General features: G+C 64.0%; 57 protein-coding genes, 1 pseudogene and 1 riboswitch (2 of these 59 cut by a window edge). Of the genes and pseudogenes, 32 read left to right on the plus strand and 26 right to left on the minus strand.

From position 1 onward, the window contains the following. Positions 1-49, plus strand: partial view of a helix-turn-helix domain-containing protein gene (locus GPL20_RS27905; protein WP_157333689.1) — the 3' portion only. Its footprint begins 779 nt before the window's first position; the window shows 49 of its 828 coding nt (coding positions 780-828); its start codon lies beyond the left edge, outside the window; it ends in the stop codon at positions 47-49. Between the two features lie 446 nt (positions 50-495). Then, complete coding sequence (locus tag GPL20_RS27910; RefSeq protein ID WP_157333691.1) at positions 496-1161, plus strand: DsbA family oxidoreductase; 666 nt, start codon at positions 496-498, stop codon at positions 1159-1161. A gap of 5 nt (positions 1162-1166) precedes the next feature. Here GPL20_RS27910 and GPL20_RS27915 read toward each other — a convergent pair whose 3' ends face one another. Then, on the minus strand, positions 1167-2336 hold the full coding sequence (locus tag GPL20_RS27915) for a GNAT family N-acetyltransferase (protein WP_254125952.1): 1170 nt from the start codon (positions 2334-2336) through the stop codon (positions 1167-1169). A 173-nt stretch (positions 2337-2509) separates the two neighbouring features. Between GPL20_RS27915 and GPL20_RS27920 the strand changes: the two genes are divergently transcribed. Both GPL20_RS27920 and GPL20_RS27925 read left to right on the plus strand, forming a co-directional pair. Then, a complete protein-coding gene (locus tag GPL20_RS27920; protein ID WP_157333693.1) occupies positions 2510-2938 on the plus strand; it encodes a YeeE/YedE family protein in 429 nt (142 codons plus the stop codon). Positions 2939-2943: 5 nt separating this feature from the next. Further along, positions 2944-3411 (plus strand): DUF6691 family protein, encoded by a 468-nt coding sequence (locus GPL20_RS27925; protein WP_157333695.1) that lies wholly within the window; start codon positions 2944-2946, stop codon positions 3409-3411. Between the two features lie 60 nt (positions 3412-3471). On the opposite strand, the gene GPL20_RS27930 is transcribed toward GPL20_RS27925, so the two are convergent. Then, positions 3472-3798, minus strand: a complete 327-nt coding sequence (locus GPL20_RS27930; RefSeq protein WP_157333697.1) for a hypothetical protein — start codon at positions 3796-3798, stop codon at positions 3472-3474. A gap of 109 nt (positions 3799-3907) precedes the next feature. Beyond that, positions 3908-4312, minus strand: coding sequence for a hypothetical protein (locus tag GPL20_RS27935; protein ID WP_157333698.1), 405 nt, complete (start codon positions 4310-4312; stop codon positions 3908-3910). Between the two features lie 155 nt (positions 4313-4467). On the opposite strand from GPL20_RS27935, the gene GPL20_RS27940 reads away from it, so the two are divergent. Next, a complete protein-coding gene (locus tag GPL20_RS27940) occupies positions 4468-4698 on the plus strand; it encodes a hypothetical protein (protein ID WP_157333700.1) in 231 nt (76 codons plus the stop codon). 256 nt (positions 4699-4954) lie between these two features. Here GPL20_RS27940 and GPL20_RS27945 read toward each other — a convergent pair whose 3' ends face one another. Beyond that, a complete protein-coding gene (locus GPL20_RS27945) occupies positions 4955-5197 on the minus strand; it encodes a PilZ domain-containing protein (protein ID WP_167533248.1) in 243 nt (80 codons plus the stop codon). 184 nt (positions 5198-5381) lie between these two features. On the opposite strand from GPL20_RS27945, the gene GPL20_RS27950 reads away from it, so the two are divergent. Continuing rightward, the gene (locus tag GPL20_RS27950) at positions 5382-5675 is read left to right on the plus strand and encodes an HdeA family protein (protein ID WP_167533249.1); all 294 of its coding nucleotides are present in this window, start codon (positions 5382-5384) and stop codon (positions 5673-5675) included. Positions 5676-5800: 125 nt separating this feature from the next. Here the strand turns inward: GPL20_RS27950 and GPL20_RS27955 are convergent, their stop codons facing one another. Beyond that, complete coding sequence (locus GPL20_RS27955; protein WP_157333706.1) at positions 5801-6265, minus strand: PaaI family thioesterase; 465 nt, start codon at positions 6263-6265, stop codon at positions 5801-5803. A gap of 365 nt (positions 6266-6630) precedes the next feature. On the opposite strand from GPL20_RS27955, the gene GPL20_RS27960 reads away from it, so the two are divergent. Both GPL20_RS27960 and GPL20_RS27965 read left to right on the plus strand, forming a co-directional pair. Then, on the plus strand, positions 6631-6927 hold the full coding sequence (locus tag GPL20_RS27960) for a hypothetical protein (RefSeq protein WP_157333708.1): 297 nt from the start codon (positions 6631-6633) through the stop codon (positions 6925-6927). A 104-nt stretch (positions 6928-7031) separates the two neighbouring features. Then, a complete protein-coding gene (locus GPL20_RS27965) occupies positions 7032-7286 on the plus strand; it encodes a hypothetical protein (RefSeq protein ID WP_157333710.1) in 255 nt (84 codons plus the stop codon). A 39-nt stretch (positions 7287-7325) separates the two neighbouring features. Here the strand turns inward: GPL20_RS27965 and GPL20_RS27970 are convergent, their stop codons facing one another. Both GPL20_RS27970 and GPL20_RS27975 read right to left on the minus strand, forming a co-directional pair. Beyond that, complete coding sequence (locus GPL20_RS27970; protein ID WP_157333712.1) at positions 7326-7559, minus strand: DUF6894 family protein; 234 nt, start codon at positions 7557-7559, stop codon at positions 7326-7328. A gap of 156 nt (positions 7560-7715) precedes the next feature. After that, positions 7716-7904 carry a hypothetical protein gene (locus tag GPL20_RS27975; RefSeq protein ID WP_157333714.1) on the minus strand — a complete coding sequence of 63 codons (189 nt, stop codon included), beginning with the start codon at positions 7902-7904 and terminating at the stop codon, positions 7716-7718. Positions 7905-8246: 342 nt separating this feature from the next. Here GPL20_RS27975 and GPL20_RS27980 point away from each other — a divergent pair, with 342 nt between their 5' ends. Beyond that, the gene (locus GPL20_RS27980) at positions 8247-8486 is read left to right on the plus strand and encodes a DUF2798 domain-containing protein (protein WP_167533255.1); all 240 of its coding nucleotides are present in this window, start codon (positions 8247-8249) and stop codon (positions 8484-8486) included. 975 nt (positions 8487-9461) lie between these two features. Here GPL20_RS27980 and GPL20_RS27990 read toward each other — a convergent pair. The 3 genes from GPL20_RS27990 to GPL20_RS28000 form a co-directional block, all read right to left on the minus strand. Beyond that, positions 9462-9629: a hypothetical protein gene (locus GPL20_RS27990; RefSeq protein WP_167533250.1), complete on the minus strand. Its 168-nt coding sequence runs from the start codon at positions 9627-9629 to the stop codon at positions 9462-9464. A gap of 502 nt (positions 9630-10131) precedes the next feature. Then, the gene (locus tag GPL20_RS27995) at positions 10132-10395 is read right to left on the minus strand and encodes a PepSY domain-containing protein (RefSeq protein WP_157333720.1); all 264 of its coding nucleotides are present in this window, start codon (positions 10393-10395) and stop codon (positions 10132-10134) included. 399 nt (positions 10396-10794) lie between these two features. Then, the gene (locus GPL20_RS28000) at positions 10795-10974 is read right to left on the minus strand and encodes a hypothetical protein (RefSeq protein WP_157333721.1); all 180 of its coding nucleotides are present in this window, start codon (positions 10972-10974) and stop codon (positions 10795-10797) included. A 701-nt stretch (positions 10975-11675) separates the two neighbouring features. Here GPL20_RS28000 and GPL20_RS28005 point away from each other — a divergent pair. After that, positions 11676-12782 carry a P63C domain-containing protein gene (locus GPL20_RS28005; RefSeq protein ID WP_157333723.1) on the plus strand — a complete coding sequence of 369 codons (1107 nt, stop codon included), beginning with the start codon at positions 11676-11678 and terminating at the stop codon, positions 12780-12782. A gap of 41 nt (positions 12783-12823) precedes the next feature. Here GPL20_RS28005 and GPL20_RS28010 read toward each other — a convergent pair whose 3' ends face one another. After that, positions 12824-13123 (minus strand): hypothetical protein, encoded by a 300-nt coding sequence (locus tag GPL20_RS28010; RefSeq protein ID WP_157333725.1) that lies wholly within the window; start codon positions 13121-13123, stop codon positions 12824-12826. Between the two features lie 170 nt (positions 13124-13293). On the opposite strand from GPL20_RS28010, the pseudogene GPL20_RS28015 reads away from it, so the two are divergent. After that, positions 13294-14172 (plus strand): annotated as a pseudogene (locus GPL20_RS28015) (IS1595 family transposase). Between the two features lie 20 nt (positions 14173-14192). Here GPL20_RS28015 and GPL20_RS28020 read toward each other — a convergent pair. Beyond that, a complete protein-coding gene (locus GPL20_RS28020; RefSeq protein ID WP_157333727.1) occupies positions 14193-15188 on the minus strand; it encodes a hypothetical protein in 996 nt (331 codons plus the stop codon). Between the two features lie 307 nt (positions 15189-15495). Between GPL20_RS28020 and recA the strand changes: the two genes are divergently transcribed. Both recA and GPL20_RS28030 read left to right on the plus strand, forming a co-directional pair. Then, positions 15496-16584: a recombinase RecA gene (gene recA / locus GPL20_RS28025; protein ID WP_157333729.1), complete on the plus strand. Its 1089-nt coding sequence runs from the start codon at positions 15496-15498 to the stop codon at positions 16582-16584. 8 nt (positions 16585-16592) lie between these two features. Beyond that, the gene (locus GPL20_RS28030; protein WP_309143236.1) at positions 16593-17747 is read left to right on the plus strand and encodes a hypothetical protein; all 1155 of its coding nucleotides are present in this window, start codon (positions 16593-16595) and stop codon (positions 17745-17747) included. 106 nt (positions 17748-17853) lie between these two features. Here the strand turns inward: GPL20_RS28030 and gcvP are convergent, their stop codons facing one another. Genes gcvP through gcvT form a run of 3 tightly spaced genes read right to left on the minus strand, consistent with a single transcriptional unit; the run spans position 17854 to position 22268 of the window. Next, positions 17854-20721 (minus strand): aminomethyl-transferring glycine dehydrogenase, encoded by a 2868-nt coding sequence (gcvP, locus tag GPL20_RS28035; protein ID WP_157333731.1) that lies wholly within the window; start codon positions 20719-20721, stop codon positions 17854-17856. Between the two features lie 19 nt (positions 20722-20740). Continuing rightward, positions 20741-21109 carry a glycine cleavage system protein GcvH gene (gene gcvH, locus GPL20_RS28040; protein ID WP_157333733.1) on the minus strand — a complete coding sequence of 123 codons (369 nt, stop codon included), beginning with the start codon at positions 21107-21109 and terminating at the stop codon, positions 20741-20743. Positions 21110-21119: 10 nt separating this feature from the next. Then, positions 21120-22268, minus strand: coding sequence for a glycine cleavage system aminomethyltransferase GcvT (gene gcvT, locus GPL20_RS28045; protein ID WP_167533256.1), 1149 nt, complete (start codon positions 22266-22268; stop codon positions 21120-21122). 146 nt (positions 22269-22414) lie between these two features. After that, positions 22415-22505, minus strand: a riboswitch (glycine riboswitch). Between the two features lie 223 nt (positions 22506-22728). Here gcvT and alaS point away from each other — a divergent pair. Beyond that, complete coding sequence (alaS, locus tag GPL20_RS28050) at positions 22729-25407, plus strand: alanine--tRNA ligase (protein WP_167533251.1); 2679 nt, start codon at positions 22729-22731, stop codon at positions 25405-25407. A 6-nt stretch (positions 25408-25413) separates the two neighbouring features. After that, a complete protein-coding gene (locus GPL20_RS28055) occupies positions 25414-26640 on the plus strand; it encodes a cyclic nucleotide-gated ion channel (protein WP_157333739.1) in 1227 nt (408 codons plus the stop codon). A gap of 4 nt (positions 26641-26644) precedes the next feature. Here the strand turns inward: GPL20_RS28055 and GPL20_RS28060 are convergent, their stop codons facing one another. Together GPL20_RS28060 and GPL20_RS28065 are read right to left on the minus strand one after the other, a co-directional pair. After that, complete coding sequence (locus tag GPL20_RS28060) at positions 26645-27145, minus strand: DUF3455 domain-containing protein (protein ID WP_157333741.1); 501 nt, start codon at positions 27143-27145, stop codon at positions 26645-26647. A gap of 119 nt (positions 27146-27264) precedes the next feature. Beyond that, positions 27265-28479, minus strand: coding sequence for an NADP-dependent isocitrate dehydrogenase (locus GPL20_RS28065; protein WP_157333743.1), 1215 nt, complete (start codon positions 28477-28479; stop codon positions 27265-27267). A 340-nt stretch (positions 28480-28819) separates the two neighbouring features. Between GPL20_RS28065 and GPL20_RS28070 the strand changes: the two genes are divergently transcribed. Beyond that, entirely contained in the window at positions 28820-30019 is a 1200-nt protein-coding gene (locus tag GPL20_RS28070; protein ID WP_157333745.1) for a TrmJ/YjtD family RNA methyltransferase, read from the plus strand. 100 nt (positions 30020-30119) lie between these two features. Then, complete coding sequence (locus GPL20_RS28075) at positions 30120-31796, plus strand: tetratricopeptide repeat protein (RefSeq protein ID WP_246251045.1); 1677 nt, start codon at positions 30120-30122, stop codon at positions 31794-31796. 122 nt (positions 31797-31918) lie between these two features. On the opposite strand, the gene GPL20_RS28080 is transcribed toward GPL20_RS28075, so the two are convergent. Next, the gene (locus GPL20_RS28080) at positions 31919-32671 is read right to left on the minus strand and encodes a hotdog family protein (protein ID WP_157333747.1); all 753 of its coding nucleotides are present in this window, start codon (positions 32669-32671) and stop codon (positions 31919-31921) included. A gap of 27 nt (positions 32672-32698) precedes the next feature. Continuing rightward, positions 32699-33676, minus strand: coding sequence for an NADPH:quinone oxidoreductase family protein (locus GPL20_RS28085; protein WP_157333749.1), 978 nt, complete (start codon positions 33674-33676; stop codon positions 32699-32701). Between the two features lie 405 nt (positions 33677-34081). Here GPL20_RS28085 and GPL20_RS28090 point away from each other — a divergent pair, with 405 nt between their 5' ends. After that, positions 34082-35644 (plus strand): bifunctional AfsR/SARP family transcriptional regulator/alpha/beta hydrolase, encoded by a 1563-nt coding sequence (locus GPL20_RS28090; RefSeq protein WP_157333752.1) that lies wholly within the window; start codon positions 34082-34084, stop codon positions 35642-35644. Positions 35645-35734: 90 nt separating this feature from the next. On the opposite strand, the gene GPL20_RS28095 is transcribed toward GPL20_RS28090, so the two are convergent. Then, complete coding sequence (locus GPL20_RS28095) at positions 35735-36388, minus strand: TetR/AcrR family transcriptional regulator (protein ID WP_157333754.1); 654 nt, start codon at positions 36386-36388, stop codon at positions 35735-35737. Positions 36389-36634: 246 nt separating this feature from the next. Here GPL20_RS28095 and GPL20_RS28100 point away from each other — a divergent pair, with 246 nt between their 5' ends. From GPL20_RS28100 to GPL20_RS28110, 3 genes are read left to right on the plus strand one after another with little or no spacing between them, the layout of a single operon-like run. Next, a complete protein-coding gene (locus GPL20_RS28100; RefSeq protein WP_157333756.1) occupies positions 36635-37177 on the plus strand; it encodes an OsmC family protein in 543 nt (180 codons plus the stop codon). Positions 37178-37212: 35 nt separating this feature from the next. Beyond that, positions 37213-38325: an acyl-CoA dehydrogenase family protein gene (locus GPL20_RS28105; protein ID WP_157333758.1), complete on the plus strand. Its 1113-nt coding sequence runs from the start codon at positions 37213-37215 to the stop codon at positions 38323-38325. Between the two features lie 47 nt (positions 38326-38372). After that, positions 38373-39251 carry a sulfurtransferase gene (locus GPL20_RS28110; RefSeq protein WP_157333760.1) on the plus strand — a complete coding sequence of 293 codons (879 nt, stop codon included), beginning with the start codon at positions 38373-38375 and terminating at the stop codon, positions 39249-39251. A gap of 98 nt (positions 39252-39349) precedes the next feature. On the opposite strand, the gene GPL20_RS28115 is transcribed toward GPL20_RS28110, so the two are convergent. Next, positions 39350-41314 carry a sigma 54-interacting transcriptional regulator gene (locus GPL20_RS28115; RefSeq protein WP_157333762.1) on the minus strand — a complete coding sequence of 655 codons (1965 nt, stop codon included), beginning with the start codon at positions 41312-41314 and terminating at the stop codon, positions 39350-39352. 160 nt (positions 41315-41474) lie between these two features. Here GPL20_RS28115 and GPL20_RS28120 point away from each other — a divergent pair, with 160 nt between their 5' ends. The 4 genes from GPL20_RS28120 to cynS all read left to right on the plus strand — a co-directional run bounded on the left by GPL20_RS28120 (position 41475) and on the right by cynS (position 45309). After that, positions 41475-42857: a CmpA/NrtA family ABC transporter substrate-binding protein gene (locus tag GPL20_RS28120; protein ID WP_157333764.1), complete on the plus strand. Its 1383-nt coding sequence runs from the start codon at positions 41475-41477 to the stop codon at positions 42855-42857. 184 nt (positions 42858-43041) lie between these two features. Beyond that, positions 43042-43881, plus strand: a complete 840-nt coding sequence (ntrB, locus tag GPL20_RS28125; protein WP_157333766.1) for a nitrate ABC transporter permease — start codon at positions 43042-43044, stop codon at positions 43879-43881. Positions 43882-43886: 5 nt separating this feature from the next. Then, complete coding sequence (locus tag GPL20_RS28130) at positions 43887-44807, plus strand: ABC transporter ATP-binding protein (RefSeq protein WP_254125950.1); 921 nt, start codon at positions 43887-43889, stop codon at positions 44805-44807. Positions 44808-44820: 13 nt separating this feature from the next. Further along, a complete protein-coding gene (gene cynS, locus GPL20_RS28135) occupies positions 44821-45309 on the plus strand; it encodes a cyanase (RefSeq protein ID WP_157333768.1) in 489 nt (162 codons plus the stop codon). Here the strand turns inward: cynS and GPL20_RS28140 are convergent. Further along, the gene (locus GPL20_RS28140; RefSeq protein WP_157333770.1) at positions 45296-46123 is read right to left on the minus strand and encodes an isocitrate lyase/PEP mutase family protein; all 828 of its coding nucleotides are present in this window, start codon (positions 46121-46123) and stop codon (positions 45296-45298) included. The two genes, cynS and GPL20_RS28140, sit on opposite strands and share 14 nt — an antisense overlap. A gap of 106 nt (positions 46124-46229) precedes the next feature. Here GPL20_RS28140 and GPL20_RS28145 point away from each other — a divergent pair, with 106 nt between their 5' ends. After that, positions 46230-47204 carry a LysR family transcriptional regulator gene (locus GPL20_RS28145; protein WP_157333772.1) on the plus strand — a complete coding sequence of 325 codons (975 nt, stop codon included), beginning with the start codon at positions 46230-46232 and terminating at the stop codon, positions 47202-47204. A gap of 5 nt (positions 47205-47209) precedes the next feature. On the opposite strand, the gene GPL20_RS28150 is transcribed toward GPL20_RS28145, so the two are convergent. Next, on the minus strand, positions 47210-47533 hold the full coding sequence (locus tag GPL20_RS28150; RefSeq protein ID WP_157333774.1) for a DUF1476 domain-containing protein: 324 nt from the start codon (positions 47531-47533) through the stop codon (positions 47210-47212). A gap of 324 nt (positions 47534-47857) precedes the next feature. Here GPL20_RS28150 and purC point away from each other — a divergent pair, with 324 nt between their 5' ends. Both purC and purS read left to right on the plus strand, forming a co-directional pair. Further along, the gene (gene purC, locus GPL20_RS28155; protein WP_008974302.1) at positions 47858-48625 is read left to right on the plus strand and encodes a phosphoribosylaminoimidazolesuccinocarboxamide synthase; all 768 of its coding nucleotides are present in this window, start codon (positions 47858-47860) and stop codon (positions 48623-48625) included. A gap of 12 nt (positions 48626-48637) precedes the next feature. Then, entirely contained in the window at positions 48638-48877 is a 240-nt protein-coding gene (gene purS / locus GPL20_RS28160; protein ID WP_254125948.1) for a phosphoribosylformylglycinamidine synthase subunit PurS, read from the plus strand. A gap of 165 nt (positions 48878-49042) precedes the next feature. Here purS and GPL20_RS28165 read toward each other — a convergent pair whose 3' ends face one another. Next, positions 49043-50059, minus strand: a complete 1017-nt coding sequence (locus GPL20_RS28165) for a magnesium and cobalt transport protein CorA (protein WP_157333776.1) — start codon at positions 50057-50059, stop codon at positions 49043-49045. A 167-nt stretch (positions 50060-50226) separates the two neighbouring features. Here GPL20_RS28165 and purQ point away from each other — a divergent pair, with 167 nt between their 5' ends. The 3 genes from purQ (at position 50227) to GPL20_RS28180 (ending at position 52818) form a co-directional block, all read left to right on the plus strand. Continuing rightward, the gene (gene purQ, locus GPL20_RS28170) at positions 50227-50928 is read left to right on the plus strand and encodes a phosphoribosylformylglycinamidine synthase subunit PurQ (RefSeq protein ID WP_157333778.1); all 702 of its coding nucleotides are present in this window, start codon (positions 50227-50229) and stop codon (positions 50926-50928) included. Beyond that, positions 50925-51899: a tripartite tricarboxylate transporter substrate binding protein BugD gene (locus tag GPL20_RS28175; protein WP_254125946.1), complete on the plus strand. Its 975-nt coding sequence runs from the start codon at positions 50925-50927 to the stop codon at positions 51897-51899. Before purQ ends, GPL20_RS28175 begins: the two co-directional genes overlap by 4 nt. Positions 51900-52080: 181 nt before the next feature. After that, positions 52081-52818 (plus strand): tetratricopeptide repeat protein, encoded by a 738-nt coding sequence (locus GPL20_RS28180; protein ID WP_157333779.1) that lies wholly within the window; start codon positions 52081-52083, stop codon positions 52816-52818. A 1-nt stretch (position 52819) separates the two neighbouring features. Here GPL20_RS28180 and GPL20_RS28185 read toward each other — a convergent pair whose 3' ends face one another. Further along, positions 52820-53779 (minus strand): DMT family transporter, encoded by a 960-nt coding sequence (locus GPL20_RS28185; protein ID WP_254125944.1) that lies wholly within the window; start codon positions 53777-53779, stop codon positions 52820-52822. A gap of 74 nt (positions 53780-53853) precedes the next feature. Then, a complete protein-coding gene (locus tag GPL20_RS28190; protein ID WP_167533252.1) occupies positions 53854-54333 on the minus strand; it encodes a PaaI family thioesterase in 480 nt (159 codons plus the stop codon). 184 nt (positions 54334-54517) lie between these two features. Here GPL20_RS28190 and purL point away from each other — a divergent pair, with 184 nt between their 5' ends. Beyond that, positions 54518-55187 carry the start of a phosphoribosylformylglycinamidine synthase subunit PurL gene (gene purL, locus GPL20_RS28195; RefSeq protein WP_157333781.1) on the plus strand. It continues 1541 nt past the right edge of the window, so only the first 670 of its 2211 coding nucleotides appear in the window; the start codon lies at positions 54518-54520; its stop codon lies beyond the right edge, outside the window.

Here is a 55187-nt window from a genome sequence, read left to right on the forward strand (position 1 = left end):
CACTGCCGAGCGGCTGAGGCAGATGCATCGCGCGGCCGGCGGAGCCTGAAATGAATGTGATCGCGTTGGATGCTTCCGCGTGGAAGACGATCGATGACTTCTACGATGCGCTCCTGTTGGCATAAGGGGCGCCTGATTGGCATGGTCGCAGCGCGGCGTGGCTCTCGTTGATACAATGCTGCACAGTGACGTGAACAAGTTCGTTCCACCCTATCGAGTTGAGGTCCGAAACGCAGCGAACCTGCCCTCCGAGGTGTCACATTGTCGATCTGATGGATCTTTTTCGCAGAGTGCGGGCTCGCCGACGCGATCGCGGCGAGGATGTGGACGTAAGCATTGTGCTGGCCTGATGCCTCGCGGGCCAAAGCGGCATTCTCGGCCAGACGACCGCCAAATGATCTCCAAGGAGCCTCCAAGTGACCGGCAGGTGACCGCGCCTTGCGCTACCTGCGGTTCGGCTTATGTTGGGACGATAGAGCAAGCCCAGGAGGCCCCATGAGCACGCTGAAACCGCTCCAGATCGACGTCGTCTCCGACGTGGTGTGCCCGTGGTGCTATATTGGCAAGCACCGGATCGAGAGCGCGCTCGCACTCGTGCCCGATGTTCCGGTCAAGCTCAATTTCCGTCCCTTCTTCCTCAATCCCTGGGTGCCGCGCGAGGGCATCAGCCGCGAGGACTATCTCACCACCAAGTTCGGCTCGGTCGAGGCCTACAAGGGCATTGCCGGCCGCGTCGTCGCCGCGGCAAGCGAAGAGGGGCTCATCTACCGGCCCGAGCTGGTGGCGCGTCAGCCCAACACGACCGACTGCCACCGCCTGATCCTCTGGGCCGAGGCGATCGGCAAGGCGCCCGAGATGAAGCAGCGCCTGATGGAGCTCTACTTCCGCGACGGCGGCGATCTCACCGACGTCAACGTGCTGGTGCAGGCGGCCGCCGATGTCGGCCTCGATGCCGAGGACGTGCGCAGGCGCCTCGCCACCGACGAGGACGTCGCGCGCGTTTCGGCCGACGCGCAGGAGGCCGCCGAGAAGGGCATCTCCGGCGTGCCGACTTACGTGTTCGCGCAGAAATACGCCGTCTCCGGCGCGCAGGATCCGAACCTGCTCGCCCGCGCGATCCGCCAGGTCTCCGAGGAGATCAACGCACAGGCGGCGGAGTAGCTAGCTCATTTACGGAGGAGGCGCACTGCACGGCGCGCCGCCGCGTAAGCGGCGCCGTGCGCCGCGAGCGCTCCGTGAATGAGAGCCACGACCGGATCGTTCCGCCGCAGCGGAATCAGCACGTCACCGATCGCGAAACGCCCGCGCCAGATCGGGTTGATCATGGGGTGATCGGCGCCGGCCGTGGAATCCGCGCTGGCGATGGCGGGATCGGCGCAGAGATGGCGGGTGAGCTCGAGCGTGAGCTGCACGCCCGGCGAATATTTCGCAAAGCGCTCGTCGATGCCGAGCTTGAAGAAGAAGGCGCGGTCCTGATGGCGCAACACGATGCCGGCCGCCACCGGCGTCGCGCCGGCGCGCAGGGTGACGATCTCGCATTGCGCGGTTTCCGACAGCGCCGGCACCGCCCGGCGGATGAAGGTCGCATCGCCCGCATGCTGGACCAGCGCGGTACCGCGCTTGCCCTTCCAGCCGCTGGCTTCGAGCTGCAAGAATGTTTCGAGCGCGGGCCCGATCTCGTCGGGCCTGCGCGCGACGTCGAACGCGACGGGGCCGTGCTCTTCGAGGCGATGACGCAGGCGGCGCAGTTCCTTGAGCTTCTTGGCGCCGAGCGCCTCGCGTAACAGCGTCTCGCCATCCTGTGTCGCATCGAGGCTGGCGCGGATGTAGGACGAGAGGACGCGCGGCTTCAGGCCGTCGCGGCCCAGAACCTGCGTCAGCGAATTCATCGCCGCGCCGTCGAGCGCGACATCGTTCAGCACGAGCGCATGTGCTCCGGCCTCGCGCGCCTGCTGCAACAGACGTGTGGTCGCCTCGATCGGAGCGTCGCGGTCGATCAACGGGCTGCACAGCGTGCCATAGGGATGCGCGCTCACCAGTGCGGGCAGGGGGATCTTCCATGCGCGCCAGAGCGAGGTCACCGGCATCAGCCCGATCAGCCGCGTCGAAGATCCGTCGAACGCGGCAAGCGCCGAGGCATCCGTGCGGCCGCGCGCGGATGCGCTGACGGCGAGCTCCCAGCCAGGCAGGTAATAGCCGTTCGGCTCGATCGCGCGCTGAGCGAGCGCACGCCATTGGCCGGGCTCGACCGACGTGAGCGGGACGAGCGCGCGCGCCGTCGCGGCATCTCTTGCAGATGCAGGATTGATCGCTGCCTGATGCGCGATGTCGACCACGTCCCGTCGTCCCCATTCAGGAGGCCCATGCTTAGCGCAAAGATTGGAAAATACCGTTGGGACGCCGCGTCAATTCGAGTGGTAATATTAACGTCTCGTTGAGCATCCGGATCGGCCGGCTGCCGCTTCCATCGATGGATGCGCAAGGATTGCACTGGACCTGGAGAATCACAATGATCGCCACAGCATTCACGCCAACGGCCTCGCTCCTGGGTGGAGCGCTGATCGGATTGGCCGCCGTTCTGCTGATGTGGGCGACGGGACGGATCGCCGGCGTCAGCGGCATCGCGGCGCGGCTGTTTCCGCCCTACGAGGACCGCGAGTTCGCCGGCCGGCTTGCCTTCGTCGCGGGTCTCGTTGCCGCGCCCGTACTGGTGCGGCTCGTCACCGGAGGCCTGCCGGTACAGACGATCGAGGCCGGGACGGCCGTCTTGATTGTCGGCGGATTGCTGACCGGTTTCGGCTCGGTGTGGGGCAGTGGCTGCACCTCCGGCCATGGCGTCTGCGGCCTGTCGCGGCTCTCGGTGCGCTCGCTGGTGGCAACCATCACCTTCATGGCGGCCGGCATGGCGACGGTCTTCGTGATGCGGCACTGGAGCTGATTGCGATGGCCATCCTCATCCAATTCGCGATCGGCCTGATCTTCGGTGTCGGCCTCATCGTGTCCGGCATGTCGGACCCGGCCAAGGTTCTGAACTTCCTCGACGTCGGCGGCATCCCGGCAGGGACGTGGGATGCGAGCCTGGCCTTCGTGATGGCCGGTGCGGTGGCAGTGACCTTCATCGGCTTCAACCGCGTCCTGAGGCGCGGACGTCCGTTCTTCGCCGACCGATTTTATCTTCCCACGCGTAACGACATCGATCTCAGGATCGTCGCAGGTCCCGCGATCTTCGGCATCGGCTGGGGTCTGGTGGGCTTCTGTCCGGGGCCGGCGCTGACCGCGATCGGCTTTGGCTCTGTGTCGGCTGTGATCTTCGTCGCCGCGATGTTTGCCGGCATGGTGCTGGCGCGCTTCGTCGCCCACCTGCCGTCGCTGACCCGCTTCGTCACGCCTGCCGATCCGCTCGAAACCTGACGTGAACAGGACCGGGCGAGTCGTCGCTCGTCCGGTCCCGTTCATTAATGGCTGTAACGATTACCAGCGGTCGTCGCCGATACCCACGCTGACGCCGGGCGCGCGGATGCCGACGCCGGCGCGCGGACCATCGTCCCAGCTCCGATAGGTGCGACGCTCGTAATAGCGATCGCGCGGCATGGTCGCATAGGAGTCGCGCACGATCACGCGCGAGCCGCCGCGGGTGCGATAGCAATTGCCGGCATCATCGCAGACGAGCCGGACCTCCTGAATGAGATCGGGGCTCGCATATTCGCTGGTGGTGTAGATATCCGCAGCCTTGGCGCCGGTTGCCGCGGCCAGTGCGCCGACGCCTGCCAACAGCGCAATCGTGAATGTCTTCATCATGTCCTCCTCGAAGCTGCCCTCGGCGGTAACAAGAAGGGGAGGCCGTGATCGTTCCCGGCCGCAATGCTGGTTTTTCCCGGAACCGGGCCGTCATTCGGGCTATTTGTTCCTACATCGGCTCGTAAATCTCGGTCCCGCAGATGTCGTCGGCTTCTGCGCGCCGGCGATCGACGACTTTTCCACCTGCTATCGTCACGATGTAGGTCTGGTTGCCCAGCGCCGTCCCCGTCGCTGAGGTGAGTTGCGCGCGGACGCAGGCTGTCCAGCCCGGACCACGCACCTCCCGATGGGGCGGGGCGACATGCACCTCGCGCGGATAGGAGGTGTTGAGGAAGACGACGTCGATCTGCTCGCGAACCACGCGCTTGACGTCGGGGGCCGGCTCGGGCGGCGGCTGCTCGGCCTCCTTCATGCGCATGAACTCGGGCACCGGCGCGCGGCTGTCGGCAAAGCCGCAGGCACCGAGCGCGAGCGCGCCGGCAAGAAGCGCCGCATGAGCAATGATCCGCAACATCCGTGAAGGTCCCCCCGCGGGCCAACAGATAGGTACGAACACGATCGGGCCGAGTCCCGGCCGATCAAGATTTGCTGAAGACTTGGAACCCGCGGTGTTTGCTATTACGGGATTGGGGGCTGGTTTTTATCGCCAGGAATAGGGGGATTGCGCCAATGCGGATTTTGGTCATGGCGGCTGCGGTGCTGGCGCTGGCGGCTGGCTCGGCCGAGGCGCAGATGGGCGCTGGCAGCAGGCGTCACGCCAACGACGCCAAGCCCGACAACAAGCCCAAGGTCGACGAGAAGGCGTACAAGGCCGCGCTCGAGCGCATTCCCGACCCGAAGGAAAAGTACGATCCGTGGAGCGGGGCTCGGCCGAGCGAACCTGCCAAGAAGTCGAAATAGAGCCCGACCCGCCCGCGATATCCCGCTGGCCTCGTCGCGCTGCTATTGCTGTCGGCGCGCTCGCCCGAGACGATGCGGCGATTCAAATTCCGGACGATGCCGCTGTTCGCCGAACGCAGCCTGACGTTCCGCTCGCCCTTCGACGAGGTGATGGCGCTCGAGATCGCTACCCTGCGATGGCGGCGTAGACGTCATATGGACCAAGCATGACGCCGCGTTGTGTACGTGGTGCGAACAACCGTTCACATCGCGCGCGCTATTGCACGAAGGCGAGACCGATGCGCTTGTCACTGCGCCAAACGGCGCGGCAATTCCGCACGAAATTGTCGCGCGAAATCGACAGCGTGAACGATTGCGGCAATGTGGCGGGGCCTTCGAGGTCGATCGCCGCGCCGCCTGCCGACATGTTTCGCACCGTACAAGCGATGCCGCTGCCTTCGAAGGTGATCGTTCCACCCTTGAAAACACGGTGACGCTGCGTCGCGCGCTTCTCGATCATTCCCGTTAATCCATGACGACGATTGTGAAGTAACGCATAGAAATTACGTTGAACTAAACTCAATACTGGCGCTAGTTACGCATCGCTTCAGACATCGTTTACGACGTTGAAGCGGATCGTCACTTCCCGCCGACTTTCCCCACAAGCCTTTCCTTTATGGCGTTTCGCGCCGATGGAGATACTGATGAAGACCACGCTTTCGCTTCTGTTCGCCGCAGCGCTCTCGCTGTCGTCGATGCCCGCCCACGCCGTCAAGTGGGACCTCTCGACCATGAGCTGCAAGCAGTTCCTCGAGAGCGGCGAAGACAACATCCAGGTCGTGCTGACCTGGATGGACGGCTGGTACAAGGGCGACGAGGACAACGCGATCATCGACACCGACGTGTTCATCGAGAACGCCAAGAAGTTCGGTGCCTATTGCGGAAAGAATCCGAACGTCAGCATCGTCACCGCGGCCGACGAAGTGCTCGGCAAATAACTTTGGAAGCGCGCCGGCCGAAGCGCAATTGCAATCGTGCTTCGGTCCCTCGCTTCGATAGGATCGTCATCGAGAGCCGCGGCGGGCTTTTCGCTTCCGCGGCTCCCCTTGTTTTCGGATGACGTTCACCCCGGCAGCATTGCAAACGCGCTCGACACCATCGCCACCGGTTTGTTGTCGGAGGCCGAGAGCAGCGTGACGCGGCCGAAGCTCATGGTGCGCCCGAGCCGCACCACGCGGGCGTCGGCGAGCACGTCCGATGACGAGACCGCCCGCATGAAGTGCGTGGTCTGGTCGACCGTGGTCATCGGGCGATAGCCGCGATTGGCGGCGAAGATCGCGATCACCATCGCGGTGTCGGCGAACGCCATCAGCGCCTGGCCGCACACCACGCCGCCGTTCCGGCACAGCCGTTCCGAAAACGGCATGCGCAGCAGCGCGCCCGGCTGCCAGTCCGGCGCATCCGCCGGCTGTGCGTGCTCGATGCGCTCGACCGAGAGGCCGAGATCCTGGACCCAGGGGGCAAAGACCTCGCCGAGGATGCGTCTGGCCTCAGTGATGCCGAACTCGGCTTCTGGCTGCGATGGCATTGCTGTCGTTTCCTCCATTGTTGCCGGATGTTTCGGCCATTGTGCGCGCATCGGCGTGGCAAAGTCACCCTGTCTCGCGCCGGTCCCGTCGGCTTGAAAATGCCCGACTTCCCCCGATATGATGCCTCGCTTGAGTACGGGTGGATGATGTTGCGTCGATGTGTCGTGGTGTTTTGTTTGGCTGCGCTCGGCCTCGCGCTGGGCGGGTGCACCAGATGCGGACCAATCTGGGACGACTGGCTTCACGCGCCGAAATCGTGCAGATCGGATCGGCTCTAGCCGGCCATGCGGCCCTGAGCGGGCCGTTGATGGGGATGACATGGCGCGGGCGATCCGCGTCACCATGGATGATCAAGGAGTAGATGATGAAGCTTTTCCGTATGGCGGCGGTGCTGGCCGTGCTGGCGGGACCGGTCTATGCGCAAATGCCCAACATCAATTTGATGCAGGACGCCCCGAGCAAGACGGCAGAGGAGAAGGCCGCGGACGCCGAGCGTGAGAAGGCCTACAAGGAAACGCTGAAGAAGATTCCGGACGCGAAAGCGGCCAACGATCCCTGGGGCGGCATGCGCTCCGATCCGCCGAAGCAGCCGGCTGCGCCGAAGGCGTCGGCCGCAACCAGCGCGCCCAAGAAGACCAAGAACGGCACGGCTGCCAACTGACCCTTCGCTCCCGTCCGAGGCGGCAAAGACGCCTCCGGACAGGACTCCTCTTCATCCCGCCGCTCCCTACATGTTCGGGAGTGTTTGCGTAAAGGAGGACGGAGATGGCCGATCGTCCGCGGGATCTCGCCGAGCGGATGGCGCGCCGGCGCAAGATGGGCGGCAAGCCGGGCGAAACCACCGGCGACGGCTATCTGCGCGAGACCTTCACCCTGCCGCGCGCGGCGGCGCGGGCGAGGGCGCAGGCCTTCTTCGCCCGCTACCCCAAGGCCGGCTATATGAGCGAGGTCGAGGCCTGGCGCGAACTGCCTGGCGGTGACATCGAGTTCACCATGCGACGACTGCCCAGCGCGGACTAGGTCCGGGGCTTCATCTGAGGCTTGGATCCAGGGGCCTTGCTAATCGAGGGATTCCGCGACGATGCGGATCCGGAACACCGGCTCCTTGGTCTCGTCCAGCAACTCCATGTGCCATTCGGAATTTTCCTGGAGCTTGCGGGCGATGCCGGCGGCCATGTCGGCACAGACGCTGGTCATCTCCTTCCACGCCGAATCGCGATCGGCAAACTCCGTCGCCTGGTCGGCGCAGCCGGAATAGCGGCCGTTCCGGATTTGAAAGAAATAGAGCGGCATGGCTCGCACCGATCGCGTGATGGCCTCGTCCCCAAGGCCCCGGGCGCGCGCAGTCCAATCCCAAATCACGGGCAGATCAATTCCGGGCGGCTACGGACTACGCCGCTGGCGCCCCGCGGAAGGCGCCATGATGCAGCCGATCTCAGTCCGGCCGGTTCAGGCCGTTTTCCGTCCTATGGCCTTCAGCTCCCGATCGATGCGCAGTTGCACCCGCCGGATCGCCAACAGATCGATCTTCGTTTCGGTCTTGCCCGTCTTGATCTTCTCGCCGATGCGGAACTGCCATTGCCAGACTCCCGGACTCGCCGTCTTGGCGACAGTGAACTCGACGCCCCTGTGATTCATGGTCACCTCCACGATTCACCTTCGATGACTGCAAGACATGTTGGGCGTCATCATATTCCGGCGGCAAGTGAAATTTGCCGATAAGTCTTGGATAGCTCACGGAAATCCCGGAAGCGCACGCAGCCCGAAACAAACGAAGACAAAATTCGAAAGATTGCGGTGGCGCGATGCGGGACATCGCCGCTGCGCCGCTCTGGGCGATGCAGGCGGGCAACTCCAGGAACTCTGTTCTTGGCCGGAGAACCACGGAGCAGGACATTGGCTTCGGCGATGGCCCGTCTCCATGCGAACGGCGGCATGTGCCTTGCTTGGCTTGATGACGGCAAGCAACATGGGCGCATCATGCTCGGCATTCCCCGCCGCTACTCTCATTTCGTCTTCGGTGTCATCCAGTCGGGCCTGACCTCGCTGATCGCGGCGGGGATCGCCAGCTTTCCCGCGGGAAGCATCATGCTCTTCGTTCGGCACTGGATGGTGTCGTGGCTGATCGCATGGGCCGCGATGCTGCCCGTCGTGCTGCTCGCGGCGCCCGCGATCCGTGCTTTCGCACTGCGTCTGACGCAGGAGGAGGGGGCTCCGTGAACCGGCCGGCTAGCATGAAAAAAGCCCGCCTGGGGAGAGCCGGGCGGGCTGAAGGTTATTGGAGGCTGAGGTGCTGGGCTGCAACACCATAGCCAAGCGACCCTAGCCGCCGCGGCTTACGCCGGCCTGACACGCGGATCGTGTCCGGGGCCGGCCAACCCCGCAAACAGAAAACCCCGCTCGGAGGGAGCGGGGTCGTCGGCTGGGTATGGAGGTCGGTGTTGGTCCACCGGCGCGGCGAGCTTAGGAGAGTCGGCTTACAAGCGCCTGACACCGGCTGCGAGAGCGCATCGCCAAGGCCGCAGACTGGCCCCGCACCGGTCCCAATTTGGCCACCCGAGCGCACCACTGGAGACACACCTGCAGGCGAGATTCCCTTTGTCCGGTGCAAGCCATGGGGGAACGTGGCGCACGGGCAACGGGGTGGCATCATGGATAACGTAGAGCGGTCATTTGCCGCCGCGACGGCGGCTGGCTTTGTTGTGCTGGTAATCGGGCTCGTGCTGCTGGCGGTGCTGTAGGGCGGGCCGGCGCCCGGAAGACGGCCCCGCCGCGTCCAGGAGCACACGTGCCGGGTGGCGCCACGGGTGCGGCCCTGTGTCTTTCAAAAAGTGCAAAACAACCCCATGCACAGTAGGCTGCCGGGGGATTTCGCTGCTTGATCAATGGCTTATTTGCGGTGCTTGGATACCTTTAGCCGCCTGATCCGCCTCCAGGTCGCGTGCATCCCGACGCGCGAGCCGGGAACCCGCGCAACGATCAGGATAGGTCGCTGCCGGCGACCGCCTTCGGCGTCAGGCTCCGCGCAACCTGAGGTATGGCACGCTGCCGCCCATTGCCGCCGCTTCGGTCAGATCCAATTCGTGCTGACGGGCTAAAGCGCGACGAGATTGGGATGAGTCGTCATCGCGCTTTAGGTTGCTGTTTGAGCATGATCTTTTCGGAAAACCGCTGCGCACTTTTCCGGATCATGCTTTAGTGGACCTTGATCCGGTCCAGGGGAAGGTGGAGCTCGGCGGCACGCTCCTGCCGATCCTTCTTGCGGAACTCGTTTTCCTTCCGCTCGAACTTGACCATCTCCTCGTGCGCCGCCTCCAGCAAAAAATTACGCCGGGCTGTTTCTTCGCGCGTGTTGTCCGTCATGATCCAGCTCCCCATTGTTGCGGTCCCCCATCCCCGGAGAAAGCGGACACCGCAAAAAGGTTCGATGCCGCAGGATTGCGGAATTATGACGGCACGCGACTTGCGCATCGTTGATGCGCGTCATGTTCGAATGATGAGAGAGGCTGCGCGCAACCGGCCCAACAACAGCCGCACCGCCAATCAGGACGTTCTGCGGCGTCTCGCTTGCAGCCAACCGACGACCGCCGGCGGCACGCAGAATCCGGCGACAACCAGCACGGCCCCCCAATTCCGCGAGAGGGCAAGCACGTGGGCCGCGCCTGCCGACACAACGAAACCGCTGGCCGCCGCCATCCATTGCGATGGCGTGAAGTCCGGCCCCTTGTTGATCGGCAAACGCATGGGCACCTGCGGAGGGAATCAGGGCATCATGATCCCATCGGCAGGTTTGGCAATCTGCTTTCGATCGCCGGCAACGCGACGGAAAGATCGGAGGCCGCCGATCGAGGCGGCCTTGCCGCGCTCAGCGATCGGGCCTTGTCGACATGATCTCTCCGGTCTTGGGGTCGGCGTAGAACTTCACCCTCTTGCCGTCCTTGATGCCTTCGCCTTCCCATCGGCCGTCGTCGGCTTCGATTTTGCTGACCAGCGTGAAGCCCGACTTGAGAACTTTCTCGAGGACTTGCTGGATCGGCATCCAATCCGCCCCCGGCAGGTCGGCATGCGCGACATTGACCGAGCCCGCCGACAGAACCACCGCGAGAACGACAGGGACAATCCTTTTCATGCGGAATCTCCTTGCGGCTGGGGAGTGCCCAGTTTCGTAGGGTCGCGGAATTCGGACACTCCCGAATTCAACCCAGGTCGCCCTAGGACGAATACGGACAGCACCCAAATCAGCGTGCTGCCGCGCCGCTGTCGCTGAAGGCCGGAGTGATGAGAGTGAATGAGGCCCGCCCGCGGAGGCGCGGCTTCACTTGTTGGAATCAATCTCGTTCTGAGATAACTCGCCGCGCTTGCCTAGAAATGTCGACGGTCTTGGAAGCGCCAGGGCGGCTTTCGCTTCGTCGATGCTTTGCCGTGCGCGCTGCAACAGCTCGGCATCGATCTCGTGGATTGGCCGAAAAATCAGGTCCTTTGGGGATCGCTGTCTCATGGTGACCTCCAGCCAAAAACAATTGGCGACCTATTTTAGTTTCCTTATCTCCCGCCTAAATGCAAATCGCATTTCCTGCGCGCGCAGTTCCTTCGCGCAGACCGCGTGCACCTCGCGGGTCTGCTCCACGACCGTTCGGCTGCGCTCGATGGCCCGGTCAGCCGCGTCCAACAGCTGCAGTGTTTCGTCGCTCAAAGGCTGCTGAGCCATAGGCTGCTCCCCTCGCTATGCAGGCGGGAGCACTCTCGGTCTCTCAGCCACCGACGCCCACGGGCAGAGCCTTGGCCGGTGATGGCGACTAAACTGCCACCGATCCGTATTGTTCAAAAGTGAACTTAGGACTCCAAGCAAAAGCGGATGGGAACACCCACGGTGCTGTCGTACTCAGGACCTTCATTAAATTCGACTTCGGACGCCATTGATTCACAAATGCGATAGTCGGAACAGCGATAACCGGGAAAAATAGGCAAACCGGGGAGGCGCAGGTCATTTCATTTCGTAAATTTTTGAAACCCGGAAAAGGGGCCGCTGTCGCAAAGCAGCGGCCCTTAGCTTTGACATCGCAAAGATGGAATTGGGACAGGAACATTGAAGCGATTGCCAAGTTTTCCCGGTGCCCTTCCCCAAGGGTGACCCCGATTGGCCCCAGCTCCAATGCCCCCCAAATATCCCCGCGAGCTGGGGCCATTTTTTCTGGAGGCCTTAGGCAGGCATCGCGCGTCCATCGCCGAAACTCGCCCATGTGCTATCGGGATGGCAGTAGGTGCCCCGCCAGCCGAAAGGCCGGTGGGGCGTTTGCTTGTCTGTGTCTGAGCAACCATGCCGATCGCCAAGCAATATGCTTAGCATATGCTAAGCATATTGCTTGGCGACTTTCCCTGTGCTATATGTCAAGCATCAGGAGGATGAGCATGGACGAGGATCGCTTTAGCGAGGCTGGTAAGAAGGGCGGCGAGGCTCGCGCAGCAGCGCTGACTGACGATGAACGTAGTGACATTGCGCGGAAAGCTGCCGCTGCGAGATGGAATAAGACGCCTCCGGAGCCGGAAGAATCCGTCGAGCGCGATACGGAAGAAGTGCTCGAGCCCGTGCCCGCGATGCCGATCGCCAGATGGCGCGGGAGCCTCAACATCGTGGGGCTTGAGGTGCCTTGTTACGTTCTCGACGATGGCCGCAAGATCATTGGCCGCACATCCGCTACCGAACTTCTGACTGGCATTAAGGGGGGCGGAGCGCTCGAGAAATACATTGCCGTTCGAGCGCTAGAACCTTTTATAAACAAGGACTTAGTTCTCGAGAGATTTGTGCCGTTCCGGCTGCTGGAAGTCGAGGGGCTTGAGCGGGCGGTAAAGGGATTGCCCGCCGATCTCATGATTGACGTCTGCCAAGGTTTTGTGGCTGCGCTTCAATCGTCCCTAGACCCATCCCGAGACTCGAGCCAGCCGAAACTGACCGACCGCCAGATGCAGATGGCGATGAAGGCAAGCATATTTCTGTCTGCTTGCGCGAAAGTCGGCCTCGAGGCGCTGATCGATGAAGCCACTGGCTATCAGTACGAGCGCGCAGAAGATGCGCTCCAGGTAAAGTTGCGAGCCTTCATAGCAGATGAATTGCGAGCTTGGGAGAAGACATTCCCCGATGAGCTATGGGTTGAATTTGGTCGGCTGACGGGCTGGCAGGGAAGCCTCAACAGCCGTCCAAAGTGGTGGGGCAAACTGGTTATTGAGTTGATCTATGACACGCTTGATCCAGATGTTGCGGAATATCTGAAGAACAATAGACCGCCGCCGGGAGTGCGCTGGCATCGCCAACTGACGGAGAATATCGGCGTGAGAGCGTTGGTTTCTCGCTGCTACGAAGTGATCGGCATGGCGAAGGAATGCCATGATATGAGGGAGTTGCGAGATAAGGTTGCGCGCCACTATGGCCGGCAGGTTGTGCAATTCTCGCTGTCGCTTCCGCCGCCCTCGAGTGCGGGTGAAACGCCAACCACGAAGCCGCCTTGGCGTCGCATCTGAAATGAAAGAGGCCGCCAACTGAGGCGGCCCCTTCTTGTTGTTCAGTTGGATGCGGTCTCGTTAGTAGGCTGCCAGCCCGCTTCTTCAACCGCCTTTGCCAGATCAAGAGCGTTACGAAGCCTGATTGCTTCGGGATGCCCCATTTCTGAGAAGGCCGTAATGGCAGCCGCCACATCCAGCCAACGTAGATTTACCCCGAAGTCGCTCGTGCGCTCGTACCCGCGCCCGAAGTGTAGAAAGTTGACCCGCACCTGTTTGTGGGCAGGCTCCGTATTGTCGATCTTATAGAATTCGTTGCGCGACTTTGCCTTGTAGCTTTTTCCGTATCGAAGCAGTTCCACGCTCGCCTCCGCGATTGATTAACGAATAGTAAGTCATGGCGAGACGGGTTCCGTTCAAGTCAAACTAGGCCACGGAGGCTGGAAACAGGACAGCACCCCGGATATATACCCTCTAGACATGTAGAACATTCCGGGGTAAGAGATGTATATTCTCCGGAGAGGTTGTACCCATGGCCCAGAAGCCCTCAAAAATTCGAGAGTTTCAGAAGCGTTTCCCGGACGAAGATAGCTGCCTGACCCACCTGATGCGGACTCGGTTTGGCGAACGGTTCACCTGCTTCAAGTGCCAGAAGGAGGCAACCTATTTCCGCGTGAAAGCGCGCCGCTCGTTCGAGTGCGAACACTGCGGCTATCAGGTCTATCCGACCGCTGGCACGCCGTTTGAGAAGACCCGCACCAGCCTCCGTGACTGGTTCTACGTCATGTTCCTGTTCTGCGAGACGCGGAACGGCGTGGCGGCCAAGGAAGTCGAGCGCCAGCTAGGCGTGACCTACAAGACCGCGTGGCGCATGTGCCACCTGATCCGCCTCTACATGGGCTATGTCGATGGCGACGCTCCGATGGGCGGCCCCGGTAAGGCCGTCGAAGTGGACGAGACGTTCATTGGCGGCAAGGACAAGCAGGGCAAGGACGACAAAGCGATTGTCATGGGCATCGTTGAGCGGGGCGGTGATGTTGTGACCCGAGTCGTGCAGGCTCGCTCCAAGTCCCATATCGTTCCGCACATCGTGCGCTTCGTGAGGGATGGCTCTCGCGTCCACACTGACGAGGCGTCAAACTTCAAGCTGCTGAAAGAGAAATACGGCTACGATCACGAAGCCGTCGATCATTCTGCCAAAGAATATGTGCGCGGCGACGTTCACACCAACTCAATCGAGACGTTCTAGTCTCAGGTGAAGCGCGGGATCAACGGGACCTACGTTTGGGTTTCGAAGAAGCACTTGCAGCTTTACCTTCGCGAGTTCGAGTATCGCCATAACTTGCGCCGCCAGCCTGCATTGATGTTCGAGCTTTTGTTGCAGGCTTTTCCCTGGGTACGGGTTGAGTGATCATCGCCTGCAATAATTGGTCAAAGCGCCTGTTCCAAACGTTTTTTGCCATCTTCTATTTTCCTTTCAACCAAGGAATGTATTTGTTGGCATGCCGCTACATATTTTTGAAATCCAGTACCAAGGTCTGCCATCACGGCGGACATTCGCTGGGTCGCAACCGTCAGATCATGGGTCACTCCTACATATCGCTGGACCATCGAGTCTACTGTGTTTCGCTGTATTTGCAGGCCTTCTCCAACCGCAACGATGTTCGTATGCACCGATATGCGGAGATTCTCTAAGACGTTTATATCTTCCTGTGTCCGCGGATCAGCGCGATCGACAAATGGCATTGTGCATTCCAGGTAGACTGGAACCAAGGCGCGTATGATGTCAGAAAATTCAGCTACCCGATCTGAATATGCATCGAGATGGCCAGCCAAAATTTTTACGGCCTCTCGCTTTTTTGAAGAATCCTTCGCCGAACTAATGCGTTTGCTGCTCTTTTCAGTAAGCTTCGTCAGCTCGTTGGTTCTCGCGGTTAGTAAATCAAAGATAATCTTGACGTCATCGATTGCTCGTTGAGAGTCAGCTTCGTGATCCAAAAAGCCGCGCTGCATTAGGCCTTTAGGAAACAAGTATCGTTCCTCAAGTATGACGATCATCTTGTCTTTTTTCGGCCTGTCTCTGCCGGATTCTATACCCTCCAATTTGTCTGCGCGTGCTTTCTGGGCTTCGAAAAGTACGACGGGTTCGTTTAGCAGCCTGACAAGAAAGGCCACCATCCAAGTAACAACGAATGCGCCCAACGCGCCGATGAACGTATCGATAATCGGCCAGCCAGTCGTCATCTCGGAGAACCCGAGTCGCTTGGCCAGTGTCGGGGAGAATGCGCCAAAAAGCCCGATAATCGCGGTACCAAATGCCGAGATGGCGGGGTTCCCAAACACCCACTGCCAGTCATTTGCGAATGTCGAATTGCCTCCGGCCGCCGTCCGGACGCAGCGCCACCAGAAACCGAAAAATCGACGCATATCTGCCTCCGCCCCAAACTTACTCTAGGGATAGTTGTGGCAGACGAAGATGTACCTGATCTAGAGTACATGTTCTAAGGGTATATATATCTTTCAGCCTAGTCTGTTCGAGCTATGCCTGCCGAGAACAAATTAGGACAATCTGAAATTCAACTTAGGACACGGAGGGTTAAATACGGACAGTACCCGACCCTCGAAAAGAACGTATTGCGAACCTAGAACAAATGGGGTACATTGCTTTTATCGCCGGCCCGCCTCTCAATCGTTTGTCCCCCTAGCGAATCCTCGCCATAAGGAGCACGACCCAATGTCCGCCACTGCCCTGCGTATCGTCGAAGGATCTTCCATGGACAAGAGTAAAGCCCTGGCTGCCGCGCTCTCTCAGATCGAGCGCCAGTTCGGCAAGGGATCGGTGATGAAGCTCGGCAAGAGCGACCGCTCCATGGACATCGAGGCGGTGTCCTCGGGCTCGCTCGGGCTCGATATCGCGCTCGGCATCGGCGGCCTGCCCAAGGGGCGCATCGTCGAGATCTACGGGCCGGAATCATCAGGCAAGACCACGCTGGCGCTGCATACGGTGGCGGAAGCGCAGAAGAAGGGCGGCATCTGCGCCTTCATCGACGCCGAGCACGCGCTCGACCCGGTCTATGCGCGCAAGCTCGGCGTCAACATCGACGAGCTGCTGATCTCGCAGCCCGACACCGGCGAGCAGGCGCTGGAAATCTGTGACACGCTGGTGCGCTCGGGTGCGGTCGACGTGATGGTGATCGACTCGGTTGCGGCCCTGGTGCCGAAGGCCGAGCTCGAAGGCGAGATGGGCGATGCGCTGCCGGGACTTCAAGCGCGGTTGATGAGCCAGGCGCTGCGCAAGCTGACGGCCTCCATCAACAAGTCCAACACCATGGTGATCTTCATCAACCAGATCCGCATGAAGATCGGTGTGATGTACGGCTCGCCCGAGACCACGACCGGCGGCAACGCGCTGAAATTCTACGCCTCCGTCCGCCTCGACATCCGCCGCATCGGCGCGATCAAGGAGCGCGACGAAGTGGTCGGCAACACCACGCGCGTGAAGGTGGTGAAGAACAAGCTGGCGCCGCCCTTCAAGCAGGTCGAGTTCGACATCATGTACGGCGAAGGCGTCTCCAAGATGGGCGAGATCCTCGACCTCGGCGTCAAGGCCGGCATCGTCGAGAAGTCCGGCGCCTGGTTCTCCTATGACAGCCAGCGCCTCGGCCAGGGCCGCGAGAACGCGAAAGCGTTTTTGAAGGCCAACCCCGACATCACCGCCAAGATCGAAACCTCGATCCGCCAGAACTCCGGCCTGATCGCAGAGCAGATTCTCGCCGGCACGCCGGAGCGCGATGCCGACGGCGAGGAGCCGGCGGAGGAGTAAGCTTCAGGTTGTTGTTTGAGCATGATCTGATCGGAAAACCGCTGCACACTTTTCCGGATCATGCTCCAGAGTTTTCGCGAGGAGCGGGCGCTGAGGACGTTGAGTTGCCGACGTCTTCGGCGCCCGCTTCGTTTTTGGGTGGGGCGGGCGCGTTCGCGATGAAGCGTATAATCCTGACCAGTTCGTCCGGTGTTGGTCTTGCCCATGCGGATCGCGCCGACATGGTGGTCCCGTTTATTTTTCGTTTTGTGTCGGGGCCGCTTCCGTCGGCTGAACACCTCAACGGCTATCTCTGCGGACGCGGGCCCAGGATTTACGAGGAGGTTTGCTGGTCTGATTGTGTCCGCCAATTGCCCTATGTGAGGCGCGAGGATCGGTGCGGTGCATTGCTCTGGTTCTGCGAGGCTTACGGGGTCGAGCTCATCGAACTGTGGTTCGACCCTGAACCAAATAGTCAACTGCAGTTGATCTGGATCCTCGACTACCTGCGTTCCGAGCCATCCGTCGCGGAGAGTCTGAGATTGCGACGTGTCGATTTCGAATTGCGCGGAGCAGATCCCGCGGGGCTCCGTCATCGTGACGTGCGTGAGCTCGATGTTGCGGAGAGCGACCTGGAGATCGCCAGCATGGCCTGGGAGGCCTACCGCGCGCCGACGCCCGAACTCTGTTTCGGCCTGCTCGACAGGCCGCTCGGCAAGCTGTGTTTCCTGAAACCGGCGATGGAAGACCTGCTCGCGGAGCTGCCGTCACCGACAACGGGGCTGGGAGCGACCGAGACGCGGCTTCTCGAACTGATCGCGCGAGGACACGATCGTACCGATGAGCTGTTTCGGCCGGGCGCGCTTGGAACGCGCGTGTTCGATCAGTGGGAGTTGGGCGCGCTGCTCGAAGGGCTCGCATCCGGTCCGGCGCCGGCGATTGCGGGGCTGGATGGCAAGCTCGCGACGCTCGATCCGGACAATGCGCGCGGTCGTAACGCGGCCTTCCGCCGGAGCCGGCTGTCACTGACGGCGTTTGGCCAAGCGGCTCTGGCAGGCCGCGAGGATTTCCGTCGGCACAACCCGATTCGTCGCTGGTGGGGCGGCACGCTTCTCACCAACGAACGGCTCTGGCGGTGGGATGCGCAAAGTCGTTCGCTGGTGGCGGACTGTAGGGTGGGTTAGCGCAGCGTAACCCACCTCTTCTGTTTCTGAGGCGACAGACGTGGTGGGTTACGCCCAGCGGACTGCGGTTTGCGCAGTCGCAGGGCTAACCCACCCTACGAATCCGCTACTCCGCGGCTTCCGCGTAATCGCTCACCGGCGGACAGGAGCACACGAGGTTACGGTCGCCATAGACGTTGTCGACGCGGCCCACCGGGCTCCAATATTTGTCGGTGCGCGAGGTGCCCGCGGGGAAGCAGCCCTCGGCGCGCGTATAGGCGCGATTCCATGCATCGTCGGCGATGTCGTGCACGGTGTGCGGGGCGTTGCGCAGCGGGGATGCCGCGATCTCAAAGCGGCCGGCCTCGACCTCGGCAATTTCTTTCCGGATCGCGATCATGGCGTCGCAGAAGCGATCCAGCTCCGCCTTCGATTCCGATTCGGTCGGCTCGATCATCAGTGTGCCCGGCACCGGGAAGCTCATCGTGGGCGCGTGGAAGCCGTAGTCGATCAGGCGCTTGGCGATGTCGTCGACGGTGACGCCGCTCGTCGTCTTCAGCGGACGGGGATCGACGATGCACTCATGCGCGATGCGGCCCTTGGCGTTCTTGTAGAGCACGGGGAAGTGCGGATCGAGGCGCGCGGCGATGTAGTTGGCGTTGAGGATCGCGATCTCGGTGGCGCGCTTCAATCCTTCGCCGCCCATCATCAAAATGTAGATGTAGGAGATGGTGAGGATCGAGGCCGAGCCGAACGGCGCGGCCGAGACCGGGCCGACCGGGGAATCTGCCTGCGTCGCCGGATGACCCGGCAGGAACGGCGCGAGATGCGCTTTCACGCCGATCGGGCCCATGCCGGGGCCGCCGCCGCCATGCGGGATGCAGAAGGTCTTGTGCAGGTTGAGATGGCTGACATCGGCGCCGTAGTCACCGGGCCTGCTAAGGCCGACCTGCGCGTTGAGGTTGGCGCCGTCCAGATACACCTGGCCGCCATGGTCGTGGACGATGTCGCAGATCTCGCGGATGTGCTCCTCGAACACGCCGTGCGTCGAGGGATAGGTGATCATGACGGCGGCGAGATCGCTCGAATGCTTCTCCGCCTTGGCGCGGAGATCGTTGACGTCGACGTCGCCGTTCTTCTCGCAGGCGACCACCACCACGTCCATGCCGACCATCGCGGCCGAAGCCGGGTTGGTGCCGTGAGCGGAGGAGGGGATCAGACAGATCTTGCGACGGCTCTCTCCACGCGCGGCATGATAGCCGCGGATCGCGAGCAAGCCGGCATATTCGCCCTGCGCGCCGGAGTTCGGCTGGAGCGAGATTGCGTCATAACCGGTGATGTCGCACAGCCACTTTTCCAGCCGCGCGAACAGCGCGTGATAGCCTTTGGCCTGCTCGCGCGGGACGAACGGGTGCAACGAGCCGAACTCCGGCCAGGTCAGCGGCATCATCTCGGTGGTCGCGTTCAGCTTCATCGTGCAGGAGCCAAGCGGAATCATCGCGCGGTCGAGCGCGAGGTCGCGGTCTGAGAGCTTGCGCATGTAGCGCAGCATCTCGGTCTCCGAGCGATGCGCGTTGAAGACGGGATGGGTGAGGAAGGCGGTCGCGCGCTTCAGCGCCTCCGGCAGCGCCTCGCGCGTGGTCGCGTCGATCTCGGCATAGGCAAGCTGGCCGCCGAAGGCGCGCCAGACTGCTTCCACCGTCGCCGGCGTCGTGGTCTCGTCGAGCGCGATGCGCAGCGCCGTGTCACTGATGCCGAGATTGATCTTCTCGGCCGCGGCGCGCGCGACGATCTCGGCGCGCTTGGCGCCGGCATCGACGCTGAGCGTATCGAAGAAGCTCTCGGACTGCAGCGCGAAGCCGAGCTTGCGCAGTCCCGCGGCGAGCACGGCGGTGCGCCGATGCACATTGCGCGCGATCTGCGCAAGCCCCTCGGGTCCGTGATAGACCGCATACATCGAGGCGATCACGGCGAGCAGCACCTGCGCGGTGCAGATGTTGGAGGTCGCCTTCTCGCGGCGGATGTGCTGCTCGCGGGTCTGGAGTGCGAGGCGATAGGCAGGCATTCCGCGCGTATCGACGGACAGGCCGACGATGCGGCCGGGCAGCGAGCGCTTCAGCGCATCGCGCACCGCCATATAGGCCGCGTGCGGTCCGCCATAACCCATCGGCACGCCGAAGCGCTGCGCCGAGCCGATCGCGATGTCGGCGCCGAGTTCGCCGGGCGAGGCGAGCAGCGTCAGTGCCAGCAGATCGGCGGCAACGATCGCGAGCGCACCCTTGGCGCGCAGCGTCGCGATCGCCGGCCTGAGGTCGCGCACCGCGCCCGATGAGCCCGGATATTGCAGCAGCGCACCAAGCACGTCGGCCTTGTCGAGATCGGTGAGGGGATCGCCGACGATCAAATTCCAGCCCAGCGGCTCGGCGCGGGTGCGCATCACAGCCAGCGTCTGCGGGTGCACGTCCTTGTCGACGAAGAAGGCCTTCGCCTTGACCTGCGAGTGCCGCTCGGCGAGCGCCATGGCTTCGGCCGCCGCGGTCGCCTCATCCAGCAGCGAGGCGTTGGCAACGTCGAGCCCGGTGAGATCGCAGATCATGGTCTGGAAATTGAGCAGCGCCTCCAGCCGGCCCTGGCTGATCTCGGGCTGGTAGGGCGTGTACGCCGTGTACCAGGCCGGATTCTCCAAAATGTTGCGCTGGATTACCGCGGGCAGGATCGTGCCGGAATAGCCTTGGCCGATCAGCGAGGTGAAGACCTGGTTCTGGGCGGCGAGCTCGCCCATATGCGCGATCGCCTCGGTCTCGCTGAGCGGCTTGCCGAGATCGAGCGGGGCGGTCTGCCGGATCGAGGCCGGCAGCGTCTCCGCCATCAGCGCATCGACGCTCTTGGCGCTGACGGCCTCCAGCATTGCGGCGACATCGCGCGCCGACGGGCCGATATGGCGGCGAACGAACGTGGCGGCGGCGTCGCCGTTGGATTTGCGGTGCGCGGTCATCGCTTGCTCCATTGTTCTCTCAGGCCGTGTGTGCCTTGTAGGCGGCTTCGTCCATGAGGCCGCCGAGCTCGCTCTTGTCGGCAATCTTGATCTTGAAGAACCAGGCCGCGCCTTGCGCATCCGAATTCACCAGCGCGGGCTCGCTGGCGAGCGCGGCGTTGGTCTCGAGCACTTCGCCTGAGATCGGCGCGTAGACGTCGGAGGCGGCCTTCACCGATTCCACCACGGCGGCGGCTTCCGCCTTCTTCAGCGTGCGGCCGATCTTGGGCAGTTCGACGAACACGACGTCGCCGAGCTGGGACTGCGCGTAGTCGGTGATCCCTACGGTGGCGACGTCGCCCTCGATGGCCAGCCATTCATGGTCGGAGGTGTACAGCGTCGTGGTCATTGTCGAGTCCTCAGCGTTTGTAGGTGTTTTTCACGAAGGGCATGGCGGCGACTTGAACGGCCAGGCGCTGGCCGCGCACTTCGGCGAAGAGTTTTGTGCCGAGCGCGCTCGATGCGGTGGGCACATAGCCCATCGCGACCGGTGCATTCAGGCTCGGGCCGAACCCGCCCGAGGTGACCTTTCCGATCGGCTCGCCTGCGGCCGCGTCCGCAAACAGCAGCGCGCCCTCGCGCACCGGCGCGCGGCCCTCGGCGCGCAGGCCGATGCGGCGGCGGGATGCGCCGTGATCGAAGTGAGCGAGGATTCTATCTGCGCCGGGAAAGCCGCCGGCGCGCGCCCCGCCCGTGCGGCGGCTCTTCTGCACCGACCATTCCAGCGCGGCTTCAACCGGCGTGGTCTCGGTGTCGATGTCGTGGCCGTAGAGGCAGAGTCCGGCTTCCAGCCGCAGGCTGTCGCGGGCGCCCAGGCCGATCGGCATCACGTCCGGGTTTTCGAGCAGCGTCTTTGCGAGGCGTTCGGCGTCGGCGGCAGCGACCGAGATCTCGAATCCGTCCTCGCCGGTGTAGCCCGAGCGCGAGACGAAACAGGCGAGGCCGGCAACCTCGTGCGGGCCGGCGTCCATGAACTTCATGGCCGGCGCCGCTGCACAGAATTTCGCCAGCACCGCTTCCGCCTTCGGGCCCTGGAGCGCGATCAGCGCCCGGCCTTCCAGCTGCTCGATGACGCAGTCGTCCGAGAGGTGGGCGCGTAGATGCGCCTCGTCGGCGTCCTTGCAGGCGGCGTTGACGACCAGGAACAGGTGATCGCCGAAATTGGCGACCATCAGGTCGTCCAGGATGCCGCCATCAACATTGGTGAACTGGGCGTAGCGCTGCCGTCCCGGCGCAATCGCCACGATATCCTGCGGCACCAGCCGCTCCAGTGCGCGGGCAGCGTCGTCGACCTTGCCCGACTTGGGCCGGAGCGCGAGCTGGCCCATGTGGGAGACGTCGAACAGGCCCGCCGAGGCGCGCGTATGGAGGTGTTCCTTCAGTACGCCCGCGGGATATTGCACCGGCATGTCATAGCCGGCGAACGGCACCATCTTGCCGCCAAGGGACACGTGCAGGGCGTGGAGCGGGGTATGTCGGAGGGAATCTTGGTCGTCGCGCGCTAGCATCATGGGGCCCTCGGCGGTTCCCCAGAGACGATTCCCTGGGAGCAACCAGTCGAAGCCCCATCTGTCGCTGTGCCTGAGAGTATTATCCCGTCGGCGGGTGCCACCCAGGCTTTCGAGCCCGTCGGCGCCTCTTTCCAGATGTCGTCAAAGCCACGCGGTCCTTTTGCCTGAGAGTTTCCGGGGCGGTTGCTCCTTCGGCGCCGGCTGCCTAAAGCCGGTCTCTCCCGACGTGGCCGTACGATATAGATGGGTACAGACCACAGGCTGGCCAAGCCTGTCAACGCGAGGTTTACGCCTTATCAACCGGATTGAGCGCCTGCGGCAACCCTCTGATCTCTCTGCACAGTTTCTGGACAGCGAAGCTGGCCTTGTCTAAAAGCGCTGTGGCCCGCAGATATCAGCCTGAATGTTCTGGTTGGATGGCTAGAACGCGGGTCCAAGCACACCCGATTGGATGAACATGAGCGGCGTCAACGAGATCAGGTCGACCTTTCTGAACTTCTTTGCCGAGAACGGCCACGAGATCGTGCCGTCCTCGCCCCTCGTGCCGCGCAACGACCCGACCTTGATGTTCACCAATGCCGGCATGGTGCAGTTCAAGAACGTCTTCACCGGCGTCGAGAAGCGGCCCTATCAGCGCGCCACCACCTCGCAGAAATGCGTGCGTGCCGGCGGCAAGCACAACGACCTCGACAATGTCGGCTACACCGCGCGCCATCTCACCTTCTTCGAGATGCTCGGCAATTTCTCGTTCGGCGACTACTTCAAGGAGCGCGCGATCGAGCTCGCCTGGAAGCTCATCACCTCCGAGTTCGGGCTGAAGAAGGACAAGCTGCTCGTCACCGTCTACCACACCGACGACGAGGCGGCCGGCCTGTGGAAGAAGATCGCCGGCTTCTCCGACGACCGCATCATCCGCATCCCGACCTCGGACAATTTCTGGGCGATGGGCGACACCGGCCCGTGCGGACCGTGCTCGGAGATCTTCATCGATCGCGGCGAGCACATCTGGGGCGGGCCTCCGGGCTCGCCGGAGGAGGACGGCGACCGCTTCCTCGAGTTCTGGAACCTGGTGTTCATGCAGTTCGAACAGGTGACGAAGGAGGAGCGCCAGCCGCTGCCGCGTCCCTCGATCGACACCGGCATGGGCCTGGAGCGCATGGCCTGCATCCTCCAGGGCGTCGAGAGCGTGTTCGAGACCGACCTGTTCCGCAACCTGATCGATGCGACCTCGTCCGCGCTCGGCACCGGGCCGAACGAGCAGACCGTCGCCTCGTTCCGCGTCATCGCCGACCATTTGCGCTCCTCGGCCTTCCTCGTCTCCGACGGCGTCTTGCCCTCGAACGAGGGCCGCGGCTACGTGCTGCGCCGGATCATGCGCCGCGCGATGCGCCATGCGCAGCTGCTGGGTGCCAAGGAGCCCTTGATGCATCGCCTGGTCTGGGCGCTGGTGCGCGAGATGGGCCAGGCCTATCCCGAGCTGATGCGCGCGGAAAAGCTGATCGAGGAAACGCTGCGTCTGGAAGAAACCCGCTTCCGCAAGACGCTGTCGCGCGGCCTCGCCATCCTCGACGAGAAGTCGGCCTCCCTGAAGAAGGGCGACATGTTCGACGGCGACGTCGCCTTCACGCTCTACGACACCTATGGCTTCCCGCTGGACCTGACGCAGGACGCGCTGAAGTCGCGCGGCATCGGCGTCGATCAATCCGCCTTCGCCGACGCGATGGAGCGCCAGAAGGTCAAGGCGCGCGAGTCCTGGAAGGGGTCTGGCGAGGCGGCGTCCGAGGCGATCTGGTTCCCGCTGCGCGAGAAGCTCGGCGCCACCGAATTCCTGGGCTACGAGACCGAGAGCGCCGAGGGCGTCGTTGCGGCGCTGGTCAAGGACGGCAAGGAGGCTGACAGCCTCAAGGCCGGCGAGACCGGTGCGCTGGTGCTGAACCAGACGCCGTTCTATGCGGAGTCCGGCGGCCAGGTCGGCGACACCGGCGTGCTGTTAGGGGAGGGCGGCATCAAGGTCCGCATCACCGACACGCAGAAGAAGCTCGGCGATCTCTTCGTCCATATCGGCACGGTGGAGAGCGGCGAAGTCAAGCTCGGCACCGCGCTCCAGCTCGAGGTGGATCACGGACGGCGCTCCTCGATCCGCGCGCATCACTCGGCGACGCATCTCATCCATGAGGCGCTGCGCCAGGTGCTCGGCGACCACATCGCCCAGCGCGGCTCGCTGGTCGCGCCGGATCGTTTGCGGTTCGACTTCGTGCATCCAAAGCCGATCACGGCGGAGGAGCTGTCCCGCATCGAGGACATCGCCAACGACGTGGTGCTGGAGAACGACGAGGTCACGACGCGCATCATGGGCGTCGATGAAGCCCGCGAGGCCGGCGCACGCGCGTTGTTCGGCGAGAAGTATGGTGACGAGGTCCGCGTCGTCTCCATGGGCAGGACCGCGCGTGAGCGCGGCGCCAACGCGCTCGGTTGGTCGGTCGAGCTCTGCGGCGGCACCCATGTGAAGCGCACCGGCGACATCGGCCTGATCACGCTGACCGGCGAGAGCGCGGTCGCCTCCGGCGTGCGCCGCATCGAGGCGTTGACCGGCAACTATGCACGCAGGCACGCCAACGAGACCATGGCGCTGGCGAAGACGGCGGCGAACGAGCTGCGCACCTCGATCGACGACGTGCCGGCGCGCATCGCCGCGCTGATGGAGGAGCGCAAGAAGCTCGAGCGCGAGCTGTCCGATGCCCGCAAGAAGCTCGCGATGGGCGGCGGAACGTCGGTGGGCAACGGCGCTGCCGCAGGCGTGCGCGAGGTCGGCGACGTCAAGCTGATGGCGCGCGCGGTCGAGGGCATCGAGATGAAGGATCTCAAGAGTCTTGCCGATGACGGCAAGAAGCAGATCGGCTCGGGCGTCGTCGCCATCGTCGGCGTCACCGGGGACGGCAAGGCCGGTGTCGTGGTCGGCGTCACGCCGGACCTCATCGCGCGCTTCAATGCCGTGAATCTGGTCCGCATCGCCTCCGAAGCGCTCGGCGGCAAGGGCGGCGGCGGCCGGCCCGACATGGCGCAGGCCGGCGGTCCCGACGGCGCCAATGCGGCGGCGGCGCTCGCGGCGGTCGAAAAAGCGATGGCAGGCGCTTAAGTCACCATGCGCCTCGTTCCGCGAGGACGTGGCCTGCGCGATCCCAACTTACGGGATCGCCTCTACGAATTGCTGGAGCACGATCCGCTGGCCTACTCGGCCGGGTCGCGCTTCATCCAGATCATCATCGGCGTCATCGTGCTCGACGTCGCCGCGATGGTCCTTGCCTCGGTGCCGGATCTGGACGCGCAGTTCGGCGCGCTGTTCACGGTGGTCGCAAGCCTTGCCGTGGTCGTGTTCGCGCTGGAATATGCCGCGCGCCTGTGGACCGTGGCGGGACACACCCAGCGCGAGGCGTCCGCGCTGTCCGACCGGCTCGGCTACGTCTTCTCCGCACTCGGCATCATCGATCTCCTGGCGTTCCTGCCTGCGGGAATCGTGCTGGCCACGGGCCGCCACGCAACGCTGGCCGCGCTCGGCGTGCTGCCGTTCTTCAAGCTGATCCGCTACTCGCCGGCGATGCGCTCGCTGCTTGCCGCCGTGCATGCCGAGCGGCGGGCGCTGATCGGCTGCATCGTCATCCTGATCGGCGCGGTCCTGACCTTTGCCTCGCTGCTCTACGCCATCGAGCGCGACGTGCAGCCGGACAAGCTCGGCACCATTCCGCAGGCGATGTGGTGGGCGATCGTGACGCTCGGCACCGTCGGCTATGGCGACGTCGTGCCGGTGACGCCGCTCGGCAAGTTCATCTCGGTGTTCGCCATCATCAGCGGCTTCGCCATGATCGCGCTGCCAGTCGCGATCATCTCATCCGCCTTTGCCGAGGAGGTGAGGCGGCGCGATTTCGTCGTCACCTGGGGCATGCTGGCGCGGGTGCCGCTGTTCTCTCATCTGTCCGCCGCGGAGATCGCCGACATCATGCGACTGCTCCGCGCCCGCACCATCGAGCAGGGCGAGATATTGGTCCGACGTGGCGATGTCGCCTCGTCGATGTATTTCATCACCGCCGGCGAGGTCGAGATCGCGCTGCCGAGCCAGCAGGTGCGGCTTGCCGACGGCACCTTCTTCGGCGAGATCGCGCTGCTGCACAAGACAAAACGCAGCGGCACGGTGACGGCGACGCGCAAGACCCGGCTCTTGGTGCTCGACGCCCAAGATTTTCACGCCCTGATCGCGCGCATGCCGACGCTTGCCGCCCACGTCCGCACCACCGCCAAGGCGAGGCTGGCCGATAGCGGCGATCTCGCTGCGGCAGAGCTTGCTCAGGCGGAGCGTGAGGGCACGGACCGCTGAGCGATCAGCCCTTCTTCAGGAAGACATACTCCGCCGAGTAAGGCGCGCTCCTGAACTCGCCGGCCTTGTCACAAGAACCGTCGAGCTTGCCGCCATGGGTGTTGATGCGCTGGACGGTGGTGACGGGCGTAAGCACGCCGCTGCCGCGGCGGGAGGCGACCTCCAGCTTCAGCCAGGGGATATCGGCAGGCGTCGCGCCCGGCGCGTTGCCGATGGCCTTGCCGACGATGGCGCTGCCGTCGGTCAGCTCCCAACTCGGTCCGGCGTAATGCCGGCCGATCGTCTTGCCCTCGGAGAGGAGCGTCGCGATCGGCTCGCGGAAGGCCCAGGCGAGCTTGCCGTCGGCGGCGGCCTTGCACTCATAGACCTGCGCGCCCTCGGCGTGGACGCCGAGCACGATGGACTCGCCCGGAGCGGCGATGGCGTCGGGAAGCGGCTCGGCGGCAAATGCAGGCGTGCTCGTCAGCGCGAGGACCGCAAAGGCAAAACTCTTGAGCGTCGGCATGGTGCGTCCTCGAGGTCTCGTCATTGCGAGGAGCGAAGCGACGAAGCAATCCAGACTTTGCCCACGGAGGGATTCTGGATTGCTTCGCTGCGCTCGCAATGACGCGTGGAGCTGGCAGCTTACGCCGCCAGCTCCTTGGTCAGGTTTTCCGCGACCTTGTCGAGGAAGCCGGTGGTGGAGAGCCAGCGCTGGTCGGCGCCGACCAGGAGCGCGAGGTCCTTGGTCATGTAGCCGGCCTCGACGGTGTCGACGCAGACCTTCTCCAGCGTCGCCGCGAACTTGGCGAGCTCGGCGTTGTTGTCGAGCTTGGCGCGGTGCGACAGGCCGCGGGTCCAGGCGAAGATCGACGCGATCGAGTTGGTCGAGGTCTCCTTGCCCTTCTGGTGCTCGCGGTAGTGGCGGGTCACCGTGCCATGGGCGGCTTCCGCTTCCACGGTCTTGCCGTCGGGGGTGAGCAGCACCGAGGTCATCAGGCCGAGCGAGCCGTAGCCCTGCGCGACCGTGTCGGACTGCACGTCGCCGTCGTAGTTCTTGCAGGCCCAGACATAGCCGCCGGACCATTTCAGCGCCGAGGCCACCATGTCGTCGATCAGGCGGTGCTCGTAGGTCAGGCCCTTGGCGTCGAACTCCTTCTTGAACTCCTTGTCGAAGATCTCCTGGAAGATGTCCTTGAAGCGGCCGTCATAGACCTTCAGAATCGTGTTCTTGGTCGACAGGTAGACCGGATAGCCGCGCAGCAGGCCGTAGTTGAAGGAGGCGCGGGCGAAATCGATGATGGAGTCGTCGAGATTGTACATCTCCATGGCGACGCCGGCGCCGGGCGCCTTGAACACTTCCTTCTCGATCACGGTGCCGTCCTCGCCGACGAACTTCAGCGAGAGAATGCCCTTGCCCGGGAACTTGATGTCGGTGGCGCGGTACTGGTCGCCATAGGCGTGGCGGCCGATGATGATCGGCTTGGTCCAACCGGGAACGAGGCGCGGCACGTTCTTGCAGATGATCGGCTCACGGAAGATCACGCCGCCGAGGATGTTGCGGATGGTGCCGTTCGGCGACTTCCACATCTGCTTGAGGTTGAACTCCTTCACCCGGGCCTCGTCCGGGGTGATGGTGGCGCACTTGACGCCGACGCCGACCTTCTTGATCGCCTCGGCGGCGTCGATGGTGACCTGATCGTTGGTGTGGTCGCGGTATTCCATGCCCAGGTCGAAATAGAGCAGCTCGACATCCAGGAACGGGTTGATCAGCTTGTCCTTGATGTACTGCCAGATGATCCGGGTCATCTCGTCGCCATCGAGTTCGACGACGGGATTGGATACCTTGATTTTTGCCATGATCGGGGGAGCCTCTTGGGAACGGCGCTTTTGGCGCGCCACGGGAATATCCGCCGCCTCTTAGCACCGCCGCGCGGCGGGCGAAAGCCAAGGGATTATGCACTTTTAGCTCATCCAGCTTCCGCAGATGGGAAGCGGCGGCCGGTCCTCGGCCGGGGCCCGGGGTGACGTTCCCAGCGAGATTCAAAAGTCGAATCCAACCCGTTATTTCCCTTGAGAATTTCGTCAGGACAGGCAAACGACAGGCGAGCAGGACGGAGCCGGCCGGAACGGGCGGCTTGAATCAATTCCTGAGACGGCCTCTGCAAGGCCTTGAGAGACAGTGTGAAAGCGAAACGAGATGTCGGGGACTGACAAGAGCAAGGCGGGGCTTTCCCTCGACGGTCCCATCGTGATCCTGGTCGAGCCGCAGCTAGGAGAAAACATCGGCATGGCCGCGCGCGCCATGGGCAATTTTGCCCTGAGCCGCTTGCGCATCGTCAACCCCCGCGACGGCTGGCCCAACATCGCCGCCCAGCGGGCAGCGGCCGGCGCCGACCACATTCTGGAAAAGGTCGAATTGTTCGATACGGTCGAGCAGGCGATCGCCGATCTCGACCTGCTGTTCGCCACCACCGCCCGCGCCCATGACCAGGCCAAGCCGGTGGTCGGGCCGGAGGCGGCGGCAAGCGAGATCTCCGGTCACATCGCCACGGGGGGCAAGGCCGGTATCCTGTTCGGCCGAGAGCGCTGGGGCCTGACCAACGAGGAGGTCGGGCTCTCCAACCGCATCATCACCTTCCCGGTCAATCCGGGCTTTGCCTCGCTCAACCTCGCCCAGGCCGTGCTCTTGATCGGCTATGAATGGTTCAAGCTGGTGACGTTGGGCGAGCTGCCGCACGGCATGCCTGAGCGGTCCGAGCGCGCCTCGCAGCACCAGATGCAGGCCTTCTTCGACAACCTCGTGCGCGAGCTCGACAAGGTGGAATTCCTGCGCCCGGCCGAGAAGCGCGACACCATGCTGGTCAACCTGCGCAACATCTTCAGCCGCATGGAGCCGACCAAGCAGGACATGCACACCTTGCACGGGGTGGTGATGGCGATCGCGGAAGGGCGCAAGGGCCCGGCCAAGGGCGGCGTGCTCGACGGCGAGCAGGCGACGCGCCTGCGCGCGCTCCTGGCCGAGCACGGGCAGGGCGGCGGCGTGCCCGACAGCGGCTCGACCGTGCGCGGCCTCGCCCGCCTGCTTCGCCGCAACCCGACCGATGCCGAGCGCCTGCTGTGGCATGCGCTGACCCGCGACCGCCGCTTCGCAGGTGGGTTCAAGCGCCAGACCCCTGTGGGGCGCCACATTCCGGACTTCGTCTCGTTCTCGCACCGGATCGCGATCGAGCTGGTCAACCCGGGCGAGGGCGAGACCATCGCCGCCGACCGTGCCGGACGGCGGGCGTGGCTCGAGGCGCGGGACTATCGGGTGCTCGACATCCGCGCAGCGGATGTGGAGCGGGATCTGGAGGCGGAGCTGGTGCGGCTGCAGGGGATGATGGGGCAGGGCGCGTAGGTTTCGGGCTGGCCGGCCATATGCGATTGCTGCAACCAAGGGCTGTGCAGGTCCCTCTTTGGTTGCTATGACAATCCCCGGGAACTGAGCTGGAGACTGCATGTTTGGAATGATCGGCCGTGCCCTTGTTGGCGCGGCAGCAGGTGTAAGCGCGTTGGTGCTGACAACCTTGATCGAAGGATCGATCGCACGCGCGGAAATGCCTTTGGCCGCAAAGTGCAACACGGCCAACAACGTCACACTCGATGATCGCATCGCCGGCTGCACCGCTATCATTCAGGCGGCGAAGGCCATGCAGCAGAGCGTGATCATGGCGCACTTTCGCCGCGCCATGTTTTACCGCCAAAAAGGTGAGGCCGACCTTGCAATCGCGGACTACAACCAGATTATCGAACGCGATCCGGGCAATCTGAACGCCCGTCTCCAGAGAGCTTTTGCGCAAGCCGAGAGGCGACAAACCGACGCTGCGCTTGCTGACTACGACAAGGTTATCGAGCTTGATCCGAAGGCTGTATATGCCCGTCTGGGGCGTGCCCGAATCTACCAGGCCAAAGGAGATATGGACCGCGCCATCGCTGATTATGATCAAGCCCTCCTGATCCATCCGGACAATGTCATAGTGCATGTCGACCGAAGCCTCGCTTTCATCCGCAAGGGGGACCCAGGTCGTGCCATGGTTGACTGTGACCGAGCGGTCGAAATCAGCCCGCAAACCGGCGGAGGCCAATTGTGCCGCAGCCGCGTTTACGTCGTCCAGGGCAACAGAGAGCGTGCATTGGCCGAGCTCGATCAAACCATGCAGATCAGGCCGAGGAACGAGTATTTCTACTACTTCCGAGCCGAATCCTTTTCGCTGCTGGGCGAACTCGACCGCGCTATCGCCGACTATGACCGGATCATCGAGCTGAACCCACAAAGCCGATCTGTCTATGGCTGCCGGGGCGTCGCCTATGCTCGAAAAGGGGACTATGATCGCGCCATTGCCGATTACAACCAGGTGATCCAGCTGGCACATCAGGGTCAAGGAAGCGATCGGCAGACTCAGCTTCAAGGTCAGGACGCCGACCCGATTTCTGCGTCCGTCGCGGGTGAAGCAATTGTACTCGCTTCCGCGGATGGCCCTGTGCTCCGCGCTCGGGGACTTGCCTACTACGCGAAAGGGGAGCTTGACCGCGCTTTCGCAGACTATGACGAGGCGATCCGTCTTAATCCCAAGGACAAGGATGCCCTCGGGCTCCGCGCGAACGCGTACAAGGCCAAAGAGGACTTCGGCCGCTCGCTTGCGGACTACGATCAACTCGTGCAGCTCGATCCCAAGGACGCGCGCGCCTACTTTCATCGTGCGAGGGTCTATTGGCAAATTGCCTCATTCACCAAATCGTTGGCCGACCTCGATCAGGCGATTCTGCGCAATCCAAAGGATGCCTATCCGGTCTTATGGCGCGAAATTGTTGCAAAACGTAGTGACCAACCGAGCCAGCTGAGCGAGGCTGCAAAGCAGTTGGACGCGGCGAAATGGCCTGCGCCGATCGTCGACCTCTTCCTTGGCACGATGACGCCGGAGCAAGTGCTCAGCGCTGCCGAGGACGCCGACCCGGTGAAGAAAAAGGGGCAGGTCTGCGAGGCGAATTTCTACATCGCGGAACGCGCCCTGCAACGCGGCTCCAAGGAAGAGGCGTTGAAGCTGTTCGAGCAGGCTGCAGCCGATTGCCCGAAGACGTTTATCGAGAAGCAAGCCGCAGACGTTGAACTTAGCTCGCTGCGAGCGAGCCGCTGACTGCGATCAGGTATGATCTCGTAGGGTGGGCAAAGGCGCGTGGCGCCGTGCCCACCACTTTTTCCTCCGAGTGCGATGGTGGGCACGCTTCGCTTTGCCCACCCTACGAGATCGCGCTTGTATCAACCCCGTCCGAGCAGCACGTCGGGGTCGACCACGATCCATGTCGTCCTCGCCACCGCCAGCAAGCTACCGGCTTCATCGTGGAGCGCAGCCTCGGCCGTGCGCTTGCGGCCGTCGCGGCCGATTGGCCAGGTCGTGACGACACAGCGTTCGCCGGGGCGAGGCCGTGCCTCGATCCGTGCGGACATCCGTCCGAGCAGAATCGGTGCCCAGTCGGAACTGCCGTTCTGCTGGTCGTAATTGCAGGCATAGCCGGTCGGACAATCGAGCGCCGACCAGAGAAATTCGGGGGCGACCAGGCCATCCTCAGCGGCGAGATTCGGATCCGGCGTCCAGCTCGCTGCGAGAACGGGGCTTTGCGAACGACGTTCGAGCGGTCCGGCGAAGATGCGCAGGCCGTCGCCTTTCGCCCGCGCGGGACCGCATACGAAGCAGGCCGGCAGGGGATGCTCGTGCGGCTTGACCGGCGTCAGCAATTCGGCGGCGCAGGCCGCTTCGAAGCTGGCTGTCTCCAGACGTGCAAGCTCGACATGGGCCGCTCGCGCGGTCGCGAGGAGCGTGGCGCCGTCGCGAAGCTCCCATGTGCCGTCGTCGGTCGCGATCGCGTCGAGCGGCTTGTCCAGCGGAGGCGGCGCGCGCAGCGTCACCTCGGCGCCGCCGGGAATGTGCCGGGCCAGGCGGCCGCAGACATAGCCGCCGTTGCCGGAGTTCGGAGGACCGCAATAGCGCTTGTCGATGATGATCTCTGTCATCGGTTCTCTCCTCGCCGTTGGTGCACCTTACCTGATCTTGAGGACAATTCTGCCCTGAACCGTGCGATTGGCGATGGCGCGCATGGCGTCGCCGATCTCCTCCAAAGGGAGGATGCGATCGATGTGCGGGCAGATTTTATCGTCGGCCAGCAGTTGCACCAGCGTGTCGTTCATGCGCGCGGCCTCCACGGAGAATTTTTCCGCCCAGGCACCGGCAAAGACGCCGACGATGGAATAATTCTTCAGCAGCGGGAGGTTCATTGGAACCTGTGGAATATCGCCGCCGGTGAAACCAATCGGCATCAGCCGTCCGCCCCACGCCATCAACCGAGCCATCTGCTCGAAAATCATGCCGCCGACATTGTCGAAGCCGACATCGATGCCGTCCCCGCCGGTGATCGACTTGATCCGGTCGCGCAGATCTTCGCTGCGATAGTTGATGACGTCGCTCGCCCCGTAGCGGCGCACCAGGGCGGCCTTGTCGTCGGCGCCGATCCCGGCGATGACGCGCAGGCCGAGATGGCGGCCGAGGTCGACGGCGGCAAGTCCAACGCCGCCGGCCGCGCCGGTGATGAACACGGTCTCGCCGCGCTTCGCCTGGGCCCGCTCGACCAGTGCATAATAGGCCGTGCCATAATTGTGCAGCACCGTTGCCGCTGTTTCGAATGTGAGGCTATCGGGCAGGAGCACGCTCTTCGATTCCTTCGCCGTCATCCGTTCGGCGTAGCTGCCGGTCCAGCTGCTGCATGCCACGCGATCGCCGGCTGCGAATCTCGTCACCTTGTCGCCGACTGCGACGACGACACCGGATGCTTCCGTGCCGGGCACGAACGGCGTCCGAGGCCGCATCTGGTAGAGACCCGAGACCAGCAACTGATCCATGAAGCTCACGGACGCCGCGTGGACGTCGATGAGAATCTCGTCGGCGGCCGGTTTCGGCTCGTCGATCTCACCGAGGCGCAAATCGCCGGGTCCGGTGAAAGAATTGCAGACCACCGCTCTCATCGTGGCGCTCCCGATTTGCGAAGAGCGAAAATGCGCGGCAGCGGAGATGCGGACATGGATGTTTTCCCTTAATATGCAGGCGCAAATGGCGCCGCATGCAAGAACCAACCCTTCGCTCGCGAGCGGGCTCGATCCGGCTCATACCTATCGTCGCACCGTCCCCTGTGCGTCCCTCGGCAGTAGGGCATCGCAAATGAAGAAGAGCTTGGCGGGCAAGCACGCCCGCGGCCATCCTTCGAGACGCCCGCCTATGGCGGGCCCTCAGGATGAGGTCAGGTTTCCCGGTGAGATATCAAACCCTCATGGTGAGGAGCCCGCCAAAGCGGGCGTCTCGAACCATGCAGGCCGAGCACCTTCGACGGGCTCACCATCATCATGGCTCCTCCCCAGAAAAGGAGGAGTTCGATGACGGCCCTCTCGCTTCACGCGCTCGGATTTCCGGAAATCCACGTTGACGGCCGCGCGATCAAGCTGAACCTGCGCAAGGGTCTCGCGCTGTTGATATATCTCGCGGAGGCCAAAGGGGCTGTCGCGCGGGACGTCCTCGCGACGCTGCTTTGGTCCGAAACTCCGCGCGAGACCGGCCTTGCGCGATTGCGTCGTCTGCTTCATCGCATCGAGCTCGCGTTTGGCGAGCCGGTGTTCGAGGCCGACCGCAGCAGCGTGCGGTGGTCTGCGGAAATCGAGCTGAAGCTCGATACGCATCTGTTCGAGAATGCGTGTGACCGCGGCGCCTTCGAGCAAGCCTGTTCGATTTATCGGGGCGATTTTCTCGCGGGCCTGGCTCTGGACGATTGTCCCGAATTCGACGATTGGGCATTCTTTCGCCGCGAGGCGTTGCGAGGACGGCTGATGCATGCGCTGGAGCGTCTGGTGCAGGACAAGAATGCCGCCGGCGAGCATTCTGCCGCGAGTGCGCATGCGGGACGCCTGGTCGAGCTCGATCCCCTGAGCGAGGTTTACGGCCGGCATCTGATCCGCAGCCTGCTGCTGGCGGGCGACCGAAGCGCGGCGGAACGGCACCACGCGGCGCTGACGCAGCGGCTGCGCGACGAGCTTGGCGTGGCGCCGGAAGCCGAGACCGAGGCGCTCATGAACCCCGCGGCGGCGCCGCTCGCGGTTCCGACGACACGCTACGTGAAGGGTGCCGGCGTGCATCTGGCGTATCAGACCTACGGAAGCGGCCCGCTCGATATCCTGCTCATGCCCGGCTTCGTGTCGCATGTGGAGCGCGTCTGGGAACATCCCGCGAGCCGGGCGTTTCTGGCGTCATTGATGAAGCTTGGGCGTCTCATCGTCTTCGATCGTCGCGGTATCGGGCTGTCCGACCGGGTCGGATCGGCTCCCGGCATCGACGTCACCGCGGAGGATATCGGCACGGTGCTGCGGGCGGCTGATGCGCGTCGCGTCGTGCTGTTCGGCGCATCCGAGTGCGGGCCGGCCTGCATCAAATTTGCGGTCGATGAGCCGCGCCGCGTGGCCGGCCTCATCCTGTTCGGCGCGCTGGCCAGGGGCTGCTGGTCACAGGACTATCCGCACGCGCTGCGCGCCAGCCAGTACGATGCCTGGCGCCAGCAGCTCGTCGCGCAATGGGGCGGCCCGGCCGGCATCGAAGCCTTCGCGCCGAGTCTTGCCGGAGATCCCCAGGCGCGCGCGTGGTGGGCTGGCTTGTTGCGCGCTGCATCTAGTCCGGGCGGCATCTCGGCCGTGCTCGAGGCGTTTCGCGACGCCGACGTGCGGCACCTCCTGCCGCAAATTGCCGTGCCGACGCTGGTACTGCACCGGCGGGACGACCAGGCGGTGCGGATCGCGGCCGGTCGCGATGTGGCGAACCGGATCTCCGGCGCAGAGTTCATCGAGCTCGATGGCGGGGATCACTGGTTCTTTGCCGGCGATCAGCAGCCCGTGCTGGACGCGATCAGGCGATTCATCGATGCGCTGCCGAATGACGCGAGGGCGAGGCGGTAGGGCCCGGTCCCGTAGCCTGGATGAGCGAAGCGATATCCGGGGAAGGTCCCGCATGTCGCTTCGCTCATGCGGACTACGCCGCCGTAGCGACTAGACCGCCTCCAACTGATCCGCCGCGCGCTTCTTCTTCGCTTTCGCCTGGCCGAGCAGGGGACCGGCCGTGAGCGCTGCTGTATCTGCCACGCCCGGATCGCGCGAGATCATCGCAGCGACGATCGCACCATCGATGATGAGGCCGAGCTGGTGCGCGAGCACGGTGGGCTCGGTCGAGCCGAGCTCGCCGGCGAGCTTCTCGATGTGGCCGAGCACGATCTTCTTGTGCTTCAACGCGATGTTGCGGAACTGCTTGGCGTCCTTGTCATGCTCGCCGACCGCATTGATGAAGGGACAGCCGTAGAAGCGCTCTTCCGCGAACCAGCTCTTCAGCGCCGGGAAGATGCGCGCCAGTTTCGTCTGCGCGTCGCCGCCGCCTTCCTCCATGGCGCCGATGAACCATTCGCGCCACTGCCTGCCTTCGCTCTCCAGCACCGCGTTGACGAGATTGGTCTTGGAGCCGAACAATTTGTAAAGCGTGGTCTTCGCGGTGCCGGCTTCCTCGATGATCGCATCGATGCCAGTGGCGTTGATGCCGTTCTTGCAGAACAGATGCGTCGCGGCGCTGAGGAGGCGCCCGCGTGCGGACTCGTCTTCGCCTGCGCCCGAATGCGGCGCGCTTGCAGTCTTCTTCGATGAAGCTTTTGCCATGAGCTGCAACTTAATCGCAGCCGCGCCGCATCAGCAAGCCGCATCTGTTCTGCGCTGAAAAGATTCGCAAGGCAAAGCGCATCTGCATCGCCTTTGAGCAAAGGGTGGCTGATCAATCTGCAGGCAGGGATCGTTAAGCCGCTCCAATGCTTCGCATTTTGTTTTCGGCCGCCTCTGGCACGCTCCATGCAAGGAAACAGACCGTTCGGTATCCTGCCGATTTCCACTTCTGCCAGGGAGAAGATGATGACTGCCGTCGTTCAAAAGACAGTGCTGACGGGGTGCCTTGCGCCCATCGACAAGAATGGGCTCGAGCAGCTGATCGCGAGCGGCAAGGCCAATCCGAAGGTCGTCAAGACCTTGAAATGCAAGACGGTTGCGGAGGGCAAGTTCCGTCACGCCAACTACATCCGCAATCTGCCGCCCTATATCGTCGACGAACCGCCGGGGCTTCTGGGCGACGACACCGCGCCCAATCCCTCGGAAGCCTCGCTCGCCGCGCTCGGCTCCTGCCTCGCGGTCGGTCTGCACGCCAACGCCGTGCATCGCGGCTGGATCGTCAACAAGCTCGAGCTCGAGCTCGAAGGCGACCTCAACATCACCGCAGTCTGGGGCACCGGCGACACCTCCGACAAGCCGGTCGGTTTCACCGATGTCCGCGTCAAGGTCGACATGGAATGCGAGGGCATCTCGCCCGACGAGATCAACGCGCTGGTCGCCCATGTGAAGAAATGGTCGCCGGTCGCCAACACCTTCACCCGCCCGGTCAATCTCGAGGTCGGCATCTAGCTGATAGCAACCAGGACAAGGTGCGGGAGACGATCATGGGTTCACTGGCTTTATCGCGGGCCGAAGTTTTGGATCAGCCCGCACCGTCCATCGCCGGCGAGGTGGCGCGGATTGCACGCGAGCAGCTCGCGCCGCTCGCGTCCGGCATCGATGCCGGCACAGTCTATCCGGCCGAGGTGCTGCGCAGGTTCGGCGAGGTCGGCGCCTGGGGCAGTCACGTGCCCCACGAAGGTCCCGCGGACCTGCGCTGCGCCATCGAGGCGATGGCGGCGATCGGCGAAGTTTGTGGGGCTACGGCCTTCATGGCCTGGTGCCAGAACACGCTGGTCTGGTACGCCGCCAACTCGACCAATCTGAAGCTGGCCAAGCGCTTCGGCGATGCCTTCTCGACCGGCCGTGTGCTCGGCGGCACCGGGCTTTCCAACCCGATGAAGAGCTTTTTCGGCATCGAGAAACTGAAGCTGAAGGGGCGCAAGGTCGAGGGCGGCTACATCGTCCGCGGTGCGCTGCCCTGGGTCTCCAATCTCGGCCCCGACCATTATTTCGGCACCATCTTCGAGCGCGAGGACGAGCCCGGCACTGTCATGTTCCTCGCCGACTGCTCCGACCCCGCGATCACGCTGACGCCGTGCAAGCCGTTCCTCGCGATGGACGGCACCGGCACCTATGGCGTGCAGTTCCGCGACGCCTTCGTGCCGGATGAGCTGATCCTCGCCGATCCCGCCGGGCCCTTCGTCAAGAAGATCCGCGCCGGCTTCATCCTGCTCCAGGCCGGCATGGCGCTCGGCGTGATCCGGGACTGCATCGCCATCATGAACGAGGTCGACGGCTCGCTCGGCCACATCAACCGCTATCTGCCGCAGCAGCCGGTGCACTTCCGCGATCTCGCCGCCGAGCTCGAGGCCGAGACCAAGACGCTGGCGCGCGATCCCTACAACGAGGAGGAGACCTACTGGCGCAAGGTGATTGCGCTGCGCCTTCGCGCCGGCGAGGCCAGCGTTGCGGCGGCGCATGCGGCGATGCTGCATTGTGGCGCGCGCGGCTACCTCAAGAGCCACCGCGCGCAGCGGCGCCTGCGCGAGGCCTATTTCGTCGCGATCATCACGCCTGCCACCAAGCAGCTGCGCAAGATGCTCGCCGATTCCTGATTTTGCGAGTCCACCCGAAGACCACCCACCTCAACGGAGAGGCTGCCATGACTGACGTTCTGATCACTGCCGTCGAACTCGCCGATCTCTTGAAGCTCGAACCTTGTGTCGTCATCGACACCCGCAATCCCGATGCCTACGCCGCCGGGCACCTGCCCAATGCCGTCAACGTGCATGAGATCTTCACGTTTCTCGCGACCTCGACGCCGGAAGGCATCAGCGAGCTGAAGACCAAGTTCGCCGACGCCTTCGGCGCCGCCGGTCTTTCCGGCAAGGAGACGGCGGTGATCTACGAGCAGTCGATGAATTCCGGCTTCGGGCAGTCCTGCCGCGGCTACTATCTGCTCACCATGCTCGGCTATCCCAAGGTCAAGGTGCTGCATGGCGGCTTCGATGCCTGGTCGGCTGCGGGCTTCCCGGTGACGAAGGACGGGCCGGCGCCGGCAAAGGCCTCGTTCGCGATCGTGCCGGAGGCGGGCGAGATCCTGATCGACGCCAAGACCATGCTCGCCGCCGTCGGCAAGCCCGGCATTGCCATCCTCGACGTGCGCGACGTCGACGAATGGATCGGCGACAGCTCGTCTCCGTACGGCAAGGATTTCTGCCCGCGCAAGGGCCGCATCCCCGGCGCTGTCTGGCTGGAATGGTACCGCATGATGAAGCCGACGGCCGAAGGCCCGCGCTTCAAGTCCAAGGACGAGATCCTGGCGGAATGCGCCACCGTCGGCATCTCGCAGACGACGCCCGTCTATCTCTACTGCTTCAAGGGCGCGCGCGCCTCGAACACCTTCCTGGCGCTGAAGAATGCCGGCGTGAAGGACGTGCGGATGTATTTCGGTTCCTGGAACGAATGGTCGCGCGATCCCTCGCTGCCGATCGAGCAGGGGCTTCCGATTGCCTCTGACGTTACGACCAAGGCGGCGTGAGCGCGCGCCTCGTCCTTCGAGACGACCGCTCGCGGTCTCCTCAGGATGAGGCTAAGCGGCATCGGTGCCTGTTGAATCCGGTGCCGCGTACTCCGTCCTCATCCTGAGGAGCCCGCCCAAGGCGGGCGTCTCGAAGGATGGGCCGCCCGCGGACGAGGCGCGATCCCGAGCGTCTTGATCCGCGAGGCCAGCGTGGTCGGCTTGATATCCAGCATCTCCGCCGCGCCGCCGGGGCCGAACACTTTCCCCGCGCAGGCCTCTAACGCGGCGAGGATGTTGGCGCGCTCGTGGTCGCGCATTTCGGACGACGTCATGACCGGCGGCCGTGCATCGGCCTTCTGGCGTGAAGCGCCGATCGTGGGCTGCGCGCCGGCGGAATCCGGCAGATCGATCCGCAAGCGGCCGTTCTGCGACAGGATCGCGGCGCGCTCGATCACGTTCTGCAATTCGCGGACATTGCCGGGCCAGTCATAGCGGGTGAGCCGCCGCGCGTCGCCTTCCGACAGGCGCAGATTCGATTTCAGCGCCTTGCTCTCGCGCGTCAGGAAATGCTGGGCGAGCAGGGGAATGTCCTCGCGCCGTTCGCGCAACGGCACCGTCTCGATCGGGAACACGTTGAGGCGGAAATAGAGGTCCTCGCGAAAACGGCCGCGCTGCACCTCCTGCTTGAGATCGCGGTTGGTTGCGGCGATGACGCGGACGTCGACGGCGCGCGTGCGCTCCTGGCCGACGCGCTCGAAATTGCCCTCCTGCAACACGCGCAGCAGCTTGCCCTGGAGCTCGAGCGGGATCTCGCCGACCTCGTCGAGGAACAGCGTGCCGCCGTCGGCGAGCTCGAAGCGGCCGATGCGGTCGCGCGTTGCGCCAGTGAAGGCGCCGCGAACATGGCCGAAGAACTCGCTCTCGAACAATTCGCGCGGGATCGCCGCGCAGTTGACGCGGATCAGCGGCCGGTCGCTGCGGGTGGAATCCTCGTGGATGGCGCGCGCGATCAGCTCCTTACCGGTGCCGGATTCCCCGGTGATCATCACCGCCGCGGTGGTCGGCGCCACCAGCTTGACCTGACGCAGCGTCTTCTGGATCGCCTCGCTTCCGCCGATGATGCCGCGCGGATTGGTCTCGATGCGGATTTCCTCCTGGAGATAGGCGTTCTCCAGCTCGAGCCGCTCGCGCAGGCGGTCGACCTCGGCGAGCGCGGCATGCAGCTTCTCGTCGGCCTCGCGCCGCTGACTGACGTCGCGAAACACCACGACGGCGCCGACCACGACGCCGCGGTCGCGGATCGGCGTCGAGGTGTATTCGACCCAGGCCGGCGAGCCGTCCTTGCGCCAGAACACCTCGCCGTCGACCTGATGCACGGCGCCGTCGCGGAATGCCGCGTAGATCGGGCAGTCATGGTTGTGATAGTGCCGGCCGTCGTGATGGGTGTGATGGACGATCGGGTGGATCTCCTTGCCCACCAGCTCCTCGGCGGTCCAGCCCAGCATGCGTTCGGCCGCCGGGTTCACGAACGTGGTCTTGCCCTCGGCATTGACGCCATAGATGCCTTCGCCGGCGGCGCGCAGGATCAACTGGTTCTCGCGCTCGATGTCCTGGAACACGCGCTCGACCCGCTGCCAGGTCGAGATGCCGCTGCGCATGTGGTCTTCGGCGGCGGCATCGACATTGCGGCGGCGGCGCGCGTCGAGATCGGTCAGCGTGAGCAGCACCAGGGTGCGGCCATCATGCGGCAGCAGGCAGCCGGCATATTCGAGCCTGAGGTTCTGGCCGGTGGCGTGACGGGGGGTGAGCGCCGTGGTCCAGTAGGCGCCCTTGTGCAGCACGGCCTGGGTGAACACGGTCAGGGCCGGGAGCTGGCCGGCGTGAAGGGTGCTGGCCCGGGTCTGCCGCAGCAGCGCGCGGTCGTAGCCGAGCAGGGCGCAGGCGGCGGGATTGGCGTCGACAATCTGGTCACCATAGGGATCGACCAGCAGCGTCGCCTCGATCGCGGATTCGAAAGCTGCGGCATGCAGGTCGAGGTTTTGAACCGCGTCGTCAGCGCCAAGCGCCGGCATCGTTGCCATTACGAAATCTCGTTATTCGATTACGAAGTTTCGTATAACACGAGTTTTCGTAGCGACCAAGCGCGAGGGAAATCCCCGCGTCATCAAGGCAGTGGCCTGTACGAAGGGGGTGGCATGCTCCTTGCGTAATTCCTCCTTGCAACGACGCGCAGGAGGTTCGATGTCCACGTTCGACAATCCGTTTGATCCCAACCGCAACCTCCGCGACGGCTGCGCATGCGGCCAGCATCGCTCAGTGGCCGAACACGAGCAGGCAACCGCAGCGCTGAGCTGCGAGCCGGTCGAGAGCGAGGAGAAGCGTTACGAGGGCGTCGTCGCTTCCGCCGTTATGCGCGCGATGTTTCCGCAGGATGTGGCGCGGCGCGCCTTCCTGAAATCGGTCGGTGCGTCCACCGCGCTTGCGGCGCTGTCGCAATTCTTTCCGCTTCAGACCGCGACCGAAGTCTTCGCGCAGGCCGGCACGCCCGAGAAGAAGGACCTCAAGGTCGGCTTCATCCCCATCACCTGCGCGACGCCGATCATCATGGCGGCGCCGCTCGGCTTCTATGCCAAGCACGGCCTCAACGTCGAAGTGGTCAAGACCGCCGGCTGGGCGGTGATCCGCGACAAGACCATCAACAAGGAATACGACGCCGCGCACATGCTGGCGCCGATGCCGATCGCGATCTCGCTGGGCCTCGGGGCCAATGCCATTCCTTTCGCCGTTCCCGCGATCGAGAACATCAACGGGCAGGGCATCGTGCTGGCGACCAAGCACAAGGACAAGCGCGACCCGAAGGACTGGAAAGGCATGAAGTTCGCCATCCCCTTCGACTACTCCATGCACAACTACCTCTTGCGCTACTATCTCGCCGAGCACGGTCTCGACCCCGACACCGACGTGCAGCTGCGCTCGGTGCCGCCGCCGGAGATGGTCGCCAACCTGCGCGCCGACAACATCGACGGCTTCCTCGCGCCGGACAACATCTGCCAGCGCGCGATCTATGACGGCGTCGGCTTCATGCATCTGCTGTCGAAGGAGATCTGGGACGGCCATCCCTGCTGCAGCTTTGCCGCCAGCCGCGAATTCATCACCACGGCACCGAACAGTTTTGCGGCGCTGACGCGCGCGATCGTCGATGCGACGGCCTACGCGTCGAAGGCGGAGAACCGCAAGCAGATCGCGGAAGCGATCGCACCTGCCAACTACATCAACGCGCCGGTGACGGTGCTGGAGCAGGTCCTGACCGGCACTTACGCTGACGGCCTCGGTGGCGTGAAGACCGATGCCAAGCGGGTCGATTTCGACCCGTTCCCCTGGCAGTCCTTCGCGGTCTGGATGCTGACGCAGATGAAGCGCTGGGGCCAGATCAAGGGCGATGTGGACTACAAGGCCGTCGCCGAGCAGGTGTATCTGGCGACCGACACCAAGAAGCTGATGACCGAGATGGGGCTGTCGCCGCCGGCGAGCGCCTACAAATCGTTCGCCGTGATGGGCAAGACTTTCGATCCGGCCAAGGCGGAGGACTATGTGGCGAGCTTCAAGATCAGGAAGGCGTCGTGATGGCGCCTCTCTCGCCGTCGTCGTCCCGGCCTAGTGCGCACTGCGCACGGGCGCCGCGACCCATACCGCGTGATCTATCGATCGCGATCGGTAGGACTGCCGAACGACGAGTCTTCGTCAAACTTCTCCCTGGGGTTATGGGTCCCGGCGTTCGCCGGGACGACGTGCGGGGAGGGCTTGCAAAATGAGCACCTCCCTCCGCCTTCGCGCCGGTCTCGTCTCGATCGTGCTGCTCGCGGCTTTCCTCGGCATCTGGCATCTCGCCACGCGCACGACTGGTGCCACCGCAGCGATGAGCCCGGAATACGCCAAGCTGATGGGCCTGACGGCGACGCAAGGAAAGTCCGCGATGCCCGGTCCGCTCGACGTCGGGGCAAAGCTCTGGGAGCACTTGAGGCGGCCGTTCTACGACAACGGGCCGAACGACAAGGGGCTCGGCATCCAGCTCGCCTATTCCATCGCGCGCGTCGGCACCGGCTATCTGCTCGCCGTGCTAGTCGCGATCCCGCTCGGCTTCCTGATCGGGATGTCGCCGCTGCTGAGCAAGGCGCTCGATCCCTTCATCCAGGTGCTGAAGCCGATCTCGCCGCTGGCCTGGATGCCGCTGGCGCTCTACACCATCAAGGATTCCTCGATCTCTGCGATCTTCGTGATCTTCATCTGCTCGATCTGGCCGATGCTGCTCAACACCGTCTTTGGCGTCGCGACCGTGCGCAAGGAGTGGATCAACGTGGCGCGGACGCTCGAGGTCGGCACGCTCAGGCGCGCCTTCACCGTGATCCTCCCGGCGGCGGCGCCGACGATCCTGACCGGCATGCGCATCTCGATCGGCATTGCCTGGCTGGTGATCGTCGCGGCCGAGATGCTCGTCGGCGGCACCGGGATCGGCTATTTCGTCTGGAACGAGTGGAACAACCTCTCGATCACCAATGTGATCATCGCGATCCTTCTGATCGGGATCGTCGGCATGCTGCTCGACCAGATCCTCGCGCGCTTCACGCGCATGGTCACGTTTCCGGAGTAGCACCAGTGACAGACAAATTCGTCTCGATCGAAGGCATCGCGAAGCGCTATCCGGGCGCCGGTGGGGCCATGACCACCATCTTCGAGAACCTGTGGCTGTCGATGGCCCGCGGCGAGTTCTGTTGCGTGATCGGCCATTCCGGCTGCGGCAAGACCACGGTGCTCAACATCCTCGCCGGCCTCGATGCGCCGAGCGAGGGCGCCGTCATCGTCGACGGGCAGGCGATCTCGGGCACCAGCCTCGACCGCGCCGTGATCTTCCAGAGCCACGCGCTGCTGCCCTGGCGCACCGTGCTCGGCAATGTCGGCTATGCCGTGAGCTCGAAATGGCGGAGCTGGGACCGCGCCAGGGTCAAGGCGCATGCGCAGACCTTCATCGATCTCGTCGGCCTGACGGGTTCGGAGCACAAGCGACCGTCCGAACTCTCGGGCGGTATGAAGCAGCGCGTCGGCATCGCGCGGGCGCTCTCGATCACGCCGAAGATGATGCTGATGGACGAGCCGTTCTCCGCGCTGGACGCGCTGACGCGCGGCACGCTCCAGGACGAGGTGCGGCGCATTTGCCTCGAAACCGGGCAGACCGCGTTCATGATCACCCATGACGTCGACGAGGCGATCTACCTCGCCGACAAGATCTTCCTGATGACCAACGGCCCCGGTGCGGTGCTCGCGGAGGTCGTCGAGAACCCCTTGCCCAGGGATCGCGGGCGCACCGATCTGCACCGCCATCCGCTATATTATGCGCTGCGCAACCACATCATCGATTTCCTGGTGACGCGCAGCAAGACCTTCGCCGCCGAGACGCCGGATCATGATCCGCGCAACGTGCCCGTGGTGCAGATCGGCAAGCCCGGGCTGACGATCGCGGCGAGCGACGAGCAACGACAGACACGGATACCCGGGACCAATCCCGGACTAACGGCCTGAAGAGGAGCCTAAAATGAAGCGCGAAGACCTCACCGAAAAGCTGCTCGACATCAAGCGCGAGAAGGGCTGGAGCTGGAAGCACATCTGCGAGAAGATCGGCGGCTATTCCGAGGTGCTGATCGTCGGTGCGATCATGGGCCAGATGAAGCTGACGAAACCGCAGGCCGCCAATGCCGGCGAGCTGTTCGGCCTGTCGAAGGCGGAGACCGCGATGCTCAACGAAGTGCCGATGCGCGGCACCGGCACGCCGATGCCGCCGACCGATCCCCTGATCTACCGCTTCTACGAGATGGTGATGGTGAACGGCCCGGCGTGGAAGGCGCTGATCGAGGAGGAGTTCGGCGACGGCATCATGTCGGCGATCGACTTCGACATGGGAATCGAGCGCGTCGCCAACCCGAAGGGCGACCGCGTCAAGATCACCATGAGCGGCAAATTCCTGCCGTACAAATACTACGGGGCCAGCGGCAACGTGCCGGAATACGGCTTTAGGGAGGGCTGACCGCGGCGAAAGCGGCGCGCAGCTCGCCGACTGGAGCCATCTCGCGAACATAGGTGAAGGATCCCTTGTCCTTCATCTCGCGTGCGCAGCTTAGGAACGCGGCGAGCGCGTAGCGCGACATCGCTCCGCCGACACTGATGCGCTTGACGCCGGCGGCGGACAATTGCTCCGCTGTCAGCGTCGGGTCGGCAAAGCCCATCACGTGGTTGAACGGCTTGCCGAGCGCGGAGACGACTGTCCGGATCGTGGCGAGATCGTACAGGCCCGGCGAATACAGGACGTCGGCGCCTGCGGCCTCGAAGGCTTGCAGGCGGCGAATTGTATCGTCGATATCCTTGCGGCCGTGCAGGAAGTTCTCCGCCCGCGCCGTCAGCGTGAACGGAAATGGCAGCGAGCGCGCCACTTCGACGGCGGCCTGAACGCGCTCGACGGCATGAGAAAAGTCGTAGATGGGGCGATCGCGGTCACCGCTGAAATCCTCGATCGAGCCCCCGACGGCGCCAGCCTCGGCGGCACGCTGAATAGCCTCTGCGGCGCGCTTCGGCTCATCCGCGCCGCAATTCTCGAGGTCGACGCTGACCGGCAGTTCGGTGGCTTCGACGATCGCGCGCGCGTTGGCGAGGATGACATCCAGACTGACGCCGCCGCTGCCGAGCATGTTGGCCACCCCGAGGCTCGTGGTCGCCAGGGCCTCGAAGCCCATCGCCGCGAGCAGCTTGGCCGTACCGGCGTCCCACGGATTGGGAATGATGAAGGCCCCGGGTCGCTCGTGCAGCGCGCGAAACGCCGTCGCCTTGTCCAGTTGGCTCGTCATGGCTCGCCTCCGTGTTGTCCGCCCGGGCAGCCTTAGGCGGATTTTCGCCATCCGCCAAATTTGTTATTCTTTCGGACATCATCAGCTTTTTGCATGAGATGCGGGAATGGACAGCGACGCCCTCAACACCTTCCTTGTCGTTCATCGCAAGGGCGGAATCTCGAATGCCGCAAAATTCCTGCACCGCTCGCAACCGGCGATTTCACGCCGCATTGCATTGCTGGAGCAGGAGCTCGGTGTGCCGCTGTTCGAGCGCGTGGCTGGCCGCACGCGGCTCAGTGAGGCCGGGCGCGTGCTGATCCCTTACGCCGAGAACGCCGTCGCGGCGGCGCAGGACGCGGAGCAGGCGATGCGCGCGCTGATCAAGCAGAATTCCGGGCCGGTCTCGCTCGCCGTGACCGGCACGCTGGCCGATGGCCGCCTCTCCGGGATCATGAAGCGGTTCGCCAAAGACAATCCCGGCGTCACGCTTGCCCTGCGGACCGCGACCAGCGCCGAGGTCAGCGATCTCATCCGGCGCGGCGACGCCACGATCGGCTTGCGCTACAATGCGGACCGCTCCGGCGATCTCGACTGCGAGCTGGTGCTGACCGAGAAATTGCAGGTGGTGTGCGCGCCCGATCATGCTCTCGCGGGCAAGCGCGTGAGGCGGCTTGCCGAGCTTCGCGGCGAACGCTGGATCGCATTCCCCCAAATGCGCGGAGGCCACGAGATCGCCGCAGCCCACGTCTTCGCGCTGTTTCTCACGCAAGGGCTTGGCGAGGTCGAGTGGACGCCGGTCGACAGCCTGACCGCCCAGAAGCGCCTGGTGGAGTCCGGCTTTGGCCTGGCATTGCTGGCGAGAAGCCACGTGGCCGAGGAGCTGCACGCGGCCTCGATTTCGACCATTGCGGTCGGCGACCTCGCGGCGAGCCAGGATATCGTCCTGGTGAGACGTCGTGGCGGCTTTCTGAGCGTCGCCGCCCAACGCCTGCTCGAGACTGTTCGCCGCGACTATGGTGCAGGCGACGTCGCGACCGCGCGGGGTGCCAAAAAGAAAGCGCCGGCGGGCAAGATCATTGCTCGCCGGCGCCCCACCTGAAACGACTATTTCCCCGACTTCACCTCGGCGGCTGCCACCGCGAGCAGCTCGCTCATCTTGGCGCGAATCGCCTGTTCGGTGATGGCGACGTTCTTGGCGGCGAAATCGGCCGTGACCTTGCGCAGCACGTCGGCATCGCCCGCTTCCTCGAAATCGGCAGCGACCACTTCCTTGGCGTAGGCCGTGGCGGCGTCACCGGTGATGCCGAGCTGTTCGGCCGCCCAAAGGCCGAGCAGTCGGTTGCGGCGGGCCTCGGCCTTGAATTTCTGCTCCTCGTCGAGGGCGAACTTCTTCTCGAAACCTTCCTGGCGCTTGTTGAATTCGCTCATGCCTTTGTTCCAATTCCCTGCTGGATGGAGCTGGGAGCCTCACATTGCGGCGACCCGGCTGCATGCCTACATAGGGGGCACGAATCGTCAAAACAACGGGCCGTTAAGCCGCAGGCAAGGCGGTATAAGTCAGCATCGGACGGGCCGGATCGATTGTGCTGGGACAGCCAATCGGATAGGTTGCCTGAAGGCTTGGTTCCTGTTCTGTTTCCAAGGGTTATAGACGGGTTCCGGGCCGTTCACGGCAGCTCCGCTGTGGGTCGTAATCCTAATCAACCGGAGCACACCAAATTCATGGATTTCAACAAAACACGGTACATCCCCATGAGCCGTCGGCGTCGCATTTATGAAGGCAAGGCAAAGGTTCTTTACGAAGGCCCGGAGCCCGGTACCCTGATCCAGCACTTCAAGGATGACGCCACCGCGTTCAATGCGAAAAAGCATCAGGTGATCGAGGGCAAGGGCGTCCTCAACAACCGGATCTCGGAGTACCTGTTTCAGCACCTCAACGACATCGGGGTGCCGACCCATTTCATCCGTCGCCTCAACATGCGCGAGCAGTTGATTCGCGAGGTCGAGATCGTGCCGCTCGAGGTGGTGGTGCGGAATGTCGCCGCCGGCTCGCTGTCGCAGCGGCTCGGCATCGAGGAGGGCACGCAGCTTCCCCGCTCGATCATCGAATTCTACTACAAGAACGACCAGCTCAACGACCCCATGGTGTCGGAAGAGCACATCACCGCCTTCGGCTGGGCGACGCCGCAGGAGATCGACGACATCATGGCGCTCGCCATCCGCGTCAACGACTTCCTCACCGGCCTCTTCCTCGGCATCGGCATCCGCCTCGTCGACTTCAAGATGGAATGCGGGCGCCTGTTCGAGAACGAGATGATGCGCATCATCGTCGCCGACGAGATCTCGCCGGATAGCTGCCGTCTGTGGGACATCAAGTCGAACGAGAAGCTCGACAAGGACCGTTTCCGCCGCGATCTCGGCGGCCTGCTCGAGGCCTATACCGAAGTCGCCAAGCGCCTCGGCATCCTGATGGAGAACGAGCGTCCGGCGGGCTCCGGCCCGGTGCTGGTGAAGAGCTGAGAGGATTTTGACGTGAAGGCACGTGTCACCGTTACCCTGAAGACGGGCATCCTCGATCCGCAGGGCAAGGCCATCGAGGGCGCGCTGAAGTCGCTCGGCGTCGATGGCGTCGCCAGCGTCCGCCAGGGCAAGGTGTTCGACATCGAGCTCGCCGGCGGCGACAAGACCAAGGCGGAAGCGGTGTTGAAGGAAGCCGCCGACAAGCTGCTGGCGAACACCGTGATCGAGAATTATCGGGTGGAGATCGTCTGAACCTGCTGCTCCTCATCCTGAGGAGCGCGCCCTTCGCGCGCGTCTCGAAGGATGAAGGCCGAGGTGTAAGAGCCGGGCCTGCATGGTTCGAGACGGCGCTTGCGCGCCTCCTCACCATGAGGGTCTAGCAAGGTCAGTCACGACGTTGCTGGCCGATACTTTCGCTCACAGCCACCCGGCGCGGCGAAAACGCCAGTACAGCGAGCCGCACGCCGTCAGCATCACACCGAGCAGCAGGTAGTAGCCGTACTCCCACTCCAGCTCCGGCATGTGCTTGAAGTTCATGCCGTAGATGCCGGCGAGCGCGGTCGGGATCGCGATGATCGCGAGCCAGGAGGCGAGCTTCTTCGACACCGCCGTTTCCTGCGCCTGGCCGACCAGCAGGCTGGCCTCGAACGCGAAGGCCAGCACCTCGCGCATGGAGTCGATGCGCTCCTGGATGTTGCGGACGTGGTCGGTGACGTCGCGGAACAGCGGCTGCATGGCCGCGCGCACCATCGACAACTCGTCATGCTCGAGCCGGCGGCACACCTCCACCAGTGGCCCGATCGCGGTCCTGAGCCGCAGCAGGTCGCGGCGCAGCATGTAGAGCCGCTCGATCTGCGCCTTGCTGATCGGCTTGGAGAGCACGTCGTCCTCGATGCCCTCGACCTCCTCGGAAATGCTCTCGAGCACGGGCGAGTAGTTGTCGACGATGAAATCGAGAATGGCGTAGAGGATGTAGTCCTCGCCGCGCGCGAGCGCCCGCGGGCAGCTTTCGCAGCGCTCCCGCACCGGCGTGTAGGACGTCGAAGCGCCGTGGCGCACCGAGACCAGATAGCCGTCGCCGACGAAGATGTGCGTCTCGCCGAAGGCAATCCGGCCCTCGATCAGTTGCGCGGTTCGCGCGACGATGAACAGGGCCTCGCCATATTGCTCGATCTTGGGCCGCTGATGGGCGTGGTTGGCGTCCTCGATCGCGAGCTCATGCAGGTCGAACTGTTTCTGCACCGCGCCGAGCAGCGCCATGTCGGGCTCGTGCAGGCCGATCCAGACCACGTGGCCGGGCTTGGCCCGCCAGCTCGAGGCCTCGCTGATGGCGATATTGGCGACGCGCCGGCCGTCGACATAGGCGCCGGCGGCGACGACGCCCTCGGCGGACACCGGCTCGGAGCGGGATGCGGGCATTGACGGGACATTCATGGCTATAATCCCGGGCAAATCGAGCGGCCAAACTGCGTGCGACTATCGCCTGTGTACAAGGCCCTCTGCCGAGGCTAGCACTGGTAAAATCCCCGTCAAATGGTTATGTCTCTTCACGATTTGGCCCGTTGACCAACCCGATTCCCAGCACCGCCGGAACCTCTGCCATGAAAGCCGCCATCCTCGTCTTTCCCGGAATCAACCGCGAGCGCGACATGGCGCGTGCCTTGAGGCTGATCTCCGGCAGCGAGCCGGCGATGGTGTGGCATGCCGAGACCTCGCTGCCTGCGGGCACCGACCTCGTGGTGGTGCCGGGCGGCTTCTCCTACGGCGACTATTTGCGCTGTGGCGCGATCGCGGCGCGGGCGCCGGTGATGGATGCCGTACGCGATTATGCGGCCAGGGGCGGCCTCGTGCTCGGCGTCTGCAACGGCTTTCAGATCCTCTGCGAGTCGGGTCTCCTGCCGGGCGTGCTGATGCGCAATGCGCGGCTGAAGTTCATCTGTCACGACGTGCATCTGCGCGTCGAGCGGTCCGACACGCCGTTCACCCGCGGCTACAATGCGGGACAGGTGATCCGCGTGCCGGTGGCTCACGGCGAGGGCAATTACGAGGCGGACGAAGAGACGATCAAGCGGCTCGAAGGCGAGGGGCGGGTGCTCTATCGCTATTGCTCGGCCGAAGGCGTGGTCGACGAAGCCCATAACATCAACGGTGCGGCGCATTCCATTGCCGGCATTGTCAACGACAAGGGCAACGTGCTCGGCATGATGCCGCATCCCGAAAACCACGTCGAAGACATCATGGGCTGCACCGACGGCCGTGGCCTGTTCGCCGGCCTCGTCCAGCATCTGGAAAAGGCCGCGTGATTGCGTTCGCGCTGAAGCGGCTGTCAGCCGCTGTCGCGGTCGTTGCTTTCGCGACGGCCGCGTTCGCCCAGGATTTTCCCAAGCGTCCGATCACCATGATCGTGCCGTTCGCGGCCGGCGGCACCTCGGACGTGATTGCGCGCACGGTGGCCGAGCAGATGGGCATCGCGCTCGGCCAGACCATCGTGATCGAGAACGTCGCTGGCGCCGGCGGCTCGACCGCGCTGGCGCGCGCCTCCCGCGCCGAGCCTGACGGCTACACCATCGCGATCGGCAATGCCGGCACCAATGCCGCGACCTACACGATCTATCCAAAGCTGCCGTTCACGCCGAAGTCCTTCGTGCCGATTGCCATGGTGGCGAAGACGTTCGGCATCATCGCCGTGCGCAAGGATTTTCCGGCGAAGGACCTGAAGGAGTTCATCGCCTACGCCAAGGCCAATCCCGGCAAGATCAATCTCGGCCATGCCGGCGTCGGCTCGTCGAACTACCTGATCTGCAAGAGCTTCGTCACCGCCGCCGGCATCGATGCGACGCTGGTCGGCTATCGCGGCGCCGCGCCTGCGCTCACCGATGCGGTCGGCGGCCAGATCGACGGCGTCTGCGACGCGGCCGCGTCCGTGTCGCAGTCGATCAACGAGAAGCTGGTGAAGGGGCTCGTGGTCGGCTCGACTGTGCGGCTGGCCACGCTGCCCGATCTGCCGACATCGGCCGAAGCAGGCCTGCCCGAATTCGAGGCGCAGGGCTGGAACGGCCTGTTCGCGCCCAAGGGCACGCCGCCGGCCGTCGTCGCCAAGCTGAACGCCGCCGCGCGCACGGCGGTGGAGACCGACGCGGTGAAGAAGCGCTTCGCTGATCTGTCGACCGTTGCGCCCGATCCCGACGAGCACACGCCCGAGGTGCTCCAAAAGCTCGTGACACGCGATGTCGAGAAGTACCGGAAGATGCTGGCGGACGACGCCAAGCAATAGCGCACCGGCTGCGGCGCTCTTGAACCTCCACCGCCGTCGAGACGACTGATCCTTCGTCGCCACCAAGGCGCGTGCGACCGAGGGCGTCGATTTCTGCCGCGATGCGCAACTCGAAGTTGTTTCATCGCGTCAGTTGCGATATCAGGAAGCGTGCGCTGTCATTGTGCTTTCCGGATGTCACATGCCCGTCGCTTTGGTCGTTCTGCTGCTCGATATCACGCTGATCTATCATGCCTCGCGAACCGGGCGGTTGCGACCCTGGGCCTTCATCATCCTCATGGTGCCGCTGATGGGCGCGCTGGCCTATATCGCGGTCGAGCTCATTCCCGAATGGTTTTCCAGCCCCGGTGCAAGGCAGGCGCGCCAGCGGGTTGCGAACCGGCTCGATCCTGAGAAGCGCTACCGCGAACTGTGCGACCGGCTGGCTGGCACCGACACCATTGCCAACCGCGCGGCGCTTGCAGAAGAGTGCGCGAATATCGGGCGGTTCGCGGAAGCCGAGCAGCATTACGATCATATCTTGAAGCTGCCGATGGGCCACGATCCCGCTTACGCGTTTCGCAAGGCACAGGCCGAGTTTTCCGCCAACCGTCCGGCCAACGCACTCGCAACGCTGGACGATCTTCAGAAGCAATGGCCGGACTTCGATTCCGCCGACGCGCATCTGCTCTACGCCCGTTCGCTCGCCGAGGTCGGCCGTACCGACGAGGCCCTGGAGGAATATCATGCTCTCGCCGGCTATTTCCCCGGCGCCGAGGCACGGGTGCGCTACGGCATGCTGCCGCAAATGGTCGGCCGCACCGCAGAGGCACGGATGGTCTTCAACGAGCTGCTGATCCAGATGCGCCGCGCGCCGAAATACTTGCGCGATGCGCAGGCCGAGTGGCTGTCGATCGCCGAGAAGCAGATTTCGACGTGAGCTAGCGCAGCTTCAGCCGCTCCGCCGGCACCGTCATGGCGGCAACGCCGGCCATCACCAGCAGCAGGCCGAGGGCGAGGTTCGACGGCACGCTCTCGCCGAGCAGCAGCACGGAGAGGCCGACGCCGATCGGGATGCGCAGATACCCTTGCGCGTTGGTCGTCAGCGTGCCGAGCCGGCCGAGGCAGACGTAGAACAGCATCAGGCCCAGTGCGCTGGAGACGATGCCCATGACGATGGTGGCGGTGATGGCCTGAGGCGTCGGGCGCAGCGACCAGGGCTGGTCGATGATCAGCGAGGGCGGCAGCAGCACCAGGCCGCCGAACAGCAGCGAGCCGGCCGCCACCACCATCGGGTCGTAATCGGACAGACGCAGGCCGAAGATCGTGGCGCAGGCAAAGGAGATGGTGGCAAGCAGGATCGCGATTTCCGCAATGATCTCGCTGCCGAGGCCCCCAAGCGCATCGAGGCCGACGATGACGGCGGTGCCCGCGAGACCGAGGATCGCGCCCGCAAGCTTGAGCAACGTCGCCGGCTCGTGGCGGGTGATCAGCGAGGTGATCAGGAAGGCGAAGATCGGCGTGGTCGAGGCCAGCACCACCGTGTTCGACGCCGGCACATATTGCTGCGACCAGGTGATGATCAGGAACGGGAAGGTCGAGTTGATCAACTGCTGGGTCGCGAACAGCTTCCAGGCCTTCGCGTCCGTCGGGATCCTGACGCCGCGCATCCACAGGATCGCGAACAGGAAGGCGGCCGCGATCAGCGAGCGCGCCGCGATGAAGGTGATGGGCGGGATCGTGTCGAGCGCGAGCTTGGCCAGCGGATAGGTCGAGCTCCAGCAGCAGGCCAGCGCGAGCAGCAGCGCATAGTCGCGCCAGTTGCGGGCGCCGGTGGCGGCCGGTGACGGCGTTGATACGGGCGCCGTCGCGCGATCCGCCTTCGCTGTGCTCTGCGGCACCTTGTTTCTGCTCCCCGGCGCGAAAGCGCTTCGCCAACTCTGGGCGAGGGGGCGTGAAAAGGGAAGGAGCCGAGCTATGCGTTTGGCTGAGGCTGTGCCTTCCGCTTCACCCGCTTGATCGTGCCGGAAAAGGTGAACAGCTGCCGGTTGCCGGACATCATCTTGCCGCGCAGGAAGATCAGCGAACCGCCGGCCCGGCTCACTTCTCCGGTGCATTCGATCAGCTCGCCCTCCCGTGCTGCGTCGAGGAATTCGCAGGAAAAGTTGGTCGTCACAGCCCGGCTGTCCAGGACATGGGTCGCGATCGCAAACAGGGAGTAGTCGGCAAAGGCCATGTAGCAGCCGCCATGGACGTTGCCGGAGCCGTTGAGGTGCTTCTTCTCGACCCGAAAGGCGCAGCGGACGCTGCCATCCGCCTCGACCCGGTGCCAGAAGGGGCCGACATGGGACTCGAAACTGTCCCGAATCCAGGTTCGCCAGCCCTGAAATTCCCCCTCGGTGGCGACATGGAGGTCAGGGCGGCGGGGCGGGGGCGCTTTGGTCAATTCGTGCAAGGAAATGGGCCTTCAATTGCGGGTCTTTAGCCCTTAAATCCGATCCGTTCGCGCCGTGCAATTCCTGTTCCCGCAGGCTGACCGGCGCAAAACGTGGGACAGCGGGAAAATGCGCCATAAAGGGCTTTCAAGAGCCCCCCGATGTTCCTAAGAACGGCCAACCGCCGCCGAAAGCCCCGAATCCATGAAGAACGAACCCAAGATCACCCCCGAACTGGTCGCCGCCCACGGGCTCAAGCCCGATGAATACGAGCGCATCCTGAAGCTGATCGGGCGAGAGCCGACCTTCACCGAGCTCGGCATCTTCTCGGCGATGTGGAACGAGCATTGCTCGTACAAGTCGTCGCGCATCCATCTGCGCGGCCTGCCGACGAAAGCGCCCTGGGTGATCCAGGGGCCTGGCGAGAATGCCGGCGTGATCGACATCGGCGACGGCCAGGCCGTGGTGTTCAAGATGGAGAGCCACAACCACCCGAGCTACATCGAGCCCTATCAGGGCGCGACCACCGGCGTCGGCGGCATCCTGCGCGACGTCTTCACCATGGGGGCGCGTCCCATCGCCTGCCTCAATGCGCTGAGCTTCGGCGCGCCCGAACATCCCAAGACGCGGCATCTCGTCTCCGGCGTCGTCGCCGGCGTCGGCGGCTATGGCAATTCCTTCGGCGTGCCGACGGTGGGCGGCCAGGTGCGCTTCCACACCCGCTATGACGGCAATATCCTCGTCAACGCGATGGCCGTGGGCCTCGCCGATGCCGACAAGATCTTCTATGCGGCCGCCTCAGGCGTGAACATGCCGATCGTCTATCTGGGCTCCAAGACCGGCCGCGACGGCATCCACGGCGCCTCGATGGCCT

Origin of the sequence: Bradyrhizobium cajani (assembly GCF_009759665.1) — a bacterium.
Classification (GTDB): Bacteria; Pseudomonadota; Alphaproteobacteria; order Rhizobiales; family Xanthobacteraceae; genus Bradyrhizobium; species Bradyrhizobium cajani.

Excerpts from the sequence above, each read along its gene's own strand:
- GPL20_RS27910 (WP_157333691.1), top strand. The coding sequence starts at position 496 with ATGAGCACGCTGAAACCGCTCCAGATCGACGTCGTCTCCGACGTGGTG.
- GPL20_RS27920 (WP_157333693.1), top strand. The coding sequence starts at position 2,510 with ATGATCGCCACAGCATTCACGCCAACGGCCTCGCTCCTGGGTGGAGCG.
- GPL20_RS27925 (WP_157333695.1), top strand. The coding sequence starts at position 2,944 with ATGGCCATCCTCATCCAATTCGCGATCGGCCTGATCTTCGGTGTCGGC.
- GPL20_RS27930 (WP_157333697.1), bottom strand. The coding sequence starts at position 3,798 with ATGATGAAGACATTCACGATTGCGCTGTTGGCAGGCGTCGGCGCACTG.
- GPL20_RS27935 (WP_157333698.1), bottom strand. The coding sequence starts at position 4,312 with ATGTTGCGGATCATTGCTCATGCGGCGCTTCTTGCCGGCGCGCTCGCG.
- GPL20_RS27940 (WP_157333700.1), top strand. The coding sequence starts at position 4,468 with ATGCGGATTTTGGTCATGGCGGCTGCGGTGCTGGCGCTGGCGGCTGGC.
- GPL20_RS27945 (WP_167533248.1), bottom strand. The coding sequence starts at position 5,197 with ATGATCGAGAAGCGCGCGACGCAGCGTCACCGTGTTTTCAAGGGTGGA.
- GPL20_RS27950 (WP_167533249.1), top strand. The coding sequence starts at position 5,382 with ATGAAGACCACGCTTTCGCTTCTGTTCGCCGCAGCGCTCTCGCTGTCG.
- GPL20_RS27955 (WP_157333706.1), bottom strand. The coding sequence starts at position 6,265 with ATGCCATCGCAGCCAGAAGCCGAGTTCGGCATCACTGAGGCCAGACGC.
- GPL20_RS27960 (WP_157333708.1), top strand. The coding sequence starts at position 6,631 with ATGAAGCTTTTCCGTATGGCGGCGGTGCTGGCCGTGCTGGCGGGACCG.
- GPL20_RS27965 (WP_157333710.1), top strand. The coding sequence starts at position 7,032 with ATGGCCGATCGTCCGCGGGATCTCGCCGAGCGGATGGCGCGCCGGCGC.
- GPL20_RS27970 (WP_157333712.1), bottom strand. The coding sequence starts at position 7,559 with ATGCCGCTCTATTTCTTTCAAATCCGGAACGGCCGCTATTCCGGCTGC.
- GPL20_RS27975 (WP_157333714.1), bottom strand. The coding sequence starts at position 7,904 with ATGAATCACAGGGGCGTCGAGTTCACTGTCGCCAAGACGGCGAGTCCG.
- GPL20_RS27980 (WP_167533255.1), top strand. The coding sequence starts at position 8,247 with ATGCTCGGCATTCCCCGCCGCTACTCTCATTTCGTCTTCGGTGTCATC.
- GPL20_RS27990 (WP_167533250.1), bottom strand. The coding sequence starts at position 9,629 with ATGACGGACAACACGCGCGAAGAAACAGCCCGGCGTAATTTTTTGCTG.
- GPL20_RS27995 (WP_157333720.1), bottom strand. The coding sequence starts at position 10,395 with ATGAAAAGGATTGTCCCTGTCGTTCTCGCGGTGGTTCTGTCGGCGGGC.
- GPL20_RS28000 (WP_157333721.1), bottom strand. The coding sequence starts at position 10,974 with ATGGCTCAGCAGCCTTTGAGCGACGAAACACTGCAGCTGTTGGACGCG.
- GPL20_RS28005 (WP_157333723.1), top strand. The coding sequence starts at position 11,676 with ATGGACGAGGATCGCTTTAGCGAGGCTGGTAAGAAGGGCGGCGAGGCT.
- GPL20_RS28020 (WP_157333727.1), bottom strand. The coding sequence starts at position 15,188 with ATGCGTCGATTTTTCGGTTTCTGGTGGCGCTGCGTCCGGACGGCGGCC.
- recA (WP_157333729.1), top strand. The coding sequence starts at position 15,496 with ATGTCCGCCACTGCCCTGCGTATCGTCGAAGGATCTTCCATGGACAAG.
- gcvP (WP_157333731.1), bottom strand. The coding sequence starts at position 20,721 with ATGACCGCGCACCGCAAATCCAACGGCGACGCCGCCGCCACGTTCGTT.
- gcvH (WP_157333733.1), bottom strand. The coding sequence starts at position 21,109 with ATGACCACGACGCTGTACACCTCCGACCATGAATGGCTGGCCATCGAG.
- gcvT (WP_167533256.1), bottom strand. The coding sequence starts at position 22,268 with ATGCTAGCGCGCGACGACCAAGATTCCCTCCGACATACCCCGCTCCAC.
- alaS (WP_167533251.1), top strand. The coding sequence starts at position 22,729 with ATGAGCGGCGTCAACGAGATCAGGTCGACCTTTCTGAACTTCTTTGCC.
- GPL20_RS28055 (WP_157333739.1), top strand. The coding sequence starts at position 25,414 with ATGCGCCTCGTTCCGCGAGGACGTGGCCTGCGCGATCCCAACTTACGG.
- GPL20_RS28060 (WP_157333741.1), bottom strand. The coding sequence starts at position 27,145 with ATGCCGACGCTCAAGAGTTTTGCCTTTGCGGTCCTCGCGCTGACGAGC.
- GPL20_RS28065 (WP_157333743.1), bottom strand. The coding sequence starts at position 28,479 with ATGGCAAAAATCAAGGTATCCAATCCCGTCGTCGAACTCGATGGCGAC.
- GPL20_RS28070 (WP_157333745.1), top strand. The coding sequence starts at position 28,820 with ATGTCGGGGACTGACAAGAGCAAGGCGGGGCTTTCCCTCGACGGTCCC.
- GPL20_RS28075 (WP_246251045.1), top strand. The coding sequence starts at position 30,120 with ATGTTTGGAATGATCGGCCGTGCCCTTGTTGGCGCGGCAGCAGGTGTA.
- GPL20_RS28080 (WP_157333747.1), bottom strand. The coding sequence starts at position 32,671 with ATGACAGAGATCATCATCGACAAGCGCTATTGCGGTCCTCCGAACTCC.
- GPL20_RS28085 (WP_157333749.1), bottom strand. The coding sequence starts at position 33,676 with ATGAGAGCGGTGGTCTGCAATTCTTTCACCGGACCCGGCGATTTGCGC.
- GPL20_RS28090 (WP_157333752.1), top strand. The coding sequence starts at position 34,082 with ATGACGGCCCTCTCGCTTCACGCGCTCGGATTTCCGGAAATCCACGTT.
- GPL20_RS28095 (WP_157333754.1), bottom strand. The coding sequence starts at position 36,388 with ATGGCAAAAGCTTCATCGAAGAAGACTGCAAGCGCGCCGCATTCGGGC.
- GPL20_RS28100 (WP_157333756.1), top strand. The coding sequence starts at position 36,635 with ATGACTGCCGTCGTTCAAAAGACAGTGCTGACGGGGTGCCTTGCGCCC.
- GPL20_RS28105 (WP_157333758.1), top strand. The coding sequence starts at position 37,213 with ATGGGTTCACTGGCTTTATCGCGGGCCGAAGTTTTGGATCAGCCCGCA.
- GPL20_RS28110 (WP_157333760.1), top strand. The coding sequence starts at position 38,373 with ATGACTGACGTTCTGATCACTGCCGTCGAACTCGCCGATCTCTTGAAG.
- GPL20_RS28115 (WP_157333762.1), bottom strand. The coding sequence starts at position 41,314 with ATGGCAACGATGCCGGCGCTTGGCGCTGACGACGCGGTTCAAAACCTC.
- GPL20_RS28120 (WP_157333764.1), top strand. The coding sequence starts at position 41,475 with ATGTCCACGTTCGACAATCCGTTTGATCCCAACCGCAACCTCCGCGAC.
- ntrB (WP_157333766.1), top strand. The coding sequence starts at position 43,042 with ATGAGCACCTCCCTCCGCCTTCGCGCCGGTCTCGTCTCGATCGTGCTG.
- cynS (WP_157333768.1), top strand. The coding sequence starts at position 44,821 with ATGAAGCGCGAAGACCTCACCGAAAAGCTGCTCGACATCAAGCGCGAG.
- GPL20_RS28140 (WP_157333770.1), bottom strand. The coding sequence starts at position 46,123 with ATGACGAGCCAACTGGACAAGGCGACGGCGTTTCGCGCGCTGCACGAG.
- GPL20_RS28145 (WP_157333772.1), top strand. The coding sequence starts at position 46,230 with ATGGACAGCGACGCCCTCAACACCTTCCTTGTCGTTCATCGCAAGGGC.
- GPL20_RS28150 (WP_157333774.1), bottom strand. The coding sequence starts at position 47,533 with ATGAGCGAATTCAACAAGCGCCAGGAAGGTTTCGAGAAGAAGTTCGCC.
- purC (WP_008974302.1), top strand. The coding sequence starts at position 47,858 with ATGAGCCGTCGGCGTCGCATTTATGAAGGCAAGGCAAAGGTTCTTTAC.
- GPL20_RS28165 (WP_157333776.1), bottom strand. The coding sequence starts at position 50,059 with ATGAATGTCCCGTCAATGCCCGCATCCCGCTCCGAGCCGGTGTCCGCC.
- purQ (WP_157333778.1), top strand. The coding sequence starts at position 50,227 with ATGAAAGCCGCCATCCTCGTCTTTCCCGGAATCAACCGCGAGCGCGAC.
- GPL20_RS28180 (WP_157333779.1), top strand. The coding sequence starts at position 52,081 with ATGCCCGTCGCTTTGGTCGTTCTGCTGCTCGATATCACGCTGATCTAT.